Genomic DNA, 57,671 nt, shown 5'->3' with positions numbered 1-57,671 from the left:
CTCATGCAGCGCCGTCACCGTCTGCCGAGGCATCCATGCCGATGAAGGCCGAAACGCCGCTCAGTGAGTCTCCTGGGGCCTCTAATGCCGATGATGAGGCGGAGGCAATCCCCAATCTCACCGCCTCCCCGCCAAAAGCCGAGCCGCCAAGCGCCGTTCCCATGATGGAAGTCTCCATGGATGACATCTCGGCAATCCTCAAAGGTACCAAATCCGATATTGAGGCCGTCTCCAGGTTTGGCTCTCATGAAGCCGCCGCCGAGGCAGGCCAGATTGCTGCCCGTGGCGCATCCCGCCTTCCCTGGCAGAAGCTCCACACACCTGATGGCCTTCGCGACTTCATGAGCAATGCCGCCGACACCCTGAAGGCCGACATGGACAAGGCCAAGGGGGAAGACATCCTCCGAGACACCGAGGTTGCGGAGAAAGTCCGCCAGATGGCCGACTACTTCGGGGACGATCCGAGCACCATCATGGGGGAACTTGCTGAGTCCGGCCAACATGCCAGCCTCATGACCTCTCGCATGGAAGCCGCCTACCTCATCAGCAACCGGGTCTTTCAGGAGACCTACGAGACCGCCGTCAAGCTTCGCAATGGGATGCTGGACGAGTGGGGTGGAGACACAGCGAAAGCGACCCTGGAACTCAAGGACAGGCTCAGGGTTGCCGCAACGGTCTTCGCTTCCGCGCAGGCAATGAGGTCCGCCGCAGGCCGATCCATGCAGAGGCTCCGGGGGCAATACCGCCTGACACCAGCCGACCTTGAGGGCATCAACAGCCTAGACGCCGAGCAGTTGGCCGACCTTCTGTATTCCACCAAGGGGGACCCCAAGAAGCTCGCCCAGACAGCCAATCCAACCTTCCTCCGCAGGATGACGAATGAAGCGAATTTCCTCCTCCAGAACAATCTCCTCTGGGGATGGCCCACGCACCTGGTGAATCTCACGTCCAACACATTGATGATGGTGGGAAGGCCGACCGAGAAACTCCTCGGGGCAATCGCCTTGGGGCCTAAGTCCGGGGGCGACATACTCCGAAGGCAGGCGATAGAGGAATACTCCGCGACCGTCGCCGCCTTGGGTGATGGATGGACCGCCGCCGTGGAAGCCTTCAAGCGTGGAGACTCCAAGCTCGCCCCTCACAATACAGAGTTCTTTCAGGGAGCCGTCCAGCAACAAGCCCTCCCGTGGAAGCCTGTCACTGGCCTCATGGACATCGTGGAGAATGCCTGGAGGTCTGCCAACTACAGGAATCTCGTGGGCCTCCCTACGCGGAGCCTCGGTGCCGCCGACGAGTTCTTCAAGACGCTCCGCTATCGCGCCTACGTGCAGGGACAAGCAGCCTCCCGCGCTCATGGCCTTGGCCTCAAAGGGCAGGACTACCAGCGATACATCCGGGAGGAACTGGAGAAGGCTATAGACCCCGCCAGCGGCAAAGCCCTGGATAGTCGGGCACTTCGCGAGGCACAGGCCACCACGTTCCAGAACGAGCTTCTTGCTGGCACCGCAGGCGCGACCATCCAGCAGGCGAGGAACCGGCATCCAATCCTCACCCTTATTCTGCCGTTTGTAAAAACACCGGTGAACGTCCTGAGGTACGGCTGGAAGATGACCCCCGGCCTCAATCTCCTACAGAAAGAGTTTCGGGAAGCCTGGAGAGGAGCTCACGGCGAAGAGGCAAAGGCTCACGCTATCGGCCAGATGGCGCTAGGCTCGATCTTCATGGGGCTTTCCGCCACGCTGGCACTCAATGGCCGGATGACGGGAAGCGGGCCGAAGGACCCCAGATTGCAGGCCGAACTAAAGGCCTCCGGCTGGCAACCGTACTCGTATGTCATCGAAAATGACGATGGCACCAAGACCTATATCAACATGGGCCGTTTCGATCCTATCAGCATGGCCATGGGCCTGATGGCGGACCTTGTGGACCTTGCACGACATGACCCTGAGAATAGCGGCGCAGAGATGGGCATGGGGGCTGTCGCGATGAGCCTCGCCAAATCCTTTACGGACAGGACATTCCTCCAGAACATCAACCAGACCCTGGAAGCCCTCAGCGACCCAGACGGGAAAAGGGCCGAACGGTGGCTTGGGACCATTGCCGGGAACCTCGTCCCGCTCTCCTCAGGTCTTCGCCAAGTGAACCCCGATCCGTACATGAGGGAGGCCCGCAGTCTCGTGGACAACATTATGAAGAACGTGCCGGGGTTCTCCCAAACGCTACCTCCACGGCGAAACTTCATGGGAGAACCCATCTGGAGGCGCACCGGACTTGTCATGGATAACGACGCCGATGAAGTGGAAGCCGAACACAACCGCATCATGATAGAGACTGATCGCGGCATCGGAAGTGTGGACCCCGATCTCGATGGAACGGACCTTCGGGACATTACCCTCGATACAGGGCAGAACGCATATGACCGGTTACAAGAGCTTAGCGGCCATATTCCAGGAGAAAAGCCCCTCAAGGCCCACTTGGCGAAGCTTATCAGGTCCAATACCTACCAGGACTTGCCGGACGGAGATTCTGGAGTGAAGGGGACAAGGCTCAATGCCCTGGGCCGTCTTGTCGGCCAATATCGCACCGCAGCCAAGAAAGTGCTGTTGCGAGAGGCACCGGAGTTACGCCTCCTCGTGAAGTCCCGTCAGCGAGCGGCCCACGGTGCATACCTGAAGAACAAGGGAGTGCGTAAAAGCGAGGCATCGGCCAGAGCTCTTCTTGAAGCGCTAAGTCCCCAAGGTACCCCAAGCGGTCAATAGGGCCGGACATCAGCAACAATCTTCAAGGGGATGGCGGGCCGAGGAGCCTTCCATCCCTTTTTCTGTTTTGGAGAACATTATGTCGAAACAGCCGAACGGCCAGCGCCCCTCAGTCGAAACACTCAGGGAGCTTCTGAATTACGACCCCAAGACGGGAATCCTCACCTGGAATGAGAGACCGCGCCGCTACTTCAAAACCAATGGGGCATGGAAGAGGTGGAACTCTCGCTATGCGGAGAAACCAGCTGGCAGCAAGAACTCCAGCGGTTACATACAGCTATGTTTGCCCGGTTGCCGCCCCCTCGCGCACGTCGTGATTTGGGTCATCCAGACAGGCAAGTGGCCTGAGCATCAAGTAGACCATGTGAACCACAAGAGGGATGACAACCGCTGGCTAAACCTCCGAGCGACCACCCCAGCCGAGAACATGAAGAACCTAGGGCGACAGGCCAATCGGAAGTCCGGTGTGGCAGGAGTCTATTACGACAAGTCACTAAAGAAGTGGCGGGTCTGGATTTCTGAAGAAGGGCGGAATCGCTACATCGGCTCCTTCGACACTGAGGAGGAGGCCATCAGGAAGCGGAAAGCGTTTGAGGCCGCTCTGGGATACCACCCGAACCACGGCACCGACACCGCCAACGGTGAGGAACCGCTCTACAACGGCAGGATAGAGATATGGTTCGACTAAACTCCGGGCAGGACCGGGAAGAAGAATCCACTTCCATCTTCCTTGATGCTTGGTTGACCGCGAAGGGGCAGGCCTTGCGAGCCTTGGCCGAGCACCTTTTTGCCGCTATCCAGTCAGACCCCTCAGGCCGCATGAGGTCTCCCCGCCGTGACGCTATGGAGCGTAAGCGGTTCGTGGTCCAGAACATCGCGGCCAACCTCGCGCACCTCGCCTTAAGCCCCTCCCACATGCAAGGGAACGTCTTGGCCATATCCACCGCGAAGACGAAACCAACGCGATACGAAAGGGCGGATTACCCCAGGCGCATCCTTGGAAAGACCTTGAAGGACCTGGAGGCGTCGGGCTTTCTCACCCGACATGCATATCGCTTCAAGCAAACCACCACGACCGTGGAGCCGACCGCGAGGTTTCGGGGCCTACTGGATCGCCATGGGGTCCGCTTCGCCGACATCGGGCGGGACGCTGGAGGGGAGACCATCCTGCTTAGGGCTAGACAACCGCAGGAAGGTAGAGGAGATGTCCGCCGCCGCGACCGACCGCCGCCCAAGCGCCTGATACAGTATGCCGACACCGAGGAGACTATGAGACTCCGCGCCGAGGTGGAGGTCGTCAATGAGATGCTCAATGCAGCCGAGATTGCATACGATGGGGAGCCGGTAGGGCCAATCCGCCTTTATCGCTCCTTCCTCCTTCGGTCTCCTGAGGACCCCATTGCGTTCAATCTTCTGGGCAGGCTCTGGGGCGGCTTCTGGCAGACACTAGATAGTAAGCTACGACATCGCATCACCATCGGCGGGGAGAACATAGCCGACTTGGACTTCTCCGCGATGCATCCCTCCATGGCCTACCTCAAGGCCACGGGAAGGCTCCCAGATGGAGACCCGTACGGAATTCCCGGCCTGGAGAAGCACCGAGACGGTGCCAAGCAGGCCATGGCGTCACTTCTCTCCAGGGCAGGCCCCATGCGGCTCCTAACGCCAAAGCTGAAGGCCAAGCTCCCCGAGGGCTGGACGGCCAATCAGCTTGTGCAAGCGACTGGCTCTCGGCATCCTGTCATCGCTCACCTGTTCGGCTCCGATTGCGGCGTTGAGCTGATGGCCTTGGAATCGCGTATCCTCATGGCGGTGCTGTTGGACCTCGCCGCCAGAGGTATCCCCTCGCTGCCTCTCCACGATGGCATTCAAACGCGCGTTTCCGATAAAGAGCAGGCGCTGGAGGCCATGCGCACCGCCTCCGAGCAGATACTTGGCGTGGCGCTGGCTGTTGGAGAGAAACCTATCTGGCGACCTCCAGCAATTGCGTTAGCAGCATGATTCATTAAACGGCCACTTACCCCCCCTGGTCGCTCCTCTAGGGGGCTAATTGATGTCGCCTGAAGACGGGGGAGAGACCATCTCCTCCGCTCTCCCTGGCTACATGGGGGCGGCTTCTTTCAGTTTCAGCATTAATGCTTAAAGTGATCGCCTTGGGGGTACCGGAAGGGCCATTAGGCAGCAGGGGAGAAGGTGAGAGGTAATCTCCCCACCTAAAGGAATACCCCAAGCACTGCCATCAAGCCCCGCCTCATGCAATAATTGGGTCTCATCCTCGACGGAGCCGCATCATGCAGAACCTCACCACCAAGGCCGATCTGAAAGCCGCGCTCAATGCCCAGACCCTCAAGTTTGCCCTCCTGGTGAGCCTGAGCTTCGGGGCGATCCTCGTGGGCTTGATGGCTGTCATGCTGGCGTCGGCTTGATGTAGCGGCTTCTGGGCAACTCCCGGATTGCCTACGAGGTAGTTGCTGAGTGAGGTCCCGAGTCTACGAGGCAACTTGAGCGTCATCCCCGGGTGCCTATGACATCTCCGTCTCATCATCACTCAAGCTGGCGTCCTTAATGCCCTCCTCAACTCTTGCAGTGAAGACATAGAGAAAATCCCCCAAGGCCTTCGCGAACTCGATGGCTTGTTGCGCCTCCTCCTCTGAGGGGGGCTGGGTATTGTCGTCCACATGACGCACGGCGTTCGCATCCAGCCGGACTTTGTGCGCCCATTTTGCCATCGCTTCCGTCAAAGTGTGATCGTCAACAGCACTTTTGATCCGCGCATAGAGGCTACCCTTCTTGTAGCCCTTCTCTCTTAGCATCGCGTCCACCGCCGAGGCCGCCATAACGATGCAGGCATCTGGTGCGAATTTGGTCTCAATCGCTTGACGGAGATAGCGTTGCGCATCCTCAGGCAAACTGTCGTCAACGGTGGCAGGTGTAGGATAGAGCAAACGTATCTTGTCCGATCCAGGACCATAGACCTCATAATCATGATTCATGAGGGCGGGATAGCTCTCAGCCAATGTGATCCGATGACAACTTGAGCATTCATAGGTCGCCCAGTTCATACCTATCCCGTCGCGATCACCTATCCCCTGATGCCATAACAATGTCATTAGCGGCTTAGCGATATTGCATTGCGGACACCTGTCTAATCCCCGCATCACTCGATCCAGTTGCAACTCCATAATGTCCCCCAACTGCCTGATTCGAAGTTTCACGATTCCTAGTTTAGCTCCAAGGGGTCCCCCGTGCCCCAACTACCAATAGCACTTGGGGCTCCTTCCACCTGGCCGACTCCACGCACTGTTGCCGCCGCATATCCGACCATTTCGCATCCTATCGTATGGACAGTCACAACCTTGGCCATATGTCCCAGCCCGCACCGAACCTCTTGGAATTGTGGTGAGGATTAAGAGAGGAAGTGCTGGGCTCAGTTCGCAGGTTGAGGTTGGCCGTGGTGTAAAGGGTCTCCGCAGGACTGGGTTGTTTCACGGCCTTGGGAGGCATCCTCACGAAATTTGTTGGAGTTTCCGGAGTCGAAACGGGTTGAGACAGCCGGGACGGAGTAAGTGTGGAATCGGGCTTGTCATCGTCCCCACTGCCCAACCAACCAAGCGTCACAGCGGCTGCAACTAGCCAGCCCAATTTTGATGACCTTTTGCTCATCCGCTTCCCCACCCAAGATTATCTTCAGCAAGAACCAGCGGAAAGTCGATACCCAAGATGTTTTGGTGCCCGGTTGTGAAAAAGGGTCCGCCGCGTGAAGTCTCCAATTTACGTGGCAATGGGAAGACTTCCCCCCCTCTGGCACCCTCGTCAGTCTGGGCTAGAGGCTTTCCGCCGAGGTTCTCCCCATGGTCTTCTTGCCGGGCGATCCCCAGATGATCCGCTGTAAGCCGCCCAAAGAAGCTGGGAGGTCATCGCAGCCCCTCCAGCATCCAAATGCGACACTGCTATTAAAGTGTACCTATAGCGAATCGCCTCAAGCCACTTGAAATAGCACTTCGATAAATCTCGTTGACAACTCAAAGCGAAGCAATATTATCGAAGCTATCCAAAGCGAACTATGGAGCCTTTCGCTATGTTCATCCGCGCATACCTCCGCGCCTCCACCAAGGAACAAGACGCCGCTCGCGCCAAGGCAGACCTCCAGCGGTTTGTTGATGAGCGGGGACTGAGGATTGCCGCTTCCTACATGGAGAATGAGAGCGGGGCCTCCCTCCAGCGTCCTGAATTGTTCCGCCTCCTCTCCGATTGCCAACCTGGAGACGTTCTCTTGGTGGAGCAGGTGGACCGCCTGAGCCGGCTCAATGCCGCCAACTGGGAGAAGCTAAAGGCCGAGATCGCCGCCAAGCATGTCCGCGTGGTGGCTCTGGACCTCCCCACCTCTCACCAACTCATTCAGCCAGGAGCCGACGAGTTCTCGGCCCGCATGCTGGACGCCATCAACGGGATGATGCTGGACATGCTCGCCGCGATAGCTCGCAAAGACTATGAGGACCGCCGTAGGAGGCAGGCCCAAGGCATCCAGAAGGCCAAGGCAGCGGGGGCGTATAGAGGAAGGCCTGAGGACACGGAACGCAACGCCGCCCTCATGGACATGCTCAGGAAGGGCCAGACATGGGCCAGCATCGTGAAGGCCACAGGGGTCTCCACGTCCACGCTCTCCAGGTTAGCGAAGCGGATAAAGGAAGAGGACAGGAGTGCGGCCTAAGAGCGTCCATACATCTCTGCTGGGAACAGATAAAATTTTAACCTGTTTTAATTAGCAGTAAACTTCATTCATACCGCTTCGAGAAATACCATGGCCGTAGATACGAAGATCGAATGGACTGATCGCACGTTCAATCCTTGGACGGGTTGTACCAAGATTAGCCCCGGATGCGACAATTGCTATGCGGAGGCGTGGTCGAAGCGATCTGGCCATGTCAAATGGGGCAAGCACCCGCGTAAACGTACGACCGAGGCCTATTGGAAGGCTCCTCTAGCCTGGGAAAAACAGGCCGAAGAATTCGAAAGCGAACATGGCAGACGCCAGCGCATATTTTGCGCATCCCTAGCGGACGTTTTCGACAATCAAATTGATCCTGACTGGAGGTCCGACTTGTTCGACCTCATACGGGCTACACCGAGCCTCGACTGGCAACTCCTAACCAAACGTCCGCAAAATATCTCGAAAATGCTTCCGGCTGATTGGGGGCCGGATGGATATAGGAATGTATGGCTTGGATTTACGGCCGAGGATCAGATGCGGTTTGATCAACGAAAGCGCTTTATTGCGTCGATCCCTGCAACTGTTTGGTTCATCTCGTATGAGCCAGCCATTGGCCCACTTCGGATATCAGCGGATGATCCTGCCCCAGATTGGCTAATCGTAGGTGGCGAGAGCGGCCACGGCGCCCGCCCTCTCGCACCAGAGTGGGTTGTCGATGTCTTGAATGACTGCCAGGAGCGAGGAATTGCCCCGTTCTTCAAGCAGTGGGGGCAATACGACAACAATCCGCTTACCGGGCAGTTGAATCTCCGCAAGACGGATATGAAGGGAGTTGACCCATACGGAAAAGGTGGGGGACTCATTGATGGGAAAATCGTCCGAGAATTCCCCGTATATCAGATCGCAAAGGCGGGTTAAAATATGTACTTGTCCAGCGCTTGGGGGAGATGCGGATGGGAGACGACAGAGAATTATTTGAAGACCTTCCTGTTCTTCATGCTCCACAATCAATCAATCAATCCGGCTTGGGGCAAGTTTGGACTCAGCATAAAGCGCAGCTAATCGCTAAATATATTTATCTATTTACAATAATTACAAAACACGGTGCGTACATAGATGGTTTTTCTGGTCCTAAAAATATACAATTAGAGAATAGCTGGTCAGCTGAACTTGTTATTGAAACTGATCCCCGACGCCTACGAGACATCTTCCTTTGCGATCTGGAGAAAAAGAAAGTTGCTCACCTTCGAGCCCTTGTTGATCGCCAACAAGACCGAGATAAGAGACGTTATGAAATTCACGAAGGCGACTTCAATGAGAAGGTGCATGACATATTAGGCAGCGGTCGCATACGAGAGAAAACTGCAACCTTTTGCCTTATCGATCAATTCACCATCGAGTGCCATTGGAGCACGCTTCAGGCTCTTGCGGGTCACAAACCCAAGGGCTCCCGTAAGATCGAAATCTTCTATTTCCTCGCGACTGGATGGCTCCATCGGAGCCTGAGCGGTCATACCGCTAATCCTCAACGGCCCGACCTGTGGTGGGGAGGCAATGGCTGGCAAGCCATCAAAACAAAGAGTGGCGACAGGATTGCGGTCCGGATGGCTGAGAGATTTCGTGATGAACTAGGGTATAGGTATGTAAAGCCTTATCCGATCTTTCAGCGTGATAAAGGCGGAGGAAAGATAATGTTTCATATGATTCATGCCAGTGACCATCCTGACGCGGCCCAGTTGATGGCAAGAGCGCATAGGAACGTGACCCGGGCTCCGGAAACCGAAGAACAGCTTAAACTTGCGCTTTCCAAAATTACTCCCTGAGTAGCAAAACCGGATGCCTCACGCTCTGTCATCGCATTGCAGATGATAAAATGGGGGAGCAGTGTGGGGGAGCAACCTTCGGCGGAGAGCTACTAAGCTGTTGCTTTATATGGCTTCTGGGGGAGCAAAATAGCTATGGCGGAGAGGGAGGGATTCGAACCCCCGATACCCTTGCGAGTATGCCGCATTTCGAGTGCGGTGCTTTCAACCACTCAGCCACCTCTCCGCGAGATGCTGGTCTGCTGTTGCCAGCGCGGCGCACTAGATAACCGGTGATCGGTTTCGATACAAGGGCCAATCGAAGCCAATATGCCGCATTTTTCACGCCTCTGCTTGACCTTCCAGACCTCTTCCGTTATGGACACGCGACCTGCGGCGCGGGAAAACCCCTGCGCCGTTTGTTGTTTAACCATCCAGACTGGCAAAAAGACGGCAGGCCGCATCTTGCGGACCCAAGCCGGACCGGACACTGAAAGGCAAAAAGATGTTCGCAGTCATCAAGACCGGCGGTAAACAGTACCGCGTTTCCGCAAACGACCTGCTTCAGGTCGAGCGCGTCACCGGCGAGCCCGGTGAGATCATTCAGTTTGCAGATGTTCTTGCCGTTGGCGAAGGCGAGGACGTGACCATTGGCGCACCGCTCGTCGATGGCGCCAGCGTGGCCGCCGAGGTGGTCGAGCAGGGCCGCGGCAAGAAGGTCATCGCCTTCAAGAAGCGTCGCCGCCAGAATTCGCGCCGCAAGCGCGGCCATCGTCAGCTTCTGACCACCGTGCGGATTTCCGAGATCCTGACCGGCGGCGCGAAGCCTTCGAAGAAGGCCGCTACGAAGCCGGCTGCCAAGGCCGAGGAAAAGCCAGCGAAGAAGGAAGCCGCTCCCAAGAAGGCAGAGGCAAAGACGGAAGCGCCCGCAGCGGCCGCTCCGCTCTTTACCGCTCCGTCTGGCGAGCCCGACGACCTGACCAAGATCAAGGGCATCGGCCCGGTTGCCGCCGGCCAGCTCGCCGAGCAGGGCATCACCACCTACGCTCAGGTGGCCGCTCTCACCGATGAGGACGTGGTGCGTATCGATGAGGCCATGCCGTTCAGCGCCGACCAGATCAAGGACTGGCGCGAGCAGGCCAAGGAACTGGCGAAATAATCATTCGCCAAAGGGTTGAAATTCGGCGCCTCTCGGCGCATTAGGAATGCAGGCGCTCTCGACGGGCGCAAAGGAGCAAGATTATGGCACACAAAAAAGCTGGTGGTTCGTCGCGCAACGGTCGCGATTCCGAGTCCAAACGCCTTGGTGTGAAGAAGTTCGGCGGCGAGAAGGTTCTCGCTGGCAACATCATTATCCGTCAACGTGGCACGAAATGGCATCCCGGCGTCAATGTCGGCATGGGCAAGGATCATACGATTTTTGCGAAAGAGGCAGGTGCTGTCTCCTTCGCCAAAAAAGCCAATGGTCGAACCTACGTGTCCGTAAACCCGATTACGGAGGCAGCGGAGTAGCCGGTCCGCTTCACCAACACCGGCGACCCATCTCGGGGACCGGTGTCTGGACAGTCCGGAAATAGGTTCGAAAGGGGAGATGGGTCGCCATCTCCCCTTTCTTTTTGTCCGGAGGAAAAGCAATGGTTGCCGAAAGTGAAGACATCGAGAGTGAAAGTCCCAGAGTCGAGATAGATTGCCCGGTTCTCGTTACCGAGCGCCTCGTTCTGCGCATCCCGCGCGACGATGATGTGACCGAACTGGTGGAGCTTGCCAACAACCGGCGCCTGGCCGAAATGCTCGGCCGCCTGCCCAATCCCTATCGCGTGAACGACGCGCACAGTTTTCTGAGCCGCATTCGTGCCGGAGAGATCAACGGCTGCACCTATGCGATCACGCTTTCTGAAACCGGTGCTTTCATCGGCTGTGCCGGTCTGGAAAACCGCGCGAATGGCCTCGAGATGGGCTATTGGATTGGCGAGCCCTATTGGGGCCGCGGATACGCGACAGAAGCGGCACATGCGCTCGTCGATCTGGCTTTCCGCGCCACGGATATCGACCGGCTGAATGTGTCCTGCCGCGTCACCAATACCGCCTCGCGGCGCGTGATCCACAAATGCGGCTTTCAGTATGCCGGTCAGGGCATGATGGATTCGGTAGTCGCCGGCAGGGTGGCCGTCGAGCGCTATCAGCTCGACCGCAGCACCTGGGTTAGCCTCAGAAGCTGGGGCGCGTGAATTGAAGAGCGAGAGCAGGAACGGCTGACATTCTGTCTGCTCTCGCACTTCGGCTCATGATGCTGTAGACGGTTCTGCGCAACGATATGGAAAGACGGTCAAACTCATGAAGTTCCTCGATCAGGCCAAGGTCTATATCCGCTCCGGCGATGGCGGCGCAGGCGCCGTTTCGTTCCGGCGCGAGAAATATATCGAGTTTGGTGGACCTGACGGCGGCGATGGCGGCCGCGGCGGCGATGTCTGGATCGAGGCGGTCCAGGGTTTGAATACACTGATCGATTACCGCTACCAGCAGCACTTCAAGGCCAAGACCGGCGTGCACGGCATGGGCCGGAACCGCACCGGCGCCAAGGGCGAGGACGCGATCCTCAAAGTGCCGGTAGGCACGCAGATCTACGAAGAAGACAACGAGACGCTCATTTGCGACCTGACCGAAATTGGCCAGCGCTTTAAGCTGGCCAGCGGCGGCAATGGCGGTTTCGGCAACCAGCATTTCAAATCCTCCACCAATCAGGCGCCGCGCCGTGCCAATCCCGGCCTGCCGGGCGAAGAGGCATGGATCTGGCTGCGCCTGAAGCTCATTGCCGATGCCGGTCTGGTAGGCCTGCCCAATGCGGGCAAATCCACCTTTCTGGCCACGGTCACGGCGGCCAGGCCGAAGATTGCCGACTATCCTTTCACCACGCTGCACCCCAATCTGGGTGTGGTGCGCATCGACGCGCGCGAATTCGTTATGGCCGATATCCCGGGCCTCATCGAGGGCGCCCATGCGGGCGTTGGCATTGGCGACCGTTTTCTTGGCCATGTGGAACGCACGCGCGTTCTGCTCCACCTCGTCTCAGCGCGCGAGGAAGACCCCGCCGCCGTCTACGCCACCATTCGCGGTGAGCTTGCCGCCTATGGCCACGGCCTCACCGACAAGGCAGAGATCGTCGCACTCAGCCAGGTGGACCTTCTCGACGACGAAGCGCGGGCCGAAAAACAGGCGGCTCTTGCGGAGGCCTGCGGAAAGAAACCGCTCCTCCTCTCTTCCGCCACCGGCGAAGGTGTGCAGGACGTGCTGCGTGCGCTGATGAAGATCATTCAGGATGCGCGCACCGAAGAAGAAGACGCAGATGCGGCTGACGACCGCTGGCAGAAATAGGCAGCCCCGCATGTCCCGCCCCGCGCTCAGCAGTCACCGCCGCATCACCGTCAAGATCGGCTCCGCCCTTCTGGTGGACCGCAAGAAGGGTTTGAAGCGCGAATGGCTTTCCGCGCTGGTCGATGACATTGCGGCACTCAATGCCGATGGCGTTGAGGTTCTGGTGGTCTCGTCCGGCGCCATCGCGCTTGGCCGCACGATCCTAGGAATTGAACGGCGCACGCTCAAACTTGAGGAAAGCCAGGCCGCCGCCTCCGTCGGTCAGATCGCGCTCGCCGGCGCGTGGGACGAGGAGCTGCGCAAGCGCGGGCTCAAATCCGGACAGATCCTCGTCACGCTCGGTGATACGGAAGAGCGCCGCCGCTATCTCAATGTACGCGCCACCGTCTCCACGCTTCTCAAGATGGGTGTCGTCCCCGTCATCAATGAGAATGACACGGTCGCCACCAGCGAAATCCGCTATGGCGACAATGATCGCCTCGCCGCCCGCATCGCCACCATGCTGGGGGCTGATCTTCTGGTTCTGCTTTCGGATGTGGACGGTCTCTACACGGCCCCGCCGGCAAGCGACCCCGATGCGCGCTTTATCCCGGTGGTGGACGCCATCACCCCGGAGATCGAGGCCATGGCCGGCGCTGCAGCGTCGGAATTGTCGCGCGGCGGCATGCGCACAAAACTCGATGCAGGTCGTATCGCGACAGCGGCAGGCACAGCCATGGTGATCGCCTCGGGCACGCGCCTAAACCCGCTTGCGGCAATCGACAATGGCGCCCGCTCCACTCTCTTCAGGGCAAGCGAAACGCCCGTCCGCGCCTACAAGACATGGATTGCCGGCCAGTTGGATCCGGCAGGCACGATCACGGTCGATGCCGGCGCGGTTCTGGCACTTGCCGCCGGAAACTCGCTCCTGCCCATCGGCGTCACCCAGGTTTCCGGCAGTTTCGCACGCGGCGACACGGTGGCCATTCACGGGCCCGACGGGCGCGAGGTGGCGCGCGGGCTGGTTGCCTACGACGCCGCCGATGCCGTAAGAATCGCCGGTCTGAAAAGCGGCGAGATTGCCGAAGTGCTCGGATATGAAGCGCGCGCTGCCATGGTGCACCGCGACGATCTGGTGACGGCGCCCCATGCGCGGCACCAGCTGAAGGAAAAGGCGGAGGGTTGAATGCTGATGGAAAACAGGCAGGGCAGTGCGGACATTGCCGCGCTGATGAACGATCTCGGTGCGCGCGCCCGCGCTGCCGCAGGCCCGTTGTCCATCGCCACACCGCAGATCAAGAACGCCGCGCTGGAAGCCATGGCCGATGCGCTCACGCGCAATGAAGCGGCGATCCTTGAAGCCAATCGCGAAGACATGGCGCACGGTGAAGAGGCCGGCCTGTCGCCTGCCCTCCTCGACCGGCTGAAGCTCGATTCGGCACGCATCGCCGGCATGGCCGAAGGCATCCGCGCCATCGCCGCGCTGAAAGACCCGGTCGGCGATGTGATCGCCGCATGGGATCGCCCCAACGGTCTTCAGATCGAGCGCGTGCGCACGCCGCTCGGCGTCATCGGCGTGATTTATGAAAGCCGCCCCAACGTGACCGCCGATGCCGGCGCGCTGTGCCTCAAGGCCGGCAATGCGGTGATCCTGCGGGGCGGGTCCGATTCCACCCGTTCGTCCGCCGCCATCCATGCCTGCCTTGTCGAAGGACTTGAGAAAGCAGGCTTGCCCGCCGACGCCATCCAGCGTGTGCCGGTCACCGACCGCGCCGCCGTTGGCGAGATGCTGAAAGGCCTTGGCGGCAATGTCGACGTGATCGTGCCGCGCGGCGGGCGCAGTCTCGTCGAACGCGTGCAGAGCGACGCGCGCGTCCCGGTTTTCTCGCACCTGGAAGGCATCTGCCATCTCTATCTCGACCGCTCGGCCGACACCGACATGGCGGTCTCCATCGCCGTCAATGCCAAGATGCGGCGCACCGGCATCTGTGGCGCCGCCGAAACCCTGCTCGTGGATCGGGAAGCAGCCGACCGGCTTCTGCTTCCGGTTCTCTCTGCCCTGAAAGAAGCCGGCTGCGCCATTCGCGGCGATGAAGAGGTCTGCGCCCGCTTCGCATCGGCAACACTCGCGACCGAGGAAGACTGGGCTACGGAATATCTCGACGCGATCATCTCGGTGAAGCTGGTCGACGGCGTTAATGAGGCGATCCGCCATATCGGCACATGGTCCTCGCACCACACCGAGGCAATCGTCGCGGAGGATGCGGCAGTCGTCGAGCGCTTCTTCAACGAGATCGATTCGGCCATTCTCCTCCACAATGCCTCCACCCAGTTTGCCGACGGCGGCGAATTCGGGATGGGTGCAGAGATCGGCATTGCCACCGGTAAGATGCACGCGCGCGGTCCGGTCGGTGTTGAACAGCTCACCTCGTTCAAATATCGCGTTCGCGGCTCCGGCCAGACACGACCGTGAGCCCGGATCGTTTGATGCCTTCTCCTGCTTCGCCCACGTCCCTCCCGGCGCGCTATCTGCGCATGCCGCATGTGGAGCCGGGCATGGCGGTGGGGCTCTTCGGCGGATCGTTCAATCCTCCCCATGCCGGTCATGCGCTGGTCGCAGAAATCGCCATGCGAAGGCTGAGGCTCGATCAGCTCTGGTGGATCGTCACGCCGGGAAACCCACTGAAAAGCCATCGCGAGCTCGCGCCGCTTTCCGAACGGGTGGCGCTTTCGGAGAAATGCACAAGCGATCCACGCGTGAAGGTGACTGCCTTTGAGGCCGGCCACCGCATCCGCTATACGGCGGACACGATAGATCTTGTTCAAACGCGCAATCGCGGTGTCGATTTTGTCTGGATCATGGGCGCCGACAGCCTGCGCGACTTTCACCGCTGGGAACGCTGGCGCGACATCGTGCGCTCCATGCCCATTGCGGTGATCGACCGTCCCGGGGCGACGCTCGCCTTCCTATCGTCCACCATGGCGAAGACTTTCGACCATGCCCGGCTCGACGAAGACGACGCGCCAATCCTGGCGCGCAGCAGGCCGCCAGCCTGGACATTCATCCACGGCCCACGCTCCTCGCTATCCTCGACCGCCATCAGAAATGCGGCGAAAGAGGCCCGGTGATCGCTAAACTCCGTTCAAACATGTGAACGGCCATGTCTTGAAACTGTTAACAGACTCTGCCTATCTATTGGGTATCGTCGGCATTGTGGCCGATGGTGAGCTTGTTCTTATTGGAAAGGAAAGACACTGAGAACAGCAATGACGAAGAAGGCTGACATGATGCCTTCGCCGGCCGAGGCCAGTCGCAATCTGGTTTCCCAGGCCGTTGAAACAGCCCTCACGAGTCTGGAAGACTCCAAGGCGGAAAACATCATCTCTATCGATATCCAGGGCAAATCCCCGCTCGCCGATCACATGATCATCGCGTCGGGGCGTTCGCATCGCCATGTGGCGGCAGTGGCGGATCATCTGATCCGCGCGCTCAAAGAGGCTGGTCTTGGCAACGCCAAGGTCGAAGGTCTGAGCGGCGCCGACTGGGTGTTGATCGATACGGGCGACATCGTCGTTCACGTCTTCCGCCCTGAAGTTCGGGAGTTTTACAACATCGAGAAGATGTGGCAGGCCCCCGATCTGGAGGATGAAACGGTTCACTGACCGTCGTCTGCGACGACGGCGACTATGAGCCACCTCCGCCCACCGGGCAGAGAGGCTGGAATGTATATTGCCATTTGTGCCGTGGGCCGGATGAAGACCGGCCCCGAGAGGGATTTGACGGACCGTTATCTGGAGCGGTTCGCCAAAAGCGGCCCTGCTGTGGGCCTGGAATTCTCCGGTGTCAGTGAGATTGTCGAGAGCCGCGCCAGGTCCGCTGACGAACGGCGTCGCGAAGAAAGCCGCAAGATCGCACAAATGCGCCCCGAGGGGTCAGCACTCTTTCTGCTCGACGAGCGTGGGAAGAATCTCACATCAAGGCAGTTGAGCGAAACGATCGCGGATTTGCGCGATCAGGGCCGCCGCAGTCTCACGATAGTCATCGGGGGGCCGGACGGGCACGACAGTGAACTGCGTGAGGCAGCCGACCGCACCATAGCCTTCGGCGCACAGACATGGCCGCACCAGATCGTTCGCCTGATGCTGGCTGAACAACTTTACCGCACGTCGACCATCCTTTCTGGCCATCCCTATCACCGTGACTGACCGACTTGTGGCGCTGTTTTCACAAACGCGCATTGACGCCCGGCAAAATACAACCAAAAATTGCATCCGGTTACCACATGGTTGATGTTTCCTTAAGGAAACTTGGCCTATTCTGTCTTTGAACGACCTCCACTTCGCGTAAAACGGCAGACCAGGGATGAAGAATGCGCTCGCGCCGCGCCCATATCTCACCCGTCTCAGGACGGCCGCTGCTGCTGTGGCGATCTTCTGCATTCTGACTGCCCCCGCTCCCGCGCAGGATGGCATTCAGGTTCTCGAGACCCAGCACAACAAGAGCCAGGTCGAATTTCAGGACATCAACCGCGAGATTGCACTGACGGAAAAGCGGCTCGCCGAGATCGCGGCCGAGATCGATGCCATCAGGAACGACAATGCCGCAATCACGGCGGCTCTCATCCAGGCAGCAAAAACGGAACGCAAGCTGAGCGAGGATATCGATACGATTTCGCTGCGGCTGAGTAAGCTTCGTCACGAAGAGAGCTACCTCCGCGAATCGCTCCAGTCACGCCGCGGCGTTCTGGCCGAGGTGCTCGGCGCGCTTCAACGCATGGGCCTCAACCCGCCGCCGGCCATTCTCGTGCGCCCCGAAGACGCCTTGGCTTCAGTCCGCAGTGCCATTCTTCTCGGCGCGGTGGTGCCGGAGCTGCGCGCGGAAACGGAAATCCTGATCGGCGATCTGCGCGATCTTTCCCGGATCGTGACGTCGATTGAGGGCGAGCGCGACAAACTTCAAAAAACCGTGACCGAACAGGCCGAAGAAAAGAAGCGGCTGGCCCTGCTGCTGGACGAGAAGAAGCGTCTCCAGCAGGAGGCCGAAAACCGCATGGCAACAGAGCAGCAGCAGGCAGAGGCGCTGGCCGCACGCGCCACCAGCCTTCAGGAGCTGATCGGGTCGCTGGAGAACGAAATCGCCTCGCTCCGCAAGGCTGAAGCCGAGCGCGCAAGGCGGCTCAATGAGCCGACTTCGCCCGAGAACCGTCTTGGTGCCGGCGCCTCCTTCGCCAGGCGGACAGGCGGGGTGGCCTTGCCCGTTGCCGGTCAGTTCGTGGCCAGGTTCGGTGAAGACGACGACACTGGCGCGCCGCTGCAGGGCGACATTCTAAGAACACAATCCGGCGCAATCGTTACGGCACCCGCGGGGGCGACGGTACTGTACGCAGGACCGTTTCGTTCCTATGGTCAGCTATTGATACTCAATGCCGGCGACGGTTATCATATCGTGCTTGCCGGCTTGGATAAGGTAAGCGTGACGCTGGGGCAATCCGTTTTGGCGGGCGAACCAATCGGCATGATGGGGGAAGCTCGTCTGGCAAGCATCGCAGGCCCGGGGACTGAAGACCTTACCCCCGAGCTGTATGTCGAGTTCAGGAAGAACGGAAAACCGATCGATCCTAAACCCTGGTGGGCTCCGGGACACTCTGGAAGGACAGGAAATGAAACGTAACTTGTCGCTATTGTTTGCCGGCGCCCTCATGGGCGCATCCGCGGTTTCGCTTTTTCACGGTACGAGCGGTTTCTCGGCAAACGCCGCTGGTTCGGAAACCTACCGGCAGCTTGCGATCTTCGGCGACATCTTCGAGCGCGTGCGCGCCCAGTATGTGACCCCGCCGGACGACAAGAAGCTGGTGGAGAGCGCCATTAACGGCATGCTCACCTCGCTCGATCCACACTCTTCCTATCTCGATGCGGAAGCTGCCAAGGACATGCGGGTCCAGACAAAGGGCGAGTTCGGTGGCCTGGGCATCGAAGTGACCATGGACAATGAGCTCGTGAAGGTTGTCTCCCCCATCGACGACACACCCGCCTCGCGCGCTGGCGTCCTGGCCGGCGACCTGATCTCCGCCATCGACGGCGAGGAGGTGCGCGGCATGTCGCTCAATGACGCGGTGGACAAGATGCGAGGCCCGGTCAACACACCGATCGAACTCACCATCCTGCGCGAAGGTGCAGACAAACCGATCGAGCTGACCATTGTGCGCGATATCATCAAGGTGAAAGCCGTCAAGTTCCGCGTGGAGGAGGATGTCGGCTATCTGAAGATCACGTCCTTCACCGAAAAGACCTTCGATGACCTGATGAGCGCCATTGATACGATCAGCAAAGAGGTGCCTGACGACAAATTGAAGGGCTATGTACTCGATCTGCGTCTCAATCCGGGTGGTCTGCTCGATCAGGCGGTGAGCGTCTCCGATGCTTTCCTCGACCGTGGCGAGATCGTTTCGACACGCGGTCGTGACGCCAACGATATCGCCCGTTTCGATTCGCGGCCCGGCGATGTGCTCAATGGCAAGCCGGTGATTGTGTTGATCAACGGCGGTTCTGCGAGCGCCTCCGAGATTGTCGCAGGCGCGCTACAGGATCATCGCCGCGCGACGGTGCTCGGCACCCAATCCTTCGGCAAGGGTTCGGTGCAGACCATTATTCCGCTCGGCGAGAACGGCGCCCTGCGCCTCACCACCGCGCTCTACTACACGCCATCAGGAGAATCGATCCAGGGCAAAGGCATCACGCCCGACATCAAGGTCGACCAGCCGCTACCCGAAGAGTTACAGGGTCGCGATCTGCGCCGGGGCGAGTCGGATCTGCGTGGGCACATCAAGGGTGAGGAAGAAAGCGAGGAGGGCTCCGGCTCGATCGCCTATGTACCGCCGGATGCCAAGGACGACGTCCAGCTTAACGCAGCGCTTGAACTGCTCCGTGGCGAAAAAACTGACCCCGCCTTTCCGCCAAATCCTGACAAAGCCGTCATGAATCAGTAAGTATCGATCGACCATCGCCGGTTTCAGCGAATCGGCGATGGCGCCCCGGCAACACGGTTTGTCGGAAATCTGAATACGGGAGCGGCAATCCTTCCATCAGGGAGATGACCGGTCTGGATTTTTGGCCCTCGGCCATCGTCACGGGTGGGTATGATTTCGGGGAACAGAGACATAGACCGGCCGCTCGGCCGCGATGACCGGCCGAAAAAGCCAAAACGCAGTGGCATTTTCACCACCGAACGCATAGCGCTGAGCCTTGCCGCAATCGCCATTTTTGGTGTTTCTACTGCCGTGGCGCTGCGCGACCGTCCTTTTCGTTCACCGGCAGCAATCGCCATTACGGAGCCGGTGGAACAGACCGTCGCCGAAACAACCACGCCTGAACCGGTAGCGGATGTTCCGCAACAGGGCGCTCCCAATGCGTCAATTACCCGGCTCGGCCCCAGAGATCCCGCCGAGAATGGGGAGCCCGGAAACGGAGTCATTGTCATCCGCGACCCCTCGGCCATGGGACAGCATCCAAGACTTGCCCATCTTCCCGACCGCGCACTTATCGAAGAATCGGAAACGGGGCCCCTGCCCGTGCGCGATGCGGGAGGCCGCCGCCCCTTCGATGTTTATGCCCGGGCGTGGTCGGGCGCGCGCGGAGCCAGAATCGCCATCATTATCGGTGGCCTGGGACTTTCACAGACAACGACCCAGGAGGCGATTGAGGCGCTCCGTCCCGAGATCACCCTCGGATTCGCCCCGGCCGGCAACAGCCTGAGCCGCTGGATGCAGACAGCGCGCAAGGCAGGGCACGAGATCGTCCTGCAGGTGCCGATGGAACCCTTCGGTTATCCCTCGCCGAATCCCGGGCGCAACACGCTGACCGTCGACGCATCGCCATCGGAGAACCTTGCCCGCCTTCGCTGGGCTCTTTCAAGAATCACGAATTACACCGGCATAATGAACTACATGGGTGGCCGCTTCACCGCGGAACCGGAGCCGATGGATGAGATCATGGCCGAGCTTGGCAAACGCGGACTGATGTATATCGACGACGGCACATCCGCGCGCAGCGTCGCCGAAGATCTGGCGCTTCAGGAAGGAGTACCGTTTGCCGCATCGGATGTACTGATTGATCCCACAGGAAATAACCGCCGACCCGACCGTGGTGAAATTCTGAAAAAACTCGATGAGTTGGAACGCATTTCCCGCGCGCGCGGCTTTGCGATTGGAACCGGATCGGCTTTCGATGAAACCATCGACACAGTCGCCGAGTGGGCCGCTGAGGTAACCGCGCGCGGGATAGAACTCGTCCCCATCTCGGCGCTCGCCGCCGACCCCGAGCCCCGATAAGATTGGACAGTCTAGCAATGGCCAGGAACAACATGATTGCGAACGATCTGCCCTATCGCCCTTGCGTGGGCATCATGGTTCTGAATGATCGCGGCTTGGCCTGGGCCGGGCGGCGCATCGTGCAGCCCGACACGGACGAGCTCTCCGGCGCGACACAGCTTTGGCAAATGCCTCAGGGCGGTGTGGACAAGGGCGAAGATGCGCGCGAGGCGGCCTATCGTGAACTATACGAGGAAACAGGCATGAAGTCCGTTTCCTTTCTTGCCGAAACGCCCGACTGGATCACCTATGATCTACCCGAACACCTAATCGGCGTGGCGCTCAAGGGCAAGTATCGCGGCCAGAAGCAGAAATGGTTCGCCTTCCGCTTCGAGGGGCAGGAGTCCGAGATTGCCATCAACCCGCCGCCTGGTGGCCACGCGGCGGAGTTCGACATGTGGGAATGGAAGCCCATGGCAGAACTGCCAAAGCTGATCGTGCCTTTCAAACGCAAAGTCTATGACAGCGTGGTCGACGCCTTCCGTCATCTCGCGCCCTGAAGCTTCTGGCCAGAAGCCGTCCCTTCACCTCCCCTGAACCCGAATTGCTCAAACAAAAAAGCCGGGCGCTGAGCCCGGCTTTTTTTGAGCTATCGGCTGATCAGGCTGGAAGGATAGCTCCTTCCAGCGTTGTCAGCTGATGGAGGAATTCCTCGGCGCGCATACGCGTCTCGTGGTCCCTGGCATCCTCGATATCTTCGCGGGCGTCCTGGATGCGGCGCGCGAGATCCTCGCGATTGATGTCGTCGACATGCACAGCCGATTCAGCCAGCACGGTACAGCTGTCAGGAAGAATATCGGCGAAACCGCCAAACACGACATAGCGTTCCGTCTTGCCATCGGCGGAAACAGTGACCACGCCCGGCTTGATGCTGGTCATGGTCGGCGCATGGGTCGCCATAACGGTCAGTTCGCCCTCGGTGCCGGGAATGACAACCGATTCGACGTCCTGGGAAACCAGGAGCCGCTCGGGCGAGACCAGATCGAATTTGAAGGCTTCTGCCATCTTTCTCTAGCGAATAGTGAATAGCGAATAGCGAATGTACTTCGCCCGATCGCTTCCGCTCTCCCTATTCGCTACTCCCTATTCGCTATTCGCTTCGGATCAGGCTGCTTCCGCTGCCAGCTTCTGGGCTTTCTCGACGGCGTCCTCGATGGTACCGACCATGTAGAATGCCGCCTCCGGCAGGTGATCGTACTCACCGTTGCAGAGGCCCTTGAACGAGCGGATCGTGTCTTCGAGATCCACGAACAGACCCGGCGCGCCGGTGAAGACCTCGGCCACGTGGAAGGGCTGCGACAGGAAGCGCTCGATCTTGCGCGCGCGGGCAACCGTGAGCTTGTCCTCTTCGGAAAGCTCGTCCATGCCGAGAATGGCGATGATGTCCTGCAGCGACTTGTAGCGCTGGAGGATCTCCTGCACCTGACGTGCCACCTGGTAGTGCTCTTCACCGACGATCATCGGGTCAAGCATGCGCGAGGTGGAGTCGAGCGGATCCACGGCCGGGTAGATACCCTTTTCCGAAATGGCACGGTTCAACACGGTCGTTGCGTCCAGGTGGGCGAACGAGGTTGCCGGTGCCGGGTCGGTCAGGTCGTCGGCGGGCACGTAAATGGCCTGCACCGAGGTGATCGAGCCCTTGGTGGTGGTCGTGATGCGTTCCTGCAGGGCGCCCATGTCGGTCGCCAGCGTCGGCTGATAACCCACGGCCGAAGGAATGCGGCCGAGAAGCGCAGACACCTCGGAACCAGCCTGCGTGAAGCGGAAGATGTTGTCGACGAAGAACAGAACGTCCTGGCCCTGGTCGCGGAAGTGCTCGGCAACCGTCAGACCGGTCAGAGCAACACGGGCACGCGCACCGGGCGGCTCGTTCATCTGGCCGAACACGAGGGCGCATTTGGAGCCTTCGGTCGAACCGTTATTCTTGGCCGGGTCCTTGTTCACGCCGGATTCGATCATCTCGTGGTAGAGATCGTTGCCCTCACGGGTACGCTCACCCACGCCGGCGAACACGGAGTAACCGCCATGCGCCTTGGCGACGTTGTTGATCAGTTCCTGAATGAGAACCGTCTTGCCAACGCCGGCGCCACCGAACAGGCCGATCTTGCCGCCCTTGGCGTAAGGAGCGAGCAGGTCCACAACCTTGATGCCCGTGACCAGAATTTCGGCTTCGGTGGACTGGTCCACATAGTCGGGAGCGGGCTGGTGGATAGCGCGGGTGCCGTCGCCCTTGACCGGGCCGGCTTCGTCGATTGCCTCGCCAACCACATTCATGATGCGGCCGAGCGTGGCCTCGCCAACCGGCACGGCAATCGGATTGCCTGCGTCACGCACTTCCATGCCGCGAACGAGGCCCTCGGTGGAGTCCATGGCGATGCAGCGAACGGTGTTTTCGCCCAGATGCTGCGCCACCTCGAGCACGAGGCGGTTGCCCTGGTTTTCCGTCTCCAGCGCGTTCAGGATCGCCGGCAGATGATCCTCGAACTGCACGTCAACAACGGCGCCAATAACCTGACGGATCGTGCCGACTGCGCCGGATGCCTTCTTTGCGGTGCTGCGGGTGGAAGCCGCCTTGCGCGCCGGAGCCGCTTTTTTTGCGGCAGTCGCGGACGCCGTCTTCGGGGTCGCTGCTTTGGCCATGTTCGTTTAACCTCTTCGGTCCGTTAGAGCGCTTCCGCGCCCGAAATGATTTCGATCAGTTCCTTGGTGATCTGCGCCTGGCGCTGACGGTTGTAGGTGATCGACAGCTTGTCGATCATCTCGCCTGCGTTGCGCGTCGCGCTGTCCATGGCGGTCATCTTGGCGCCCATCTCACCGGCTGCGTTCTCGAGAAGCGCCCGGAAGATCTGCACCGAAATGTTGCGCGGGATCAGATCGGCAAGAATGGAAGGTGCATCCGGCTCGTATTCGTAAACCGCATCCGATCCTTCACCGGCCCCATCTGCTGGAACCGCGGCAGGAATGATCTGCAGCGCGGTCGGCACCTGCGACATCACCGACTGGAACTCGGAGTAGAACAGCGTGCAGATGTCGAACTCGCCCTTCTCAAACAGGCCGATCACCTGACGGGCGATCTCATGCGCGTTCTCGAAGCCGATCTTCTTCACCTCGCGCAGGTCCACGCGATCGATGATCAGGTCGCCATGGTCGCGACGCAGAATGTCGTAACCCTTCTTGCCAACGCAGAGCACCTTCACGGTCTTGCCGTCACGCAGAAGCGTACGGATATGCTCGCGTGCCTTCTTTGCGATCTGGCTGTTGAAGCCGCCGCAAAGACCGCGTTCCGCCGTGGCGACGACCAGCAGGTGCGTATCGTCCTTGCCCGTGCCGGCCATCAGCGGCGGCGCGTCGGTGCCCGAAACGGCGCCGGCGATGTTGGCGAGCACGGTTCCCATGCGTTCGGCATAGGGCCGCGCAGCCTCGGCCGCCTCCTGGGCGCGCTTCAGTTTCGCCGCGGCGACCATCTGCATCGCCTTGGTGATTTTCTGCGTCGCCTTGACCGAGGCGATCCGGTTGCGAAGTTCCTTAAGGGAAGCCATGCTCGCTCAGCCTCAGGCGAAGTTCTTGGCGAAAGCGTCGATCTGTGCCTTGAGCTTCTCACGCAGATCGTCGGAAAGCGCCTTTTCCTTGCGGATCGCTTCCAGCACGTCCTTGCCATCCGCACGCATATGCGAAAGCAGGCCCTGCTCGAAACGGGTGACATCGGCAAGCGGCAGCTTGTCGAGGTAGCCATTCACACCGGCGAAGATCACGGCAACCTGCTCTTCCGTCTTCAGCGGCGAGAACTGCGGCTGCTTCAGGAGTTCGGTCAGGCGTGCACCGCGGTTGAGCAGGCGCTGGGTCGAGGCGTCGAGGTCAGAACCGAACTGCGCGAACGCAGCCATTTCACGGTACTGGGCGAGCTCACCCTTAATGGAGCCGGCAACCTGCTTCATCGCCTTGATCTGGGCTGCGGAGCCAACGCGCGACACCGACAGACCGACGTTCACGGCCGGGCGGATACCCTGGAAGAACAGATTGGTCTCGAGGAAGATCTGACCGTCGGTGATCGAGATCACGTTGGTCGGAATGTAGGCCGACACGTCGTTAGCCTGCGTCTCGATGACCGGCAGAGCGGTGAGCGAACCGGCGCCCTGCTCGTCGTTCATCTTCGCCGCGCGCTCGAGCAGGCGGGAGTGCAGGTAGAAGACGTCACCGGGGTAGGCTTCGCGGCCCGGCGGGCGACGCAGCAGGAGCGACATCTGACGGTAGGCGACGGCCTGCTTGGACAGATCGTCATAGGCGATCACGGCATGCTTGCCGTTGTCGCGGAAATATTCGCCCATGGCGCAGCCGGCAAACGGAGCCAGGAACTGCATCGGAGCGGCGTCGGAAGCGGTTGCGGCGACGATGATCGAGTATTCGAGAGCGCCGCGCTCTTCCAGAACCTTCACCAGCTGTGCAACCGTGGAGCGCTTCTGGCCAACGGCGACGTAGACGCAGTAGAGCTTCTGGCTCTCGTCGTCACCGTCGTTGAGCGGCTTCTGGTTGAGGAAGGTATCGAGAACGATGGCGGTCTTGCCGGTCTGGCGGTCGCCAATGATCAGCTCGCGCTGGCCGCGGCCGATCGGGATCAGGGCGTCAACGGACTTCAGACCGGTCGACATCGGCTCGTGAACCGACTTGCGGGGAATGATGCCCGGCGCCTTCACGTCAACGCGGGCGCGCTTCTTCGCCTTGATCGGGCCCTTGCCGTCGATCGGGTTGCCAAGCGCGTCAACAACGCGGCCAAGCAGCTCCGGACCGACCGGAACGTCCACGATGGCACCGGTGCGCTTCACCGTATCGCCTTCTTTAATGTCGCGGTCGCTACCGAAGATAACGACGCCGACATTGTCGACTTCCAGGTTGAGCGCCATGCCACGGATGCCGCCGGGGAACTCCACCATCTCACCGGCCTGGACATTGTCCAGACCATAGACGCGGGCAATGCCGTCGCCCACGGAGAGCACCTGGCCAACTTCTGAAACTTCGGCTTCCTTGCCGAAGTTCTTAATCTGATCCTTCAGAATTGCGGAAATTTCCGCCGCACGGATGTCCATCAGCCGACCTCTTTCAGTGCAAGCTTGAGCGAATTGAGTTTGGTTTTGAGCGATGTGTCGATCTGGCGCGAGCCCATCTTGACCACCAGCCCGCCGAGAATGGAGGGATCAACGGTTACGTTGATTGAAACGTCCTTGCCGGCCACTGCTTTCAGTGCGGCTTTCAGTTCCTTCTCCTGCGTCGCATTGAGCGCATGCGCTACAGTCACATCCGCCGTCGTCTCGCCGCGATCTTCAGCCGCAATCTGGCGGAACGCGCGAATGATCTGCGGAACGGCGAACAGACGCCTGTTCTTCGCAACGACGCGCAGGAAATTGCCGACCAGCCCGGTGATCTTGGCTTTGTCAAGAACGGCGCCGACAGCCTTCAACTGGTCGTCGGCAGAGAACACCGGACTGTTGACCAGGCGCTGCAGATCATCGCTGCCCTCGAGCAGTGTCTCGAAACGGTCGAGATCGGCCTCGACTGTGGAAATCGCCTTGGCTTCCTTCGCCAGTTCGAAAAGCGAACCAGCGTAGCGCCCTGCCATTCCGGAAATCATGGAGCCAGATTGTGCCACGGGATGGTCATCTCTCACGCCTAGAAGGCCAAAAGATTTTCTGCTGGAGCGCCAAGCTCGGGCTAAATCTCTGACCTGATTGAATTTTTCCCCTCGCAAAAAGACATGAAGCATGTCCTTCTGCTGAAAGCCGATTGCCGTCTAGCACAGGCTTCCGAGAGTCGCAACACGCATAGCCGCCGGCAAACCGGCTGCTTTGTCGCAGTTTCGACGCATTTTTGACCCGTCAGGCGACGAATCCCATCACGAAGGCCAGCGGCAACACCGCCAGAACGAGCGACAGGAGCAAAAACAGCCAGCTATAAAGCGCCTTCGCTCCATCCGAGAGCATCGAGATCACACAGCCGAAAACCGATACCGCCCAAGCTGCCCCCAGCGCCAGATAGATGAAGGGCTGCGCCAGCATCATCGCCGCCAGTCCGAAGCCGATATAAAACCCGCCAATGATGGCGCGCGGCACCACCAGCATTTCTGTGCGCTCGGCAGCCGGCTGCAGCCGGAAAAGTTTCAATGCCAGTCTGGGCATGAACATGACGAACAGCCCGATGAAGATCGTCACCGCCGCCGCCGACCATGCCAGCCATTCGCCCTGGGTTACCGGCCATGGAAAGGAGAACTGCATCTGAAACCCCCGTTTGCGGTTTGCGGCCCGAAAGGGCCTATTTCAAGCTTCGGCTCTCTTATCCTGTTTCAACCCCCAGACGGCATAGTGCACCAGCCACACTTCACAGAAAACTCTGCGGATCGATGTCCACCTGAACCCGCACCGAGCCGCGCGGCCTTGGCCCTGCCTTGATCATGTCGCGCAGGAAGCCCTGAATGTCCGAGCGGCGCGTACCGTGAACCAGCAGCCTGAACCGGTGTCGCCCGGCCACCAGCGCCAACGGCGCTTCGGCAGGGCCGAGCACATCCACTTCATCGGCGCGGGGTGCTGCTTGTCGCAGCCCCCGGGCATGGCTTTCGGCCTCCTGCCGCGTGGCCGCGCTCACGATGATCCCGGCAAGCCTGCCAAACGGCGGAAGCCCCGCCCGTTCCCGCTCGGCCATCTCGCGCTCGTAGAATGCCTCCGCATCGCCCGTCACGATCGCCCGCATCACGGGATGCTCAGGCTGATAGGTCTGCAGCAGGCCGAGGCTCTTGCGCCCCGTGCGGCCGGCGCGGCCCGTCACCTGCGCCAGAAGCTGAAAGGTGCGCTCCGCCGCGCGCGGATCGCCATTGGCCAGCCCCAGATCCGCGTCGATCACACCCACCAGCGTCATGCCGGGAAAATTGTGCCCCTTGGCCACAAGCTGGGTGCCAATGATGATGTCGGCTTCCCCTTTGGCGATGGCCTCCAGTTCCAGCCGCAGCCGCTTCACGCCCCCCATCATGTCGGACGAGAGCATGATGGTGCGCGCATCGGGAAAAAGCTGGTCTACCTCCTCGGTGATTCGCTCCACCCCCGGCCCACAGGCCACCAGATGATCGAGCGTGCCGCATTCCGGGCAGGCTTCCGGGCGCGGCTCGTTGTAGCCGCAATGATGGCACACAAGCTGCCGCCGAAAGCGATGTTCCACCAGCCAGCTCGAACAGTCGGGACATTGAAACCGATGCCCGCACACCCGGCACAAGGTCAGCGGCGCATAGCCACGACGGTTGAGAAACAAAAGCGTCTGCTCGCCCCGCGCCAGCGTCTTCTTCATCTCCTCGATCAGAACCGGCGAGAGAAACCCGCCACGCTCTGGCGCCGCCTTACGCATGTCGATGGTGGCGAGTTCCGGCAGAGCCGCATCGGCAAAGCGCGAGGACAGCACGATCCGCTCATAGCGGCCCTGATTGGCGTTGACCCGGCTTTCCAGCGATGGCGTTGCCGACGCAAGCACCACCGGAAAGCCGCCAATGTGCGCACGCACCACGCCCATGTCGCGCGCATTGTAGAAGACACGGTCTTCCTGCTTGTAGGCCGGGTCGTGTTCCTCATCGATCACGATCAGCCCAAGCTCGCGAAAGGGCAGGAACAGCGCCGAGCGCGCTCCCGCCACCACCCGCAATTGCCCCTCCGCCACCTGTCGCCAAACACGCTCGCGTTTCTTCGGCGCAAGGTCGGAGTGCCATTCGGCGGGCTTCGCACCAAACCGGTCGTGAAAGCGTTCCAGAAACGCCTGTGTCAGCGCAATTTCGGGAATCAGGATCAAAACCTGCTTGCCCCGCTCCAGCGCCGCAGCCACCGCCTCGAAATAGACCTCCGTCTTGCCCGAACCCGTCACGCCGTCGATCAGCGTCACGCTGAAGGCATCGGTGCCGGCTTTTTCCCGCAGGCGTTCGGCCGCCTCGGCCTGCCCATCGGTCAGCGTCGCGCGTCCGAATGTCGGATCGGGCAGAGCCACCACCGGGCGCGGCGGGATTGAGACCGTCTCGAACACACCCTGCGAACGCAGTCCTTCGATCACGCTGGCGGAAACGCCCGCCGCATGGGCGAGCCCCGCCTTGGTCCATGCCTGGCCGTCGGCGGCCATCTCCAGCACGCGTTCTCGGGCTGCCGTCAGCCGGTCGGGGCCCATCCCGTCGACAAGCCGCAGCCCCTCGGTCGGCGGTTCAGGATCGAACGCCGCCGGCGCACGCAACAGCATCCGCGCCACCATGCCGGGCGGCGAGAGCGTGTAATTGGCGACCCAGTCGACGAACCGGCGCATCTCTTCGGGGATCGGCGGACAGTCGAAGACCCCGGCAATGGCCCGAAGCTTTTTCGCCGCCACCGCCTCGCCCGGCCCGTCCCAGACAATCCCCGCCACCTCACGCGGCCCCAGCGGCACACGCACGATGGAGCCCGGCTCCACGCGCATGCCATCCGGCACCGCATAGGAGTAGGGCCGCTCGGCCGGCATCGGCACCATGACCGGAACAACGGAGCTCATTGGCGAATCTTTTGTCATCGGGCGTGACCTTGCCCTGTTCTTGCATTAGAGCAAAGACCGAACATATGGAGGATGGAAATGCATCCTCTCAATCCCCGCCTTCGGACTGCCTAAGGAGTTTGCCATGAAGTTCTTCGTCGACACCGCCGACGTCAATGAAATCCGCGAATTGAGCGACACCGGTCTGCTCGATGGCGTCACCACGAACCCGTCGCTGATCATGAAGTCGGGCCGCGACATCATGGAAGTGACGAAGGAAATCTGTCACATCGTCGATGGCCCGGTCTCCGCCGAAGTCACCGCAACCGACTTCGAAGGCATGATGAAAGAGGCAGAGGTTCTCTCGAAGATCGCCGACAACATCTGCATCAAGGTGCCGCTCACCATGGATGGTCTCAAGGCCTGCAAGGCGATCACCTCTTCGGGCCGCCTCGTCAATGTCACGCTCTGCTTCTCGGCCAATCAGGCGCTGCTTGCCGCCAAGGCTGGTGCCACCTTCATCTCGCCCTTCATCGGCCGTCTCGACGACATGGGCATCGATGGCATGGACCTGATCGCCGAGATCCGCACGATCTACGACAATTACGATTTCAGCACCGAAATCCTCGCTGCCTCGATCCGCACCGTAAACCATGTGAAGCAGGCCGCCCTGATCGGCTCCGACGTGGCAACCGTGCCGCCGTCCGTTTTGAAGGCGTTGGTCAAACACCCGCTCACCGACAAGGGCCTGGAAGCCTTCCTCGCCGACTGGGCCAAGACCGGCCAGAAGATCGGCTGAGGCTTCTGACGCTGAAAACATCGGTGCAGGAAAATCACCGGCATCGAAGCCCCTTCTCCCCGCCCGCGGGGAGAAGGTGAGGATGAGGGGCCGGCGCCAGCAACAACAGCATGCGCGCCCTTCTTCTCCGAAAACGAATTTCTACCGACGCACGCCAATCGGCACGCTCGCCGCAAATCCTAGAAGGTCGCGTCCGGGTCTTCGCGCAGCCGGTGCACGGTGTGTTCCTGAAGGCGCGCGGCCACATCCGCCGGTTCTCCCTCACCCAGCGCGTCCGGCATGATCGGTTTGCCGATCACCATGCTGATCGCGCGGCCCTTCTTGTTCAGAAGCTCATGGAACAACGTCATGTCGCGCAGCTCGTTCGAGTAGCGCGAGAGCAGATAGAACAGTCCCGAATTGCGCGCCGTCATGTTCATCGGCACGACTGGCACCTGATAACGCCGCGCCAGTGCGACCACGGAAGGCTGCCAGGGCCTCTCGGTCAGCTTGTCCTTGTTCCAATAGGCTATGCGCCCCGAGGGAAAAAGCACGATGGCCTTGCCGGCGTTGAACGCCTTGGCGGTCATTTCCAGCGTGTCGCGGCTCTTGGCATGGGATTTCTCTCCAGCGCGCCATTCCACCGGAATGATCAAATCGCGGAAGCGCGGATTGACACGCAGGGCATCCCGGTTGGCAAAAAACGCCATATCCGGGCGAGGCGCTTTCAGCATGTCGTAGACGGCTATCCCGTCCGCAATGCCCGTCGGGTGATTCGGTGCGAGGATAAAACCTCCCGAAGCTGGTATGTTCTCCAGCCCGCTCGCGGAGATTTCCAGCGAAAGGAGCCGGCTGATGTATGCGAATGCATCCCAGCCCGATAATTCAGCGACCTCGTCGGCCATGACCACGGCCTGCCGATAGTGCAGGAAGCGGTAGAGAAAAGGTTGGGCCAGCGGCCAGAGCACGTTTTGCGAGAGATGCGTGGTCCGCTCGGCAATGAGCTGATCCACTACATGAGGCGTTTCGGGCGCATAGACGTCACGACCGAGAACGCGACTGCCGAGAACCGCAGCGACCGAGGTCAGCGTCGTATGCAAAGCCATGGACGAAGTGCTCCCTGAAGCATTTCGGTTCTGGTCATGACCGTCATCCCGCTCCTTCGTCTTGCCGGAAGAAGAACTTCCACGAAAATTGGGCAACATTCAGAGATCACGCCTCACAGGCTGTTTCACCGAATACTGTGACGACGCAATGACACGAATGCAATATTGCAATGCCAATTTGCAACGAAACCGCGCATTCAAAAAACCACGGTTACAAACCGTTGCCAGATCGTGCCAGATCCTGCCCCAGCGCAAGACGCAACTGCTCGGCAAGCTCGCGCGCAGCGCGATTCTCCGCATCGCGCTCGGCGCGCAGGGCAGCAAACTCCTGCCGGGGAACATCATACGCAGAGGAAATCTGACGGCGTCCCTTGGCAACCACCTGGCCGGTGCCGCTTTCGGTCAGGGTGTAACCTGCGGTCATGGTGAGAAGGCTGGAGGTCGGCTCATTGTCTGTACGCACCTGAACACGCGCCGCCGCGGAACTGGATCGCGTCACGGCAAGCTCAAGAGCGTAGCGTGCGTTCGATGGTTGTCCGGCACCACCATTGAGCAGGAAAATCAGATGATTGCGAACTTCCTGCCCATAACGCGTATCAACGGGCGCGATAGCGATGGATGACAGGGCAGGCGAAGATGCAAAGCTGCCTTGCGTTGCATCCGGCGTCGCCATCAGGGGGCGCACCGTGCAACCGGACGCCACGGCCAGTGAAAGTGCCAGACCGGCCAGCATCGAAACGCGAAACGTCGGGTTCAAGCTTTCCCCCTGTTTTCCAAACAGCATCAGTCGACGCCCCACCCTATCATGCAACGATGTTAACAATGCGCTGCGGGACGACGATCACCTTGCGCGGCTGCGCGCCGTTCAGCGCCTTCTGGACGAAGTCCAGCTGGAGCACCGCATCTTCGACGGCAGATTGATCTGCGTCGCGCGCAATTGTCAAATCACCACGTTTCTTGCCGTTGATCTGCACCGGCAGGACAATCTCGTTATCCACGACAAGCGCCGGATCGAATTCCGGCCAGGCACTTGCCGCGACCAGTCCTTCACCGCCGATTGTTGCCCAGCATTCCTCGGCCAGATGCGGCATGAAAGGAGCGAGCAGGTGAATGAGGATCTCAACGGCCTCACGCGCGGCATTTTTCGACGCATCATCAGCGTTCGCCAGCGCGGACAGCGGCTCCTGCAGATCGTTGACGAGCTGGTGAATGCGCGCGATGGCACGGTTGAACGCCAGTTTTTCAATGTCCTCGCCCACGGCCTTCAAGGCCTTGTGCGCCGCCTTCGACGTTGCAACGGCGGAGCCCTCATGAGCTGCCTTCGGCGCCACACCGCGGACATGCTCGGCAGCCTCCGAAACAAGCCGCCACACGCGCTGCACGAACCGATGCGCACCGGTCGCGCCATCGTCCGTCCATTCCACGTCGCGCTCCGGCGGGGAATCGGACAGCATGAACCAGCGCGCGGTATCCGCGCCGAAGGACTCGATAATGTCCTCCGGACTCACCGTGTTCTTCTTGGATTTCGACATCTTTTCGAGCGAGCCGATCGATGCAGGCTCACCCGTGGCGATCTCCACCGCCTTGCGGCCATCGCCCGAGCCTGTGATTTCCACCTCGTTCGGAGCCAGCCAGCGGCCATCGGCGGAACGATAGGTCTCGTGGACCACCATGCCCTGCGTGAACAGGCCCTTGAAGGGCTCGGCCACATCCAGATGCCCCGTCGCGCTCATGGCGCGGGCAAAGAAGCGCGAATAGAGCAGATGCAGGATCGCATGCTCGATGCCGCCGATATACTGGTCGACCGGCAGCCACTCATTGGCGGCCTTCGGGTTGGTCGGGTCGTTCTCCCACGGTGCGGTAAAGCGGGCGAAGTACCAGGAGGAATCGACAAACGTGTCCATCGTGTCCGTCTCGCGCCGCGCATCCGCACCGCATTTCGGGCACTTCACATGTTTCCAGGTCGGGTGACGGTCGAGCGGATTGCCAGGACGGTCGAACTCGATGTCGTCGGGCAGCTCGACCGGCATGTCAGCCTTCGGCACTGGCACGACACCGCAATCGTCGCAGTGGATCATCGGGATCGGGCAGCCCCAGTAGCGCTGGCGGGAAACGCCCCAGTCGCGCAGGCGGAAATTCACCTTGCGCTCGCCCACCGGGCGGCCATTGATCGTCTCGGCGGAGAGGCGCTTTGCCACTTCCTCGAACGCCGCCTTCGGCTTCATGCCGTCGAGGAAGCGCGAATTGATCATCACGCCATCATCGGTGAAGGCTTCCTCGGTGATCTGGAAGGTCGCGGCATCCGCGCCCTCCGGCATCACCACCGGCGTCACCGGAAGACCGTATTTGTTGGCGAAATCCAGGTCGCGCTGATCGCCCGAGGGGCAGCCGAAGATCGCGCCCGTGCCATATTCCATCAGCACGAAATTGGCGACATAAACCGGCAGCGTCCATTCCGGATCGAAAGGATGGCGCACGCGCGCGCCCGTGTCGAAGCCCTTCTTCTCAGCCGTCTCCAGCGCCGCAGCCGAGGTGCCCATGCGGCGGCACTCTTCGCAGAATGCCGCAAGCTCGGCATTGTCGGTGGCCAGTGTCTTCGCCAGCGGATGGTCGGCGGCAATCGCCATGAAGGAAGCGCCAAACAGCGTGTCGGGCCGGGTCGTATAGACCTCCAGCTCGTTCACGCCCTCGGGCGCCGTCTCTTCTGCCAGAGCCCAGCGGATCAACATGCCTTCCGACCGGCCGATCCAGTTGCGCTGCATCAGGCGCACCTTTTCAGGCCACTGGTCGAGATCGTCGATGGCATCGACCAGGTCCTGCGCGTAATCGGTGATCTTGAAGAACCACTGCGCCAGCTCGCGCTGCTCGACTTCCGCACCAGAGCGCCAGCCGCGGCCGTCGATCACCTGCTCATTGGCAAGCACGGTCTGATCCACCGGGTCCCAGTTGACCTTGGAGGTCTTGCGCGTCACCAGCCCCTTTTCGAAGAAGTCGACAAACAGCATCTGCTGCCGGTGGTAATAGTCCACGTCGCAGGTGGCGAACTCACGACTCCAGTCGAGCGACAGACCGAAGGTCTTAAGCTGATCCCGCATCACCGCGATGTTCTGATAGGTCCACTCCTTGGGGTGCACCTTGTTCTGCATCGCCGCGTTTTCGGCCGGCATGCCGAACGCGTCCCATCCCATCGGGTGCAGCACATTGTAGCCCCTGGCGCGCTTGTAGCGCGCGACCACGTCACCCATCGTGTAATTGCGCGTGTGGCCGATGTGAATGCGCCCGGACGGATAGGGGAACATCTCGAGCACGTAGTATTTTGGCCGCCCGTCATCATTGCTGGCCTCGAACAGCTTTGCCTCGTCCCAGGCCTTCTGCCAGCGGGGTTCTGCGACACGGGGATTGTAACGTTCGGTTGCCATGGCCGGATTTTCACAAGATAAGAAGCGGAAATGATGTTGGCGGACCTTCACCATGGTTTCGCCGAAGCGTCAACTCCAAGAGGCCTTTTTGGAAGAGGGATCAGCGAACCGATGAGCCACGCCGTCGAGAATCTGCAGGATGTCAAAGCGAAGATAGCAGAGGCGGAGAAAGCTGCCGGACGCTCAGGCGAACCGGTCACACTGGTCGCCGTTTCCAAGACGTTCGAAGCAGATCAGATCCGCCCGGTCATCGAGGCAGGGCAGCGTGTGTTCGGCGAGAACAGGGTTCAGGAGGCCCAGGGCAAATGGCCCGCGCTGAAGGAAGCGCATCCCGACATCGAGCTGCGCCTGATCGGCCCGCTGCAGTCCAACAAGGCCGCCGATGCCGTCGCCCTTTTCGACGTGATCGAGAGCGTCGACCGGGAAAAAATTGCCCGTGCGCTCTCAAACGAGATGCAGAAACAGGACCGTCACCCGCGTCTTTATGTCCAGGTCAATACCGGCCTCGAAGAACAGAAAGCCGGCATCGACCCGCGCCAGGCCGTGACTTTCGTCAAACATTGCCGCGAGGAATACGGCCTCGCCATCGAAGGGCTGATGTGCATCCCCCCGCTTGATGAAAACCCCGGCCCGCATTTCGCCCTTCTGAAAAAGCTCGCCGCCGAGGCCGGCGTCGAGAAATGCTCCATGGGCATGTCCGGTGACTACGAAAAGGCCATCGCCTTTGGTGCCACCAGTGTTCGCGTCGGATCAGCGATCTTCGGCGCACGCTGAGATTTCATGCATCTGCTGCCGAACGTCCCGTCCCACGCACGACAATCACGAGAAAAAGCAGCGCGGCAATCAGAATAAGCACCGATCCCACTTTCGCCAGTCCCTCGCCTGTTCCCGAAATCGCGAAAATGATGCCCGGAACAATAACGATCACCCCGAGCTGGGCGAGCAGCACCTGCAGCTTGGCGAGCCGGCTTGCCGCCGCCTCCGGCACCAGCGTGTAGAACGCCCCATAAAGCGCGATGGTCACCCAGCCCAGAAGGTTCAGATGCCCGTGCGCCGGCGAGAAGGTGTGATCACCCGAAGCCGACATGTATATACCGAAAACCATCCCGAGCACCGCATAAAGCGGAGCCGTAACCCAGCAAACTCTCGCAAGCCCGTTCATTGTTGCCCCTTACACAATGCGACGCGGCCACCGGAGCAATAGCGTACCGGTTCCTCGTCTCCTCATTCCCAGAACGGCAGTCTACACCTGAGATTGAAGGGTAGGAATATAGGCACAATGGCTGGTCGCTGCTGGCGGAGCCCGCCACCCAATCGGAAAACGTGGCAACCGGACACGGAGCGAGGAGGAAGCTCCATGCCCGGCTGCGCCTGACCCCAACAGGCATCGCCTCAACAGGCATCAATGCAGAACGAGTTCTCCGGCGACGCTACGCCACTCGTTGGGAGAGATCAGCTTTCGGTGTGTGTAGGTCACCGAATGGAGCGGGCCGTCCAGCGTCTCGTTCCAGAAATCGATGAACCGGTAAAGTGCCGGAAAATCCGGTGCGGTGTCGTAATGCTGCCATAGAAAACTCTGCAAGATCGTCGGGTGATCAGGCAGGTGATAGAGAAATTCTGCCGTCGTCAGCCCATAGCCCCGGAGCATCAGCTCCATTTCGCCCGTCTGCTGCATGTGCTTCCTTTCCGAATCGGTTCCGGACTGAAAAATTGTGCGGTGAAAGTGCGCCGCCGTCCAGTGAGATGCTGTCACGAGCACGTAAATTTATCGTGTAAATACATATTGTTAGCAGCCGTCACTCAAGGATGCTAACGCTCCTGGTCCATGCGATTTCGCTCGTTTCAGCCGCTGCCACCAAATGTCTAATGTTGTAGCAGAAGGCAGAATGGTAATAATGCGCGCGAGCTAGCGACCGCTGCGTTGCACGACGCAGATTACGTCCCGGCAAGCGCATATCCGGAGGAGGAAAAATGTCCGAAGTGCATGTTCACCGCGTCAAATCCGCGTGGAAGAAAAACGCGCTCATCGACAATGAGACGTATCTCAAATGGTACAAGGACAGCGTCAGGGATCCGGAGAAGTTCTGGAAAAAGCACGGCAAGCGCATCGACTGGTTCAAGCCCTATACCAAGGTGAAAAACACCTCTTTCAAGGGCAAGGTTTCCATCAAGTGGTTCGAGGATGGCGTCACCAATGTCGCCTACAACTGCATCGATCGCCATCTGAAGAAGCGCGGCAACCAGACCGCCATCATCTGGGAAGGCGACAATCCATACGACGACAGGAAGATCACCTATAACGAGCTTTACGAGCATGTCTGCCGGCTTGCCAATGTGTTGAAGGCGCGCGGCGTCAAGAAGGGCGACCGCGTCACCATCTACATGCCGATGATCCCGGAAGCCACCTATGCGATGCTCGCCTGCGCGCGCATCGGCGCGGTCCACTCGGTCGTGTTCGGCGGGTTCTCGCCCGATTCGCTTGCCGGCCGCATCGAGGACTGCCAGTCCGATTTCGTCATCACCGCGGACGAAGGCGTGCGCGGCGGCAAGAAGATCCCGCTCAAGGAAAACACCGACAGGGCCGTGGCCCTTGCCGAAAAGGCAGGCGCGAAAGTGCGCCATGTTCTGGTCGTCCAGCGGACTGCCGGCAAGATCAATTGGTCCGAGGGCCGCGATCTCTGGTATCACGAGGAAACTGCCAGGGCGAAGCCCGAGTGCAAGCCGGAAAAGATGAAGGCGGAGGATCCGCTCTTCATCCTCTACACCTCCGGCTCCACCGGCAAGCCCAAGGGTGTGCTGCACACGACAGGCGGCTATCTCGTCTACGCCTCGATGACGCATGAATATGTCTTCGACTATCATGAAGGCGACATCTACTGGTGCACCGCCGATGTGGGCTGGGTCACCGGCCACAGCTACATCGTCTACGGCCCGCTCGCCAATGGCGCCATCACCCTCATGTTCGAGGGCGTTCCGAACTATCCGGACGCCTCCCGCTTCTGGCAGGTGGTCGACAAGCACAATGTCAACATTTTCTACACCGCTCCCACCGCGATCCGCGCCCTGATGGGTGCCGGCGACGAATTCGTCACCCGCGCCTCGCGTAAATCCTTACGCATTCTGGGTTCCGTCGGCGAGCCGATTAATCCGGAAGCCTGGGAGTGGTATTACAACGTCGTCGGCGACGGGAAGTCCCCCATCGTCGATACCTGGTGGCAGACGGAAACGGGCGGCATCCTCATCACACCGCTGCCCGGTGCCACGGATCTCAAGGCGGGCTCCGCCACGCGCCCGTTCTTCGGCGTCCAGCCGCAGCTCGTGGATGGCGAGGGGCAGGTGCTGGAAGGCGCCACAAGCGGCAATCTCTGCATCACGGATTCCTGGCCGGGCCAGATGCGCTCCGTCTACGGCGATCACGAGCGCTTTATCCAGACCTATTTCTCCACCTACAAAGGCAAATATTTCACCGGCGATGGCTGCCGCCGCGACGAGGATGGCTATTACTGGATCACCGGGCGCGTCGATGACGTCATCAACGTGTCAGGCCACCGCATGGGCACGGCCGAGGTGGAATCCGCGCTTGTCAGCCATGACAAGGTCTCGGAAGCCGCCGTTGTCGGCTATCCGCACGATGTGAAGGGCCAGGGCATCTACTGCTATGTGACGCTCATGGCCGGCGAGGAAGGCTCCGAGGAGTTGAAGAAAGAGCTTGTCGCCCATGTGCGCAGCGAGATCGGTCCGATCGCTTCACCGGACAAGATCCAGTTCGCGCCCGGCCTGCCGAAGACGCGCTCGGGCAAGATCATGCGGCGCATCCTGCGCAAGATCGCCGAAGACGATTACGGCGCGCTTGGCGATACATCGACCCTCGCCGATCCGGCCGTGGTCGACGATCTGGTTGAGAACCGCCAGAACAAGAAGGGCTGACATTCCTGAACGCCGCGCAGCTCGCGCGGCGTTTCTATGCACCCCTTGCAGAACCGGACGAACGCCTCCACATTGGGTGTGTCGTCAACAAACCGAAAGGAGGTGATCCAATGTCGAGTGATTTCCGTTCAAGCGTGGTCTCGATGGATTGCCTTCGCGGGGAGCAGTCTTCCCGCTGAAGCGCATGAAACGCGGATGGACTGCAATCGCAGACCAGCCATGACCGCGTGAGAATTCGAAAACACGGGGCCGTTCCTTCGGGAACGGCCTTTTGTTTTTAGAATGGGTTTCGTGTTTGATCAGAAGGCGCTGACTTCGAAGCCCCTTCTCCCCGTGCACTGAGAGAAGGTGAGGATGAGGGGCCAGCACCAACACCTTAAAAAAATCACGCCACCATCAACACACGAACGAAACCCGCCGCCCGCCGCCATAGGCCGCCACAAGCCGGGCATCCAGCAGACGCGATGCAACATCTCCGCCCGGTTCCGTCACCACATCGGCAAGCACGCGCCCGTAATACTTGCCGCCGCTAATGTCGCTTATCCAGACAGTCCCTTCGGCGAGCAAGCGCTCGAGCGCTACGCGTGCCTCGCGCGCCGCAGCCTTCTCGACAGCGCAGCGGCTTCGCATTTCGGGTGCATCGACGCCGCGAATGCGCACGCTCACCGTGATGCGCTGGCCGGGCCAGACATGCGCCTCGGCAACAAATGTATCTCCGTCGATCACGCGAACGACACGCGCCTCCACCGGTCCGGAGATCGTCTCCCTGCGGGCTGCGTGGGAGGTGGGTTGCCAGACCAGCAGACAGGCAATTGCCAGCGCAGATATGAATATGGGACAAGAGAAACGCATTAGAGGAATATATTCCTCTAATGCGTTTCGCGCAACCCGCTATCAGAAGTCGGTAGCGATGCCCTTCACTTCCCAGTCGCCATAGCGGGCGGGATCCTGTCCGCCGCGGCCGCCAAGCTCCTTCGGGGCCTTCGCGGCCTCTGCCGCATAGGCCCTGCGCCTTTCCTCAGCTTCCGCCAGCGCGCGCCTTGCCGCAGGCGTCAGCGCCTTCTTCGGCTGCTCTTCCTGTCTGTCCGTCTCTTCCTTCACGGCGAATTCCTCTCGAAAACGGTGAAATATTGAATACACGAAGCGCGTTCCCCATCATATAAGCGATTGGTCGCGCCATGGAAAACGCCGGCGCAGCCTTGTTTCTGGAGCTTGAGACAACGATGAACATGATACGCACCGCGATGCTCTTGGCCCTCATGACGGCACTCTTCATGGGCGTGGGCTATCTGATCGGGGGTACAGGCGGCATGATGATCGCCTTCCTGATTGCAGCGGCCATGAATCTGTTCAGCTACTGGAATGCCGACAAGATGGTGCTCAGGATGCACAACGCCGTCGAGGTCGATGAGCGCAACGCGCCGGAATATTTCGGCATCGTGCGCGATCTGGCCGCGCGCGCCGGCCTTCCCATGCCGCGCGTCTACCTGATCCAGAACGACCAGCCCAACGCGTTTGCCACCGGCCGCAACCCGCAGAACGCCGCCGTGGCCGCGACCACCGGCCTTCTCGATCGCCTGAGCTATGAAGAGGTGGCCGGCGTCATGGCGCACGAGCTTGCCCATGTCCAGAACCGCGACACGCTCACCATGACCATCACCGCGACCCTTGCCGGCGCGATCTCCATGCTCGGCAATTTCGCGTTCTTTTTCGGCGGCAACCGCGACAACAACAACCCGCTCGGTTTCGTCGGGATCCTCGTGGCGATGATCGTCGCCCCGCTCGCCGCCATGCTGGTACAGATGGCCATCAGCCGTACCCGCGAATATTCCGCCGACCGGCGCGGCGCAGAAATCTGCGGCAACCCGCTGTGGCTCGCTTCCGCGCTCGACAAGATCGCCCGGCGCGCCAGGCAGGTGGTCAATCAGGATGCCGAGCGCAATCCCGCCACGGCGCACATGTTCATCATCAATCCGCTCTCGGGCGAGCGCATGGACAATCTGTTTTCCACCCACCCGGACACGGACAACCGCATCGCCGCGCTTCAGGCAATGGCGGGCGAAATGCGCGCGACGCCTGAGCCGCAACGCCGTGAGGAAAACCACGGTCCATGGGGCGCCCGGACCGAAGCACCCGAACCCCGGCCCCAACCCCAGCCCAAATCCGAGCCCAAATCCGAGCCCCGCTGGGGCCGTGACGCCAAGGGGCGCAAAGGCCCCTGGTCGTGAGCCGCCCCACTGCGCGCCGCGCCACCGGCAAAAACCGCCCCAGCCCCGAGACCTTCGACAAGCCCGGCCTTGAGACCCGCCGCGTGGCCACGAAACTGCTCGCCGCCGTGGTGGATGCCCACGCCTCGCTCGACGGTCTCACCGATCCCGCCCACGGCCAGCCCAATTTCCGCGCGCTCGATGCGCGGGACCGCTCGCTTGTCCGCGCCATCCTGATGAGCGCGCTCCGCCACCGCAGCACGATCGAGGCACTGCTTTCCCGCCGTCTGGAGCGCCCGTTGCCCGCCAACGCCCGCGCCCTCTCGCACGCGCTGCATGTGGCGGCGGCGCAGATCCTTTTCCTCGACGTGCCCGAAAGCGCCGCCGTAGACCTCGCTGTCACCCAGGCAAAAAGCGACCCGCGTCTCGCCCGCTTTTCGGGTCTGGTCAACGGCGTTCTGCGCAATCTGATCCGTGTGAAGGCACGCGCGCTTCCCGCCGCCCTTGCCCAGACGCGCGAAGCGCCTGACTGGTTCGCCGAGCGGCTGGAAGCGGCCTATGGCGCGGAAAAGACCGCCGCCATCCTCGCCATGCACCGCCTGGAACCACCGGTGGACTTCACCGTCAGGCAAGACCCGCAACGCTGGGCCGAAGCCCTGGGCGGCATCGTCCTGCCCACCGGAACCGTACGCATCGCGAAGCTTGAGGCTGGCGTCGACACACTTCCGGGCTTCGAGGAAGGCGCATGGTGGGTGCAGGATGCCGCCGCCAGCCTGCCTGCAAAACTGCTCGGCGACATCGCCGGCGCGCGTGTGGCAGACCTCTGCGCCGCGCCCGGCGGCAAGACGGCGCAGCTCATTCACGCGGGCGCAGATGTCACCGCAGTCGACCTTTCGAAAAGCCGGCTCAAACGCCTTGCCGAAAACCTCAAACGCCTTCGCCTCGAAGCGCAGATCGTCGAATCCGACATCCGCAAATACAAGCCCGAAACCCCGTTCGACGCCGTCCTCATCGATGCCCCCTGCTCCTCCACCGGCACGGTGAGGCGGCACCCCGATGTTCCATGGTCCAAGACACCGGAAGACATCGAGAAACTGGCCGCCCTCCAGCGCGCGCTTCTAGACCATGCAGTGACGCTGGTCAGACCTGGTGGCCGGATCGTCTTCTCCAACTGCTCGCTCGACCCTATCGAAGGCGAGGCGATGCTCAACGCGTTCCTGACCGAAACATCAAAGGTCTCGCTCGAGCCCATAAATCCGGACGAGTTGCCGGGCATCAGCACCTTCGTCACACCGCAAGGTTTCCTGCGAACCACCCCTGCCGATGGTTTCGGCGAAACGCCTCTCGCCCAGGGTCTCGACGGCTTCTTCGCTGCCCGTCTGATACGCGAACCCTGAGCTGGTCCTGCCATCTGTGCGCACTGATATATTTCAACTTCGCACAAATCCTTGAATCAACTAGACTCTCAGCTGATTTGGGGTCACGGAAAGAAAAGTCGGTCGGTGGATCAAGCACGGGGACACTCACCACACGAGCTGTGGGGCCTTGTTGCGCGGCAGGCATGGGCGCGCCTGCGGCGGCGTCTGCGCGCGGGCCCGTCCTATCGCTGGCGCTATTCCGGCCGCACGCCTGAACGCGTGCTGATAGCGCCGCCGGACCTGCGCATCGCGGATCCCCAGGTTGCACGAGATATCTATCACGGCCAGTTTCTCCTCGCCGGCCAGCTTGTTGAGACACGCGGCCAGTCTCCGTTCCGCGTGCCGGTCACTGACCCCGCCTGGCAGGAAGCGCTGCACAGTTTCCGCTGGTTGCGCCACATGCGCGCCGCCCAGAGTGATCTGGCCTCGGCCAATGCCCGCGCTCTGGTGGAGGAGTGGATTTCACTCCACGGCAAGCGCATCTCCGGGCCGCCATGGGAGCCCGGCACCACATCCCGGCGCGTCATCGCATGGCTTCAGCATTCTTCCGTCGTGTTGCAGGGCGCCGAGCTTCCGTTTTACCGCCAGTTCCTGAAAATGCTCGCCGTGCAGATGCGCTATCTGCGCACGAACGCCCGTGAGATACCTGATGGAGAAGATCGCCTGCGCGCGCGCATAGCGCTGGCATTCTGCGCCCTTTCGCTTCCCGCACCCGCCACCGCGGTCAAGGCCGCCAGCCGCAATCTCGCACAGGAGCTTGAGCGACAGATCCTTGCCGATGGGGGCCATGTCTCGCGCAATCCGCGCGCAATCATGGAACTCCTCACCGACCTTCTGCCACTCCGGCAGACCTATACGAACCAGGCCGAGCAGCCCCCGCAGGCGCTCATCGACGCCGTCGAGCGCATGCTTCCGGCTTTGCGCTTCTTCCGCCATCGCGATGGTTCCATCGCCCGTTTCAACGGCATGGGCATCACCCAGCACGACAGTGTCGCCGCCATCCTGCGCTACGATGATACCGGGGGCGCACCCCTCCTGCACGCACCGCATTCAGGCTATGAGCGCCTGGCGCTGGGTGCCACCACCATCATTGCCGATACGGCGGCACCACCACCGGCCGACCTTTCCCACTTCGCCCATGCGGGCTGCCTGTCTTTCGAGATGTCATCCGGTCGGCACCAGTTCGTGGTCAACAGCGGCATCGACAATTACGGTGACGACAGCTATCGCCCGCTGGCGCGCACCACGGCGGCGCATTCCACCATCACAATCAACGACACGTCACAGGCACGCTTCAGCCTTTCACCGAAATGGAGCGATCTGATCGGCACTCCGCTGATCGGCGGACCACGCAGGGTCGAGTGCCGGCGCGACGACGGGGCCGGTATCCAGCGCTTCACTGCCAGTCACAATGGCTATGTCTCACGCTTCGGGCTCATCCACGAACGCGCCCTCTCCTTGTCGGAGGAAGGGGCCCTGCTCGAAGGCGTGGATCGCGTGGTCAGGCCCGATGGTTCTGCTTCGACGGCAATCGGCAACGATGCGCTCGCTGTGCGTTTTCATATCCACCCCGACATTGACGTTTTCCGGGATCCGGAGGGACGCCACATTCTCGCAGGTGAAGCTACCGACACCTGGCTCTTCACCGTTGAAGGCATTGTTCCGGTGGTGGAGGAATCGATCTTCTTCGCCGGTCTTGGCGGCCCCCGCAGGAGCCGCCAGATCGTTCTTTACACCACCGCTTCAGAGCATCCGGAAATTCGCTGGCAGTTCCGCAGGACACACGCAATCAACGGCAACGGTTAGACCAGCGCCAGTCTGATCCGGCTCCCGTTTCAAAGCCCGGCAAACGCCGCGATCTCCTCGACAATCGCCTCGTGAACCGCCGCCCGATCGGTCCCTTCAGGATCGTCGCACACCGGGTCGTCCTTTTCTGCAGCGAGCATAGCCGCGCCTTCCGGCTTGCACTCCGCGAGGAATGTGAAGTGATGGGCGGGCGCAATCGTCTTCAGCAGCGCCGAGGGCAATCTTGCGGCCAGATTGCTCCCGTCCGGCCCCACATCTGCCGCCTTGAAAAGATTCGCTTCACCGAGATTGATGAGCAGCACCGGCGTCTTCGTTCTGCCGATGCTCTCGGGCGTTGCGGCATACGTCATGCCCGGATCGATGGCGATGGCCCGCGTGATGCGATCATCGCGCATCTCGACACCGAATCCTTCAGGCAAGGCCGTGAGGTCGACGCCTCCCTTGGCGAAGAACACACAGTCCTGACCGTGCTCGCCCATCCGCGCGCAGTAGTCCGCATACGCACCAGGGTCGAAGCGCAGCCCGGCAAGGTTCAGCGCCGTGGCGCCGCCAAGCGAAAAGCCCAGCGATGCAATGCGCGAACGATCCACGTGATCGGCAAACGCAGGCTCATTAAGCAGCGCGTCGAGTGCAGCGCTGAGATCGGCCGCCCGCTCATCGAGCCGCAGCGAACGGCGCGGAGATGAATCGCCAGATGTGCTGCCTGGATGGTTCACCGCCAGCACCATCGCACCGCGAAGGGCAAGAGCGGAGGAAAGCCAGGAAACGGTGTCCATATTGCCACCAGAGCCATGCGAGAGCACGAAGAGCGGAAAGCGCCCCTCCGCCACCGCAGCACCGACATAGGCAGACGTGCCCTCAAACACGGCATTGTCCCCCACCAGCCCACGATAGGTCGGCGTACCTGCCGGATACCACAGCGAGGCCGCCAGAACCGATGGGCGGTGATCCGCCTTGACCGTCAGGCGATCATACCCGGCATAGGGTTCAGCCATGGCTGCGCCCGTCAGGCCCATGCCGACGAGAAAAGCAGAAAGCAGTTGTTTCATATCCGTCATCCTTTCATCTGGATAACGCAAATCTGCTCAACCCGCGTTCTGCCCGCGTCCTGAAACCGGTTTCAGGACGTGCGAAACCGGTTTTCGAACCAGGCCGTCCACATCGATTCGGAGGCCGCGATATGCAGCCCCCGGCAGTTTCCCAGCCACGGCCTGCTGCACGATTCGACAGGCTCACCATGAGGGAGTGGATGGGCTGATCACTGAAAAGCTTTCCACCGGAACCTACGCTCCTCATGGTAAATCTGTCGAACCACGCACCGCGCCGATGCCTTGGGATAATATGATCGCTGCTCATACGCATAAGGAGTGATCTGGGATTCACCCCGCTAAACGCACCAGGGCTTCGGCAAACATTGCCACGGGCCGGCGGCAATGTCACAACGCAAGCCCTTGCAGCAACGCGCAGGCTCCATCCATGCTGGCTCTGCCCATTCCAACGATCGTCGCCTTCGTGCTCGGCGGGCTACTGATCCGGATCGCCATCTCCAGCGAGCGCCCACCGTTTCTGATGGCGCTGCTCACGGCCTGTGCAGTGCAAAGCCTCATTGTGTCTCTGCGTCAGCACTACGGGATCGCGGCTCTTCTGCCTTTTCAGCCCATCACAGCCACATTCGTGCCGCCGCTGACATGGCTGGCGTTCCAGACGGCCTCGTTCCGTCAGTTCTCATTGCCCCGCGATCTCGTACATCTCGCCGCGCCGGGCTTTGCAGCCTTTTGTGTCATATTCGCTCCCGATACTCTGGATACGGTGGTGCCCGCCATCTTCGTTCTTTACGGCTTCGCGATCCTTGCGAAACTGCATCGCAGCGGCGAGGACCTGCCGCTGGCACGGCTTGAGGCAGGACGCCTGCCAGCCCGCATCTGGGGTGGCATCGGCCTGGCGCTCGTTCTGTCGGCACTCAGCGACGCGTTTATCGCCTTCGCCTTCATGACTGGAAAGACCTGGCTGCCGCCATTGATCGTCAGCGTATTCTCGTCCGCCGCCCTGCTTGCCATCGGACTTCTGGCAGTCTCTCCAGGTGCGATCGGCGAGGCAGAGCCCCAGCGGCCTGAACAGGCACAGAACCCGACTGAACAGGACGCCCATCTCATCCAGAGGCTCGATGCCCTTCTCGAGACCGACAGGCTCTATCTCGATCCCTCCCTCACGCTCGCACGGCTCGCACGGCGATTGCACGTGCCGGTCAAGCAACTCTCATCAGCCATCAATCTGGTAAGCGGAGAAAATGTTTCGCGCTACATCAACCGCCATCGCATTCAGCATGCCTGTCGCGCGCTGGAAGACGGCGCAAATGTCACCGAAGCCATGCTCTCAAGCGGCTTCAACACCAAATCCAATTTCAACCGCGAGTTCCTGCGCATCACCGGCACGACGCCGCGCGAATGGAACGCCAGGATCGCCGCTCACGATTAGCCGTGTAACGCCGAGCCAATCGCAAGCGCGGAGAAGCCAAACAGGATCGTTCCCGATATGCGCGATACCCAAAGCGACAGACCGTCAGGCAGCCGTGCACGCGCCAGCGCCACACCGCCACTCAAGATAAACCACCACAGAAGCGAGCCGAGAAAAACGCCAGTCACGACGACCGCCGCATCGGTAGGACGTGGAGAATCCGCCAGCCCGAGACCGGCAAACATCGCCGCAAAGGCGAGAATGGTCATCGGATTGGTGATTGTCAGAAAAAACGTGGCCGCAGCGGTCCCGAACAGATCGCTTGCCCGGGCTCTGGCAGCGACCCGCGGCGGTACTGCCGAAAAACTCTTCCAGCCGAGCCATGCCAGAAACAGGCCTCCGGCAAGCTTTAGCGGCACATCGACCATCGCAAGGGCCGCCGCAAACGCCGCAAACCCGACTGCCGCCAGCGCCGCATAGAGAGCATCTGCAAGGGCCGTGCCCAGACCGCCGGCAAAGCCGGCCCACAGCCCATGCTCGAGCGTTCTGTTCACACACAACGCCCCGATTGGCCCAAGCGGCGCCGCAACGGCCAACCCAAGCAGCACGCTCTTGCCGAACAGGAGCGCATCCATGGCATCAGCCTTTTTCAACCGGCGCGAAGGATCCCGGCTCCACCGTCGACAGGGCGACAACAGATTCGCTGCGGGCGAGAAAGCCATGTTTCTTCATGTCTTCCAGAACGCTTTCCACATCGGCGAGTGAGGGCACCCGCGCCTTGATGAGATAGGACCACGGGCCAGTCACATGGTGGCATTCCTCTACCGCCTTGTGGGCAGCCGCAAAAACGCGAAACGCCTCTTCATTGACGTTCTGAACCAGTGATACCCAGATGAAAACAAGCACCGGACAGCCCAGCGCCGCCGGATCGGCATCCACCGTGAAACGCCGGATAACACCGCTTGCCGAAAGCCGGCGAATGCGCTCATTGACCGCCGAAGCTGACAGCCCCACCACACCACCAATATCAGCCAGAGAGCGGCGGGCATCTTCCGCCAGAAGGGTCACGATTTTATGGTCAATCTGATCCATGGCAATTTTTCCGCAAATCCAATTTCCGGAAAATTTGCAGAATAAATGTATTTAGTCAATAAAATATGCGGTAAAATTCGACTTTTGCCGCAAATCTATCAACATCACCTTCCAGAGTGCGCCATTGGCTCTTGATTGCCACAGGTGATCGCTGTTGTCGAGTGTGCGCCTTGCGGAGCTTATCGAAGGTCGTGCCCGGAAGCAGCCTGACCGATTGCGCGTCAACGCTCTCGGCGCAACCAGAATGTATTATGGATCCGTTCCATGCCGATGCGTTGGCAAAACCCCGCGGCCTGCGGCACGGATACCAGGATCAAAGCGGTTTCAGATCCAGGCAGCCGGCGCGTCTGCCTGGTCATACCCTGTCCAGCTCCAGGCCCCTGGGCGTTTGAAGACACGGCAAGATCGGAAAGATTGGCCACCACGAAAAGTCCGTCACACAACGGGCGGCACCGACAGGCGGCTTGTCTTTTACATTCCGTCGCGCGGTCACGATGAGCCCAGCATCCGCTGTCATGCGCTAAAGCCGCGCTTCCCATCGATGGGGCGGCTCGCACCGGGACCTGAATCAAGCAGCATCCAGCCACACTCGCGAGCCTCAAGGTGCGGCTCACAGGCATGAATGATTCCAGGTTTCTCCATCATGCCGGGCACCAGGCTCTTTTGAACAATCGATGCATGCCCGATAGTCAGCCAAAAAAGCCGATCGGCCGCCACCAAGCTTGATTTGCATCCCGCCTGCCGGTACGTCCCCCACATCCTTCCCCAAAGCCGGAGCCGCCTCGCATGTCCGTTGCCGCCAAGAACATCCCCGCACCCGATCTCGTTCCCGTCCGCCGCGCGCTTCTGTCGGTCTCCGACAAGAAGGGCATCGTGGAGTTTGCCCGCGCGCTTTCGGGCCGCAATGTCGAAATCGTCTCAACGGGCGGCACGTCCAGAACACTCTCCGGCGAAGGTATCCCCGTGCGCGACGTCTCCGAGCTTACGGGTTTTCCCGAGATCATGGACGGACGCGTGAAGACCCTGCATCCGGGCGTCCATGGCGGCCTGCTGGGCATACGCGACGATGCAGACCATGCCAGCGCGATGAAGGAACACCACATCGCGCCCATCGACCTTCTCGTCATCAATCTCTATCCGTTCGAAGAGGTGCGTTTCGGCGGTGGCGATTATCCGACCACGGTCGAGAACATCGACATTGGCGGCCCGGCCATGCTGCGCGCAGCAGCCAAGAACCACGCCTATGTAGCCGTGGTGACCGAACCCGCCGACTATGCCCGCATTCTCGACGCGCTCACCGAAAACGACGGCGCCCTGCCCTATCGCCTGCGCCAGGAGCTCGCCGCCAAGGCCTTCGCCCGCACCGCAGCCTATGACGCGGCCATCTCCAGCTGGTTCGCTGAAACGCTCAAGGTCAATGCACCGGATTTCCGCGCTGTCGGCGGCAGGCTCAGGGAAGTGATGCGCTACGGTGAGAACCCGCACCAGACGGCCGGCTTCTACGTCACCGGTGAAAGCCGCCCCGGCGTCGCCACCGCGACCCAGCTTCAGGGCAAGCAGCTTTCCTACAACAACATCAACGACACGGACGCCGCCTTCGAGCTTGTCTCCGAGTTCTCGCCGGAGCGCTCCGCCGCCGTCGCCATCATCAAACACGCCAATCCCTGCGGTGTCGCAGAGGGCGCGACGCTTCGGGAAGCCTATGAGAAGGCGCTCGCCTGCGATCCGGTCTCCGCATTCGGCGGCATCGTCGCGCTCAACCGCCCGCTCGATGCGGAAGCAGCCACCGAGATCGTCAGGATCTTCACCGAGGTCATCATCGCACCCGATGCCACCGAAGAGGCCCGCGCCATCGTCGCCGCCAAGAAGAACCTGCGCCTGCTCGTCACCGGCGGGCTCGCCGATCCGCGCGCGCCTGGCCTTGCCGTCAAGACCGTTGCCGGCGGACTTTTGGTCCAGTCGCGCGACAATGGCGTTGTCGACGAACTCGATCTGAAGGTCGTGACCAGGCGCGCGCCGAGCGAGAAGGAAATGGCCGATCTCGTCTTCGCCTTCCGCGTCGCCAAGCACGTGAAATCGAACGCCATCGTCTATGTGCGAGACGGCGCGACCGTGGGCGTGGGTGCCGGCCAGATGAGCCGTGTCGATTCTGCCCGCATCGCCGCGCGCAAGGCCGAGGACGCGGCACAGGCTGCCGGCAATGCCGAACCGCTGACGAAGGGCTCCGTCGTCGCCTCCGACGCCTTCTTCCCCTTCGCCGATGGGCTTCTCTCCGCCGTGGAAGCCGGCGCCACCGCCGTCATCCAGCCGGGCGGCTCCATGCGCGACGACGAGGTCATCGCCGCCGCCGACGAGCATGGCATCGCCATGGTCATGACCGGCATGCGCCACTTCCGTCACTGACGCAGGCTGTGCAAAGCATCAGGAGGCGCCCGCCTCCTGATGCCGGCTCTTCACGAAAGGCAGAAGCACCAGCCCGATGAGGAACAGAACGAGGATCGGCGTCACGCCGAGCCGCTGCGCGTCCTCGACGGAAAACCCGAAGCCCTCCGAAGCGAAATACCCGGTCGCAATGGCGATGGCGAATGGCCCGATAAAGGTCGTCGCCTTTCCCGAAAGCGCGTAGAGCCCGAACGCTTCTGTCACCCGCTCGCGTGAAACCTGATCCACCAGCAGCGTGCGCGAGGCTGCCTGGATCGCCCCGCCCGCAGCGCCGATGAAGGCTCCTGCCACGAAGAAGGCAATGTCGGGCAGGCTGCTTGCCCCAGCCCCGCTGATCGGCATGAAAAGAAGCTCCTCACGCGTGGTGGAAATCACCAGAAGCGCGCACATGGTCAGCACCACGATGGAAACGCTCACCACCAGCTTCGGCCCGAAACGCCTGTCCATCCGCCCGCCCAGCCACGCGCCCAGCGCGCCGGTCACATTGGCGAGAATCCCGAAAAGGCCGATCTGCGTGATGGACCAGTTGAGCACGCCCGCCGCATAGATGCCGCCAAAGGCATAGAGCGCGTTGAGCGCATCGCGGTAGAACATGGACGACAGGAGAAAGCTGAAATAGCTCCGCTCGCCCGGCAGCCGCTTCAGCGTGGCGCTTAGCCGGCCGAGCCCTTCGCGGATCGCCCCCGTCGCCGCCTTGCGGCGCGGCGCATCGGGCGTGAACAGAAACATAGGCAGCACGAACAGCGCATACCATAAGCCCGTCAGCGGCCCTGCCGCCCGGTCGCCCTCACGCGCAGCCGGATCGAGCCCGAAGATCGGCTCCAGCCCCAGAAGCGTGCGGCCCGTATCAGGCTGCGCTGCCATGAAGCCGAGCACCAGAACCAGCGACAGGAGCCCACCGAGATACCCCAGCCCCCAGGCAGAGCCCGAAAGCCGCCCAAGCTCAGAGCGCGGCACGAGATCGGGCATCATCGCATTGTTGAAGACAGCGGCGAACTCCATGCCGAACACGGCAAGCGCCACGGCAAGCAGAACCAGTCCCACATGCCCGCCCCCCGGTGCTGCGAACCAGAGCGACGCGCAGGCCAGAACCCCGATCACCGAAAACACGAAAATCCAGGGCTTGCGCGGCCCCGTCGCATCGGCAATCGCCCCCAGAACCGGCGAGGAAACCGCAATGGCAAGCCCGCCAATCCCCGTGGCGAGCCCCCAGAGTTCCTGCCCGCGCGCCGCATCGGGCGCGACGGCGGAAGCAAAATAGGGCGCGAAGACAAAGGTGATGATGAGCGTGTGAAAGGGTTGCTGCGCCCAGTCAAAGAACATCCAGCCCCATATGCCACGGCGGGGCACGGTTCCGTGCTCCGCCGGTGGCATGTTCATCCCGGCGTCTTCCGGCGCCCCGGCGAGATCAGACACTCAAATCGCTCATCAGACCCGAGGCCACGGTGAGGCGCGACACGCTGATTTCGCCGCCCTCCACGAGGGACTGCAGCCTCTCGCGCACGCGCACCACATGCTCACCGCCGGCCTCGACCCATTTTTCCGCCGGATCCTCCTCCTTGCCATAGTCGGTAAGCGCGGCGATCGTCATCCCGCGCCGCGCCGCGCTGATCATGTCGGTCGCGCGGAAAAGCGCCAGCCCGTCATAATAGTCCGACGGCACGATCGTGTGCGCGGCGTCCTCGATGCGCCCGATGCGAAACGCATCGGTAATGCCGAAGAACGCTTTCGCGGCCTTTTCCAGCGGCGCACCGGCTTTCTCGGCCACCAGTTCGATATCGGGCACCATCTCCGCGACCGAAAGGAACGCAAGCTTCTTCGCCAGATCCTCCGGCGCGCCAAGCGCCACGAGTTGCGCCCGGCGGTTTTCCAGGCGCTCGCGCATGAAGGCCGGCAGCATCGGCATGAGCTTGCCTTCCAGCGCCTTGCGCGCGGCCCGCAGCCGATCGATGCGCGCGCCGACGGTTTCCTTGTCGCTGTCGTTCTTGAGCTGCCAGGACGTCGCCGAATAGATCAGCCGCCATACGAGCTGGTAGAGATCGAGCTGCGCCATACCGTCGATATTGTTGTCCAGCGCATCGATGGCCTTGTAGATCCTGCGCAGTTCAAATCCCTCACGCACCACGGCGAAGGCAGCGACGATGTCGGCTGCCGGTCGCCCTGTCAGGTCCTGAAGCCGCGTCACGAAGCTGGGTCCGCCGCGGTTGATCACGTCATTGGCCAGTTCCGTGGCGATGATCTCGCGCTTCAGCCGGTGCGAACGGATTTCGCTTTCGTATTTCTTCGCCATGCGGCCTGGGAAATAGGCGAAAAGATCTTCCTCCAGATGCGGCGCGTCCGGCACCTTGCTGGCGACGATCTCGTCGAAGAGCACGATCTTCGCATAGGCAAGCAGCACGCCCACCTCGGCGCGCGTCAGCGGCTCACCCCGGCTTTCCCGGTCCGCCAGTTCCTGCGGACCGGGCAGGAACTCCACCGCCCGGTCGAGCAGCCCGCGCTGCTCGAAGAGGGTCATCATCCGCGCCTGATGCGGCATTTCCGGGATGCCACGCTTCTGAACCTGCGAGATCGCGAGCGTCTGCTGATAGTTGTTTGCCAGAACCAGCTCGGCGACTTCATCCGTCATTTCGGCCAGAAGCTTGTCACGCGCCGGCCGCTCGAGCGCGCCGGAACGCATGGCCGCCGCCAGCGCGATCTTGATGTTCACCTCAACGTCGGAAGAGTTCACGCCGGCAGAGTTGTCGATGGCGTCGGAGTTGCAGCGCCCGCCATGGCGGCCAAACTCGATGCGCGCCAGCTGCGTCATGCCCAGATTGGCGCCCTCACCGATCACCTTGGCGCCCACTTCGCGCGCGGTGACGCGGATTGCATCATTGGCCCGGTCGCCCACGTCCTGATTGCTTTCCGTGTGTGAGCGCACATAGGTGCCGATACCACCGAACCAGAGGAGATCGACCGGTGCTTTCAGGATCGCGGTCATGATCTCGGTCGGCGAGGCGGTTGTCTTGTCGAGCCCGATGGCATCGGCTGCCGCCTTGCTGAGCGTGATCGATTTCTGGGCCCGCGAAACGATGATGCCGCCCTTGGAAAGCTTGCTTGTGTCGTAATCCTGCCAGCTCGAGCGCCCCATGTCGAAAAGACGCTTGCGCTCGGCATAGGACACCGCCGGGTCAGGGTCTGGGTCAATGAAGATGTCGCGATGGTCGAACGCCGCCACCACCTTGGTGCAGGTGGACAAAAGCATGCCATTGCCGAACACATCGCCCGACATGTCGCCAACGCCCACTGCCGTGAAAGGTTCGGTCTGTATGTCGCGGTTCATCTCGCGGAAGTGCCGCTTCACCGCTTCCCACGCGCCCCGTGCGGTGATGCCCATCTTCTTGTGGTCATAGCCGGCGGAACCGCCGGAGGCGAAGGCGTCGTCGAGCCAGAAATCATGCGCCTGGCTGATCGCATTGGCGGTGTCGGAGAAGGTCGCCGTTCCCTTGTCGGCCGCCACCACGAAATACGGGTCGTTGCCGTCGTGGCGCACCACGCCTTCTGGCGGAATGACCTTGTCGCCATCCAGATTGTCGGTCAGCGACAAAAGACTGGAGATGAAATTGATGTAGGCCGCGCGGCCTGCCTCGAACACCTCCTGGCGGCTGCCATTCTCCGGCAGGCGGCGCGGGTAGAAACCGCCCTTCGCGCCCACCGGCACGATCACCGCATTCTTGACCTGCTGTGCCTTCACCAGGCCCAGCACTTCGGTGCGATAATCCTGTGCCCGGTCAGACCAGCGCAGGCCGCCGCGCGCCACCGGTCCAAACCTGAGGTGAACACCTTCCACCTCTGGCCCATAGACGAAAATCTCGCGCCACGGCCGCGGTTGGGGCAGGCCCGTGATGGCGCGAGAATCGAATTTCAGCGCCAGTGAGCGGACTGTCTCATCGGCTTTTGGCCGATAATGATTGGTGCGCAGCGTTGCCTCGATCAGGTTGAGGAAGCGCCGGATGATCGTGTCGTCGTCGAGGTTGGGCACCGCATCGAGATCTGTCTCCATCGCGCTCTTCAGCGCCATTGCCTCATCGCGAGCCTTCGCCTTCCCGGCCTTGGCAGGGTCGAAGCGCAGTACGAACAATTCAAACAGCTTTCGCGCGATATGCGGATAGCGGTTCATCGTCGCGGCGATGAAATCCTGGCTCTGCGGAATGCTCGCCTGATGCAGGAAGCGGCTGTAGGCGCGCAGAATGGCGATCTCGTCGACGCGAAGGCGGGCTCTCTGCGCCAGTGCGTTGAGCCGGTCGTCGTCATGTTCCTTGCGCCAGACAGAAAGGAACAGTTCCTCGAACAGTGCACCATTGTCCGAAAGATCTATTGGCCCATCGAACGCGTTTTCCAGCTCCATGTCATGGATGAATATCTGGGCGCTCTCTTCATCGTCGGCATCGCCGACTTCGAAGGTGCGCTCGGAGATGACACGGAAGCCCATGTTTTCAAGCAGCGGAACGCGCTCCGTCAGCGGAACCGGGGTGCCGTGATGATAGATCTTCAGTGCTGCCTGCGTTTCATCCTGATCATCATGCCTGTGAAAATCGATGGCGATGGGATTGCTCTCGGAGAGCTTGGCCATACGCTCGGCATCGATTAGCGCCGTTTCGGCAGAAAAACCATTGCGGTAGCTCTCTGGAAACGCCGCGGCGACGGCTGCGAGCCTGCGGTCTGCCCCGGTTTCTTCCAGCGCTTCCTGCAGGGCATCGTCCCAGGTTCGCACGATCTTGCGAATGCCCGCCTCAAGCGTCTCCGTATCGATGCGCGGCGTCTTGCCGCCAGAACGTCCGATGATGAAATGGACACGTGCCAGTGTGCCTTCAGGGAAGGCCGGATAATAGGCTGAAACCCGTCCCTTGAAGACGGTCTTGAGGTAGTTGCCGATCTCGATACGAACCTGTGAATCGTATCGGTCCCGCGGCACGAAGACGATCACGGAGACGAAACGGTCGAACTGGTCGATGCGGTAGAGCGCGCGGACACGAGGCCGCTCTCCCAGCGCCAGTATCGCTTCCGCATGCTTGCGCAGGATCGGCAGACCGATCTGGAAAAGCTCGTCGCGTGGATAGGACTCCAGAACGTTGATCAGTGCCTTGCCCGAATGGTCGGTCGGTGCAAATCCGGACTTGGCGATAACAGCCTCGGCCTTCGACCGCAGATACGGGATCTTCATCACCGATCGCGTGTAGGCCGTGGAGGTGAACAGGCCGACAATGCGCAGTTCACCGGTCAGTTTTCCCTTGTCGTCAAAGGTTTTGACGCCGATGTAATCGAGATAGGCACGGCGATGAACCACCGATTTGGCGTTGGCCTTGGTCACGATGAACGGATCGGGGCCATGGAGAAAGGCGCGAATCTCCGGAGTGGTCGAAACCGCCTCCTTGCCACGGCGCAGAACGAGAACGTCCGGATCGGCCAGAATGCCCAGCCCCTTCTTGTTGGCGCGCTCCAGCGTCCCGTTCTCCTCGCCTCCCGAATACCGAAACTCGCGCATGCCGAGAAACGTGAAATTGTCGTCGCGCAGCCATTCCAGAAAGGCGATTGCTTCTGAAACAGCATCCTTGTCCAGCGGCACGGGGGCATAGCGCAATTCGGTGATCTGCTGATCGAGCCGGGCAAGCATCGGCTTCCAGTCGACCACCGCCGCGCGCACCTGCGCCAGTGTTGCGTTGAGGCGAGTTTCCAGCTCCTTGCACTGGTCATCGGACAATCGGGGAAGATGGACGTGAATGAGGCTGATCTTGTCCTCACCGGCAGCGGGTTTTGTGCCGGCTGCGTCGCCGACAATCTCTTCCACGCCTTTCTTGCTGTGGCGAACCACGAGAACCGGATGCGCGACGAGTGTCGCTTCAGCACCGAAATCGCTGAGTTCTCCCAGCACCGAATCGAACAGAAACGGCATGTTGTCATTCACGACCGTCAGGACGCTGACCGCGCGGCCAAGCCGTTCGATCCCGGCAACATTGTCTATCCGTACAACGCTGGTTCCCGGCTTGTGAGCCTTGATGGCGGCGACAGCATCCTCGGCCGCACGCAGCACCGCTGCCTCGTCATAGGGGTGAAGATCCTCCGCCGGCGTCCGCGCGCTGATGATCTCATGCAGGACCTTGCCCATCGGTCCGCCCTTTTTCGCGGTCTTGGAGGTCTTTGCTTTGGCTACCATGCCGAAAATCCCTGTTGGTTGACCAAACTGGCCCATCGTATTCAGACAAAAGCGGTTTGACGACCCGTCATTCCACCGTGCAGGCTGAATACAACCTATTCCTATCGAAAGGGTGTCTGCATCATGACGAAACCGGTCACTGCACTGCATTTTCCCCCGCTCGAATCGCTGAGCGAGGATACCCGAGCCTATTTCGAAAAGTGCGAGGAGAAACTTGGCCTCGTGCCCAATGTTCTCCGCGCCTACGCGTTCGATGAGAACAAGCTCAGAGCGTTCACGCAGATGTACAACGATCTGATGCTGGGTGATTCGGCTCTGACGAAGCTCGAGCGCGAAATGATTGCCGTCACGGTGTCGAGCATCAACCACTGCTTCTACTGCCTCACCGCTCACGGCGCCGCCGTTCGTCAGCTATCCGGCGACCCGGTGCTGGGCGAACTCATGGTCATGAATTATCGGGCCGCAAAACTTGACCCGCGACAAAAGGCGATGCTTGATTTCGCCGTCAAACTCACAGAAAGCCCTGCAAAGATTGAGGAAACGGATCGGGAAGCGCTGCGCGCGGCCGGCTTCTCCGAGCGCGACATCTGGGACATTGCCGCCGTCGCCAGCTTCTTCAACATGTCAAACCGCATGGCCGCTGCCGTCGATATGCACCCCAATGAGGAGTATCACACGATGGCGCGCCAGCCGGCAGCAGACTGACCGTCAGGATCGATCGACGACCCGGCTACCGATACACTCTGATTCGCGTAGTCGGGCCGATGAGCGGCAGAATGCGTGCCATGGCGCGAGGCGATACGGCTATACAGCCCTCGGTGGGCGGGAAACCGGGCTTGGCAATATGAAAGAAAATTGCACTGCCGCGATTGCGGATTGCCGGCCGCATGTTCCAGTCCGACACCATGCAGATATCGTAGAGACGATCCTCGCGCCTCATGCGTTCATGGCTGGCCGGATAAGGAAGACGAACCGGGCGATTGTAATTGCGGTCGCCCGCCGCGTCGCACCACCCATCCCCGTCGTTGATCTGCCGAAGCGAAAAACGGCATTTGGGCGGCCCGGAAGGGGCTCTGTCACCACGAAAATAGCCATAGAGGCACCGCAATTCTCCGATTGGAGTGGCACCATCCCCTTCGCGCTTGAGCATCGCTGTGCCTGTTCGCCCCAGCGCGCATGGAAAGACGAATGGGCCCACCGTCATCAAGCCCTCGGTCGGCCTGCCCGGTCTGCGTCGCACCTCGATCAGAGGAATCGATTTGCCGGCTTCACACGTCATCTTGAGGAATATCCACCTGTCAGCTTACGTTAAATTGATTGGAACAA

The 57,671-nt window shown here is 61.0% G+C and carries 50 protein-coding genes and 1 tRNA gene (1 of these 51 cut by a window edge); 29 read left to right on the top strand and 22 right to left on the bottom strand.

Going from position 1 to position 57,671, the window contains the following annotated elements; all coding sequences use genetic code 11:
- The 4 genes from P2W41_RS03030 to P2W41_RS03015 form a co-directional block, all read left to right on the top strand.
- A protein-coding gene (locus P2W41_RS03030) for a hypothetical protein (RefSeq protein ID WP_404934268.1) crosses the window boundary here: on the top strand, positions 1-2,759 show its 3' portion. The gene continues 763 nt to the left of window position 1, outside the view; 2,759 of the gene's 3,522 nt are visible here — the last part of the coding sequence; its start codon lies beyond the left edge, outside the window; the stop codon is at positions 2,757-2,759.
- Between the two features lie 79 nt (positions 2,760-2,838).
- A complete protein-coding gene (locus P2W41_RS03025) occupies positions 2,839-3,447 on the top strand; it encodes an HNH endonuclease (protein WP_404934267.1) in 609 nt (202 codons plus the stop codon).
- Positions 3,448-3,620: 173 nt separating this feature from the next.
- Positions 3,621-4,760 (top strand): hypothetical protein, encoded by a 1,140-nt coding sequence (locus tag P2W41_RS03020; RefSeq protein ID WP_404934266.1) that lies wholly within the window; start codon positions 3,621-3,623, stop codon positions 4,758-4,760.
- Positions 4,761-5,050: 290 nt separating this feature from the next.
- Positions 5,051-5,185 carry a hypothetical protein gene (locus tag P2W41_RS03015; RefSeq protein WP_404934265.1) on the top strand — a complete coding sequence of 45 codons (135 nt, stop codon included), beginning with the start codon at positions 5,051-5,053 and terminating at the stop codon, positions 5,183-5,185.
- Between the two features lie 96 nt (positions 5,186-5,281).
- Here P2W41_RS03015 and P2W41_RS03010 read toward each other — a convergent pair whose 3' ends face one another.
- A complete protein-coding gene (locus tag P2W41_RS03010; protein WP_404934264.1) occupies positions 5,282-5,821 on the bottom strand; it encodes a DUF4145 domain-containing protein in 540 nt (179 codons plus the stop codon).
- 1,016 nt (positions 5,822-6,837) lie between these two features.
- On the opposite strand from P2W41_RS03010, the gene P2W41_RS03005 reads away from it, so the two are divergent.
- The 3 genes from P2W41_RS03005 (at position 6,838) to tcmP (ending at position 9,293) form a co-directional block, all read left to right on the top strand.
- Positions 6,838-7,470 carry a recombinase family protein gene (locus tag P2W41_RS03005; RefSeq protein ID WP_404934263.1) on the top strand — a complete coding sequence of 211 codons (633 nt, stop codon included), beginning with the start codon at positions 6,838-6,840 and terminating at the stop codon, positions 7,468-7,470.
- A 90-nt stretch (positions 7,471-7,560) separates the two neighbouring features.
- On the top strand, positions 7,561-8,388 hold the full coding sequence (locus P2W41_RS03000) for a phage Gp37/Gp68 family protein (RefSeq protein WP_404934262.1): 828 nt from the start codon (positions 7,561-7,563) through the stop codon (positions 8,386-8,388).
- 35 nt (positions 8,389-8,423) lie between these two features.
- Entirely contained in the window at positions 8,424-9,293 is an 870-nt protein-coding gene (gene tcmP / locus P2W41_RS02995) for a three-Cys-motif partner protein TcmP (protein ID WP_404934261.1), read from the top strand.
- Between the two features lie 136 nt (positions 9,294-9,429).
- Here tcmP and P2W41_RS02990 read toward each other — a convergent pair.
- Positions 9,430-9,519: transfer RNA gene (locus tag P2W41_RS02990), tRNA-Ser, on the bottom strand.
- A 258-nt stretch (positions 9,520-9,777) separates the two neighbouring features.
- Between P2W41_RS02990 and P2W41_RS02985 the strand changes: the two genes are divergently transcribed.
- From P2W41_RS02985 to P2W41_RS02925, 13 genes are all read left to right on the top strand, one after another.
- Positions 9,778-10,431: a 50S ribosomal protein L21 gene (locus P2W41_RS02985; RefSeq protein ID WP_404934260.1), complete on the top strand. Its 654-nt coding sequence runs from the start codon at positions 9,778-9,780 to the stop codon at positions 10,429-10,431.
- 83 nt (positions 10,432-10,514) lie between these two features.
- Positions 10,515-10,784, top strand: a complete 270-nt coding sequence (gene rpmA, locus P2W41_RS02980) for a 50S ribosomal protein L27 (protein ID WP_007009231.1) — start codon at positions 10,515-10,517, stop codon at positions 10,782-10,784.
- A 122-nt stretch (positions 10,785-10,906) separates the two neighbouring features.
- A complete protein-coding gene (locus P2W41_RS02975; RefSeq protein ID WP_292897987.1) occupies positions 10,907-11,500 on the top strand; it encodes a GNAT family N-acetyltransferase in 594 nt (197 codons plus the stop codon).
- 106 nt (positions 11,501-11,606) lie between these two features.
- Entirely contained in the window at positions 11,607-12,644 is a 1,038-nt protein-coding gene (obgE, locus tag P2W41_RS02970) for a GTPase ObgE (protein WP_404934259.1), read from the top strand.
- A 10-nt stretch (positions 12,645-12,654) separates the two neighbouring features.
- Positions 12,655-13,809 carry a glutamate 5-kinase gene (gene proB, locus P2W41_RS02965; protein ID WP_404934258.1) on the top strand — a complete coding sequence of 385 codons (1,155 nt, stop codon included), beginning with the start codon at positions 12,655-12,657 and terminating at the stop codon, positions 13,807-13,809.
- The gene (locus P2W41_RS02960; RefSeq protein WP_404934257.1) at positions 13,810-15,096 is read left to right on the top strand and encodes a glutamate-5-semialdehyde dehydrogenase; all 1,287 of its coding nucleotides are present in this window, start codon (positions 13,810-13,812) and stop codon (positions 15,094-15,096) included.
- 14 nt (positions 15,097-15,110) lie between these two features.
- Positions 15,111-15,752 carry a nicotinate-nucleotide adenylyltransferase gene (locus P2W41_RS02955; RefSeq protein WP_292897995.1) on the top strand — a complete coding sequence of 214 codons (642 nt, stop codon included), beginning with the start codon at positions 15,111-15,113 and terminating at the stop codon, positions 15,750-15,752.
- Between the two features lie 159 nt (positions 15,753-15,911).
- Positions 15,912-16,286, top strand: a complete 375-nt coding sequence (rsfS, locus tag P2W41_RS02950; protein ID WP_025030539.1) for a ribosome silencing factor — start codon at positions 15,912-15,914, stop codon at positions 16,284-16,286.
- A gap of 60 nt (positions 16,287-16,346) precedes the next feature.
- A complete protein-coding gene (gene rlmH, locus P2W41_RS02945) occupies positions 16,347-16,829 on the top strand; it encodes a 23S rRNA (pseudouridine(1915)-N(3))-methyltransferase RlmH (RefSeq protein ID WP_292897996.1) in 483 nt (160 codons plus the stop codon).
- Positions 16,830-16,986: 157 nt separating this feature from the next.
- Positions 16,987-18,294: a murein hydrolase activator EnvC family protein gene (locus P2W41_RS02940; RefSeq protein ID WP_404934256.1), complete on the top strand. Its 1,308-nt coding sequence runs from the start codon at positions 16,987-16,989 to the stop codon at positions 18,292-18,294.
- Positions 18,284-19,609 carry a S41 family peptidase gene (locus P2W41_RS02935; protein ID WP_292897999.1) on the top strand — a complete coding sequence of 442 codons (1,326 nt, stop codon included), beginning with the start codon at positions 18,284-18,286 and terminating at the stop codon, positions 19,607-19,609. The genes P2W41_RS02940 and P2W41_RS02935 overlap by 11 nt, the downstream gene beginning before the upstream one ends.
- A 150-nt stretch (positions 19,610-19,759) precedes the next feature.
- A complete protein-coding gene (locus P2W41_RS02930) occupies positions 19,760-20,950 on the top strand; it encodes a divergent polysaccharide deacetylase family protein (RefSeq protein WP_404934255.1) in 1,191 nt (396 codons plus the stop codon).
- A 17-nt stretch (positions 20,951-20,967) separates the two neighbouring features.
- Complete coding sequence (locus tag P2W41_RS02925; RefSeq protein WP_404934254.1) at positions 20,968-21,489, top strand: RNA pyrophosphohydrolase; 522 nt, start codon at positions 20,968-20,970, stop codon at positions 21,487-21,489.
- Positions 21,490-21,589: 100 nt separating this feature from the next.
- On the opposite strand, the gene P2W41_RS02920 is transcribed toward P2W41_RS02925, so the two are convergent.
- The 7 genes from P2W41_RS02920 to P2W41_RS02890 form a co-directional block, all read right to left on the bottom strand.
- Entirely contained in the window at positions 21,590-21,994 is a 405-nt protein-coding gene (locus P2W41_RS02920; RefSeq protein WP_292898002.1) for a F0F1 ATP synthase subunit epsilon, read from the bottom strand.
- A gap of 99 nt (positions 21,995-22,093) precedes the next feature.
- Positions 22,094-23,629, bottom strand: a complete 1,536-nt coding sequence (gene atpD, locus P2W41_RS02915) for a F0F1 ATP synthase subunit beta (protein ID WP_292898003.1) — start codon at positions 23,627-23,629, stop codon at positions 22,094-22,096.
- A gap of 23 nt (positions 23,630-23,652) precedes the next feature.
- Entirely contained in the window at positions 23,653-24,528 is an 876-nt protein-coding gene (locus P2W41_RS02910) for a F0F1 ATP synthase subunit gamma (protein WP_292898005.1), read from the bottom strand.
- 12 nt (positions 24,529-24,540) lie between these two features.
- The gene (gene atpA / locus P2W41_RS02905) at positions 24,541-26,070 is read right to left on the bottom strand and encodes a F0F1 ATP synthase subunit alpha (RefSeq protein WP_007009216.1); all 1,530 of its coding nucleotides are present in this window, start codon (positions 26,068-26,070) and stop codon (positions 24,541-24,543) included.
- A complete protein-coding gene (locus P2W41_RS02900; RefSeq protein ID WP_404934911.1) occupies positions 26,070-26,612 on the bottom strand; it encodes a F0F1 ATP synthase subunit delta in 543 nt (180 codons plus the stop codon). The genes atpA and P2W41_RS02900 overlap by 1 nt, the downstream gene beginning before the upstream one ends.
- Positions 26,613-26,856: 244 nt before the next feature.
- The gene (locus P2W41_RS02895) at positions 26,857-27,252 is read right to left on the bottom strand and encodes a DUF4345 domain-containing protein (protein ID WP_404934253.1); all 396 of its coding nucleotides are present in this window, start codon (positions 27,250-27,252) and stop codon (positions 26,857-26,859) included.
- Positions 27,253-27,355: 103 nt separating this feature from the next.
- Entirely contained in the window at positions 27,356-29,542 is a 2,187-nt protein-coding gene (locus P2W41_RS02890) for a primosomal protein N' (RefSeq protein ID WP_404934252.1), read from the bottom strand.
- Between the two features lie 106 nt (positions 29,543-29,648).
- On the opposite strand from P2W41_RS02890, the gene fsa reads away from it, so the two are divergent.
- Positions 29,649-30,302 carry a fructose-6-phosphate aldolase gene (gene fsa, locus P2W41_RS02885; protein ID WP_404934251.1) on the top strand — a complete coding sequence of 218 codons (654 nt, stop codon included), beginning with the start codon at positions 29,649-29,651 and terminating at the stop codon, positions 30,300-30,302.
- 179 nt (positions 30,303-30,481) lie between these two features.
- Here the strand turns inward: fsa and P2W41_RS02880 are convergent, their stop codons facing one another.
- The 3 genes from P2W41_RS02880 to leuS form a co-directional block, all read right to left on the bottom strand.
- Positions 30,482-31,387: a 1-acyl-sn-glycerol-3-phosphate acyltransferase gene (locus P2W41_RS02880; protein WP_229449665.1), complete on the bottom strand. Its 906-nt coding sequence runs from the start codon at positions 31,385-31,387 to the stop codon at positions 30,482-30,484.
- Positions 31,388-31,598: 211 nt separating this feature from the next.
- Positions 31,599-32,144 carry an LPS assembly lipoprotein LptE gene (gene lptE / locus P2W41_RS02875; protein ID WP_229449664.1) on the bottom strand — a complete coding sequence of 182 codons (546 nt, stop codon included), beginning with the start codon at positions 32,142-32,144 and terminating at the stop codon, positions 31,599-31,601.
- A gap of 46 nt (positions 32,145-32,190) precedes the next feature.
- Positions 32,191-34,806, bottom strand: coding sequence for a leucine--tRNA ligase (gene leuS, locus P2W41_RS02870; RefSeq protein ID WP_404934910.1), 2,616 nt, complete (start codon positions 34,804-34,806; stop codon positions 32,191-32,193).
- A gap of 111 nt (positions 34,807-34,917) precedes the next feature.
- On the opposite strand from leuS, the gene P2W41_RS02865 reads away from it, so the two are divergent.
- The gene (locus P2W41_RS02865; RefSeq protein ID WP_292898021.1) at positions 34,918-35,580 is read left to right on the top strand and encodes a YggS family pyridoxal phosphate-dependent enzyme; all 663 of its coding nucleotides are present in this window, start codon (positions 34,918-34,920) and stop codon (positions 35,578-35,580) included.
- Between the two features lie 4 nt (positions 35,581-35,584).
- On the opposite strand, the gene P2W41_RS02860 is transcribed toward P2W41_RS02865, so the two are convergent.
- Both P2W41_RS02860 and P2W41_RS02855 read right to left on the bottom strand, forming a co-directional pair.
- Positions 35,585-35,968: a hypothetical protein gene (locus P2W41_RS02860; RefSeq protein ID WP_404934250.1), complete on the bottom strand. Its 384-nt coding sequence runs from the start codon at positions 35,966-35,968 to the stop codon at positions 35,585-35,587.
- Positions 35,969-36,208: 240 nt separating this feature from the next.
- The gene (locus P2W41_RS02855) at positions 36,209-36,481 is read right to left on the bottom strand and encodes an usg protein (protein ID WP_292898025.1); all 273 of its coding nucleotides are present in this window, start codon (positions 36,479-36,481) and stop codon (positions 36,209-36,211) included.
- Positions 36,482-36,777: 296 nt separating this feature from the next.
- On the opposite strand from P2W41_RS02855, the gene acs reads away from it, so the two are divergent.
- Entirely contained in the window at positions 36,778-38,733 is a 1,956-nt protein-coding gene (gene acs / locus P2W41_RS02850) for an acetate--CoA ligase (protein ID WP_404934249.1), read from the top strand.
- 396 nt (positions 38,734-39,129) lie between these two features.
- Here the strand turns inward: acs and P2W41_RS02845 are convergent, their stop codons facing one another.
- Complete coding sequence (locus P2W41_RS02845; RefSeq protein WP_292898029.1) at positions 39,130-39,585, bottom strand: thermonuclease family protein; 456 nt, start codon at positions 39,583-39,585, stop codon at positions 39,130-39,132.
- A 42-nt stretch (positions 39,586-39,627) separates the two neighbouring features.
- A complete protein-coding gene (locus tag P2W41_RS02840; protein WP_292898031.1) occupies positions 39,628-39,834 on the bottom strand; it encodes a DUF1674 domain-containing protein in 207 nt (68 codons plus the stop codon).
- A 122-nt stretch (positions 39,835-39,956) separates the two neighbouring features.
- Between P2W41_RS02840 and htpX the strand changes: the two genes are divergently transcribed.
- The 3 genes from htpX to P2W41_RS02825 all read left to right on the top strand — a co-directional run bounded on the left by htpX (position 39,957) and on the right by P2W41_RS02825 (position 44,164).
- On the top strand, positions 39,957-40,961 hold the full coding sequence (gene htpX / locus P2W41_RS02835; protein WP_404934248.1) for a zinc metalloprotease HtpX: 1,005 nt from the start codon (positions 39,957-39,959) through the stop codon (positions 40,959-40,961).
- A complete protein-coding gene (locus tag P2W41_RS02830; RefSeq protein ID WP_404934909.1) occupies positions 40,952-42,337 on the top strand; it encodes an RsmB/NOP family class I SAM-dependent RNA methyltransferase in 1,386 nt (461 codons plus the stop codon). The genes htpX and P2W41_RS02830 overlap by 10 nt, the downstream gene beginning before the upstream one ends.
- A 105-nt stretch (positions 42,338-42,442) precedes the next feature.
- On the top strand, positions 42,443-44,164 hold the full coding sequence (locus tag P2W41_RS02825) for a heparinase II/III family protein (RefSeq protein ID WP_404934247.1): 1,722 nt from the start codon (positions 42,443-42,445) through the stop codon (positions 44,162-44,164).
- Positions 44,165-44,193: 29 nt separating this feature from the next.
- Here P2W41_RS02825 and P2W41_RS02820 read toward each other — a convergent pair whose 3' ends face one another.
- Positions 44,194-45,213, bottom strand: coding sequence for an alpha/beta hydrolase family protein (locus tag P2W41_RS02820; protein WP_404934246.1), 1,020 nt, complete (start codon positions 45,211-45,213; stop codon positions 44,194-44,196).
- 427 nt (positions 45,214-45,640) lie between these two features.
- Here P2W41_RS02820 and P2W41_RS02815 point away from each other — a divergent pair, with 427 nt between their 5' ends.
- On the top strand, positions 45,641-46,639 hold the full coding sequence (locus P2W41_RS02815; RefSeq protein WP_404934245.1) for a helix-turn-helix domain-containing protein: 999 nt from the start codon (positions 45,641-45,643) through the stop codon (positions 46,637-46,639).
- Here P2W41_RS02815 and P2W41_RS02810 read toward each other — a convergent pair.
- Together P2W41_RS02810 and P2W41_RS02805 are read right to left on the bottom strand one after the other, a co-directional pair.
- Complete coding sequence (locus tag P2W41_RS02810; RefSeq protein WP_404934244.1) at positions 46,636-47,253, bottom strand: LysE family translocator; 618 nt, start codon at positions 47,251-47,253, stop codon at positions 46,636-46,638. The two genes, P2W41_RS02815 and P2W41_RS02810, sit on opposite strands and share 4 nt — an antisense overlap.
- A gap of 4 nt (positions 47,254-47,257) precedes the next feature.
- Positions 47,258-47,710 carry an Lrp/AsnC family transcriptional regulator gene (locus P2W41_RS02805; RefSeq protein ID WP_007008348.1) on the bottom strand — a complete coding sequence of 151 codons (453 nt, stop codon included), beginning with the start codon at positions 47,708-47,710 and terminating at the stop codon, positions 47,258-47,260.
- A 786-nt stretch (positions 47,711-48,496) separates the two neighbouring features.
- Here P2W41_RS02805 and purH point away from each other — a divergent pair.
- Positions 48,497-50,113, top strand: coding sequence for a bifunctional phosphoribosylaminoimidazolecarboxamide formyltransferase/IMP cyclohydrolase (gene purH / locus P2W41_RS02800; protein ID WP_404934243.1), 1,617 nt, complete (start codon positions 48,497-48,499; stop codon positions 50,111-50,113).
- Between the two features lie 18 nt (positions 50,114-50,131).
- Here the strand turns inward: purH and P2W41_RS02795 are convergent, their stop codons facing one another.
- Together P2W41_RS02795 and P2W41_RS02790 are read right to left on the bottom strand one after the other, a co-directional pair.
- On the bottom strand, positions 50,132-51,532 hold the full coding sequence (locus P2W41_RS02795) for an MFS transporter (RefSeq protein ID WP_404934908.1): 1,401 nt from the start codon (positions 51,530-51,532) through the stop codon (positions 50,132-50,134).
- 28 nt (positions 51,533-51,560) lie between these two features.
- Positions 51,561-56,345: an NAD-glutamate dehydrogenase gene (locus P2W41_RS02790; RefSeq protein WP_404934242.1), complete on the bottom strand. Its 4,785-nt coding sequence runs from the start codon at positions 56,343-56,345 to the stop codon at positions 51,561-51,563.
- Positions 56,346-56,468: 123 nt separating this feature from the next.
- Between P2W41_RS02790 and P2W41_RS02785 the strand changes: the two genes are divergently transcribed.
- Complete coding sequence (locus tag P2W41_RS02785) at positions 56,469-57,050, top strand: peroxidase-related enzyme (protein WP_404934241.1); 582 nt, start codon at positions 56,469-56,471, stop codon at positions 57,048-57,050.
- A gap of 25 nt (positions 57,051-57,075) precedes the next feature.
- On the opposite strand, the gene P2W41_RS02780 is transcribed toward P2W41_RS02785, so the two are convergent.
- Positions 57,076-57,624: a L,D-transpeptidase gene (locus P2W41_RS02780; protein ID WP_292898040.1), complete on the bottom strand. Its 549-nt coding sequence runs from the start codon at positions 57,622-57,624 to the stop codon at positions 57,076-57,078.
- Between the last annotated feature and the right edge of the window lie 47 nt (positions 57,625-57,671).

The sequence above is a fragment of the Nitratireductor sp. L15S-10 genome (genome assembly GCF_045011005.1).
Lineage (GTDB): Bacteria > Pseudomonadota > Alphaproteobacteria > Rhizobiales > Rhizobiaceae > Nitratireductor.
This window is presented reverse-complemented; position numbering and strand designations above follow the sequence as displayed.

What these genes read in the sequence shown, in the direction of transcription:
- P2W41_RS02805 (WP_007008348.1), bottom strand. Translation starts at nt 47,710, where the DNA reads ATGGATCAGATTGACCATAAAATCGTGACCCTTCTGGCGGAAGATGCC.
- P2W41_RS02930 (WP_404934255.1), top strand. Translation starts at nt 19,760, where the DNA reads ATGATTTCGGGGAACAGAGACATAGACCGGCCGCTCGGCCGCGATGAC.
- rpmA (WP_007009231.1), top strand. Translation starts at nt 10,515, where the DNA reads ATGGCACACAAAAAAGCTGGTGGTTCGTCGCGCAACGGTCGCGATTCC.
- P2W41_RS03015 (WP_404934265.1), top strand. Translation starts at nt 5,051, where the DNA reads ATGCAGAACCTCACCACCAAGGCCGATCTGAAAGCCGCGCTCAATGCC.
- htpX (WP_404934248.1), top strand. Translation starts at nt 39,957, where the DNA reads ATGAACATGATACGCACCGCGATGCTCTTGGCCCTCATGACGGCACTC.
- atpD (WP_292898003.1), bottom strand. Translation starts at nt 23,629, where the DNA reads ATGGCCAAAGCAGCGACCCCGAAGACGGCGTCCGCGACTGCCGCAAAA.
- P2W41_RS03005 (WP_404934263.1), top strand. Translation starts at nt 6,838, where the DNA reads ATGTTCATCCGCGCATACCTCCGCGCCTCCACCAAGGAACAAGACGCC.
- P2W41_RS02985 (WP_404934260.1), top strand. Translation starts at nt 9,778, where the DNA reads ATGTTCGCAGTCATCAAGACCGGCGGTAAACAGTACCGCGTTTCCGCA.
- P2W41_RS02955 (WP_292897995.1), top strand. Translation starts at nt 15,111, where the DNA reads ATGCCTTCTCCTGCTTCGCCCACGTCCCTCCCGGCGCGCTATCTGCGC.
- P2W41_RS02890 (WP_404934252.1), bottom strand. Translation starts at nt 29,542, where the DNA reads ATGACAAAAGATTCGCCAATGAGCTCCGTTGTTCCGGTCATGGTGCCG.
- P2W41_RS02940 (WP_404934256.1), top strand. Translation starts at nt 16,987, where the DNA reads ATGAAGAATGCGCTCGCGCCGCGCCCATATCTCACCCGTCTCAGGACG.
- P2W41_RS02895 (WP_404934253.1), bottom strand. Translation starts at nt 27,252, where the DNA reads ATGCAGTTCTCCTTTCCATGGCCGGTAACCCAGGGCGAATGGCTGGCA.
- P2W41_RS02935 (WP_292897999.1), top strand. Translation starts at nt 18,284, where the DNA reads ATGAAACGTAACTTGTCGCTATTGTTTGCCGGCGCCCTCATGGGCGCA.
- P2W41_RS02975 (WP_292897987.1), top strand. Translation starts at nt 10,907, where the DNA reads ATGGTTGCCGAAAGTGAAGACATCGAGAGTGAAAGTCCCAGAGTCGAG.
- P2W41_RS03025 (WP_404934267.1), top strand. Translation starts at nt 2,839, where the DNA reads ATGTCGAAACAGCCGAACGGCCAGCGCCCCTCAGTCGAAACACTCAGG.
- P2W41_RS02925 (WP_404934254.1), top strand. Translation starts at nt 20,968, where the DNA reads ATGGCCAGGAACAACATGATTGCGAACGATCTGCCCTATCGCCCTTGC.
- atpA (WP_007009216.1), bottom strand. Translation starts at nt 26,070, where the DNA reads ATGGACATCCGTGCGGCGGAAATTTCCGCAATTCTGAAGGATCAGATT.
- P2W41_RS02810 (WP_404934244.1), bottom strand. Translation starts at nt 47,253, where the DNA reads ATGGATGCGCTCCTGTTCGGCAAGAGCGTGCTGCTTGGGTTGGCCGTT.
- proB (WP_404934258.1), top strand. Translation starts at nt 12,655, where the DNA reads ATGTCCCGCCCCGCGCTCAGCAGTCACCGCCGCATCACCGTCAAGATC.
- acs (WP_404934249.1), top strand. Translation starts at nt 36,778, where the DNA reads ATGTCCGAAGTGCATGTTCACCGCGTCAAATCCGCGTGGAAGAAAAAC.
- P2W41_RS02855 (WP_292898025.1), bottom strand. Translation starts at nt 36,481, where the DNA reads ATGCAGCAGACGGGCGAAATGGAGCTGATGCTCCGGGGCTATGGGCTG.
- P2W41_RS02880 (WP_229449665.1), bottom strand. Translation starts at nt 31,387, where the DNA reads ATGGCTTTGCATACGACGCTGACCTCGGTCGCTGCGGTTCTCGGCAGT.
- leuS (WP_404934910.1), bottom strand. Translation starts at nt 34,806, where the DNA reads ATGGCAACCGAACGTTACAATCCCCGTGTCGCAGAACCCCGCTGGCAG.
- P2W41_RS02910 (WP_292898005.1), bottom strand. Translation starts at nt 24,528, where the DNA reads ATGGCTTCCCTTAAGGAACTTCGCAACCGGATCGCCTCGGTCAAGGCG.
- P2W41_RS02920 (WP_292898002.1), bottom strand. Translation starts at nt 21,994, where the DNA reads ATGGCAGAAGCCTTCAAATTCGATCTGGTCTCGCCCGAGCGGCTCCTG.
- P2W41_RS02845 (WP_292898029.1), bottom strand. Translation starts at nt 39,585, where the DNA reads ATGCGTTTCTCTTGTCCCATATTCATATCTGCGCTGGCAATTGCCTGT.
- P2W41_RS02860 (WP_404934250.1), bottom strand. Translation starts at nt 35,968, where the DNA reads ATGAACGGGCTTGCGAGAGTTTGCTGGGTTACGGCTCCGCTTTATGCG.
- P2W41_RS02785 (WP_404934241.1), top strand. Translation starts at nt 56,469, where the DNA reads ATGACGAAACCGGTCACTGCACTGCATTTTCCCCCGCTCGAATCGCTG.
- P2W41_RS02780 (WP_292898040.1), bottom strand. Translation starts at nt 57,624, where the DNA reads ATGACGTGTGAAGCCGGCAAATCGATTCCTCTGATCGAGGTGCGACGC.
- rsfS (WP_025030539.1), top strand. Translation starts at nt 15,912, where the DNA reads ATGCCTTCGCCGGCCGAGGCCAGTCGCAATCTGGTTTCCCAGGCCGTT.
- purH (WP_404934243.1), top strand. Translation starts at nt 48,497, where the DNA reads ATGTCCGTTGCCGCCAAGAACATCCCCGCACCCGATCTCGTTCCCGTC.
- rlmH (WP_292897996.1), top strand. Translation starts at nt 16,347, where the DNA reads ATGTATATTGCCATTTGTGCCGTGGGCCGGATGAAGACCGGCCCCGAG.
- obgE (WP_404934259.1), top strand. Translation starts at nt 11,607, where the DNA reads ATGAAGTTCCTCGATCAGGCCAAGGTCTATATCCGCTCCGGCGATGGC.
- P2W41_RS02820 (WP_404934246.1), bottom strand. Translation starts at nt 45,213, where the DNA reads ATGAAACAACTGCTTTCTGCTTTTCTCGTCGGCATGGGCCTGACGGGC.
- P2W41_RS02960 (WP_404934257.1), top strand. Translation starts at nt 13,810, where the DNA reads ATGCTGATGGAAAACAGGCAGGGCAGTGCGGACATTGCCGCGCTGATG.
- P2W41_RS02815 (WP_404934245.1), top strand. Translation starts at nt 45,641, where the DNA reads ATGCTGGCTCTGCCCATTCCAACGATCGTCGCCTTCGTGCTCGGCGGG.
- P2W41_RS02865 (WP_292898021.1), top strand. Translation starts at nt 34,918, where the DNA reads ATGAGCCACGCCGTCGAGAATCTGCAGGATGTCAAAGCGAAGATAGCA.
- P2W41_RS02900 (WP_404934911.1), bottom strand. Translation starts at nt 26,612, where the DNA reads ATGATTTCCGGAATGGCAGGGCGCTACGCTGGTTCGCTTTTCGAACTG.
- P2W41_RS02795 (WP_404934908.1), bottom strand. Translation starts at nt 51,532, where the DNA reads ATGAACATGCCACCGGCGGAGCACGGAACCGTGCCCCGCCGTGGCATA.
- P2W41_RS02790 (WP_404934242.1), bottom strand. Translation starts at nt 56,345, where the DNA reads ATGGTAGCCAAAGCAAAGACCTCCAAGACCGCGAAAAAGGGCGGACCG.
- P2W41_RS03010 (WP_404934264.1), bottom strand. Translation starts at nt 5,821, where the DNA reads ATGAACTGGGCGACCTATGAATGCTCAAGTTGTCATCGGATCACATTG.
- tcmP (WP_404934261.1), top strand. Translation starts at nt 8,424, where the DNA reads ATGGGAGACGACAGAGAATTATTTGAAGACCTTCCTGTTCTTCATGCT.
- fsa (WP_404934251.1), top strand. Translation starts at nt 29,649, where the DNA reads ATGAAGTTCTTCGTCGACACCGCCGACGTCAATGAAATCCGCGAATTG.
- P2W41_RS03000 (WP_404934262.1), top strand. Translation starts at nt 7,561, where the DNA reads ATGGCCGTAGATACGAAGATCGAATGGACTGATCGCACGTTCAATCCT.